General features: G+C 63.0%; 34 protein-coding genes and 1 riboswitch (1 of these 35 only partly in view). Of the genes, 26 read left to right on the top strand and 8 right to left on the bottom strand.

Annotation, left to right across the window (positions count from 1 at the left end; all coding sequences use genetic code 11):
• Positions 1 to 798, top strand: partial view of a tryptophan--tRNA ligase gene (trpS, locus tag M3089_RS08895; RefSeq protein WP_205111517.1) — the 3' portion only. 291 nt of this gene lie to the left of the window's left edge; 798 of the gene's 1,089 nt are visible here — the last part of the coding sequence; the start codon falls outside the window, past its left edge; the stop codon is at positions 796 to 798.
• 339 nt (positions 799 to 1,137) lie between these two features.
• Here trpS and M3089_RS08890 read toward each other — a convergent pair whose 3' ends face one another.
• Together M3089_RS08890 and M3089_RS08885 are read right to left on the bottom strand one after the other, a co-directional pair.
• Positions 1,138 to 1,488, bottom strand: a complete 351-nt coding sequence (locus M3089_RS08890; RefSeq protein WP_249083464.1) for a DUF3795 domain-containing protein — start codon at positions 1,486 to 1,488, stop codon at positions 1,138 to 1,140.
• Positions 1,489 to 1,493: 5 nt separating this feature from the next.
• On the bottom strand, positions 1,494 to 2,081 hold the full coding sequence (locus tag M3089_RS08885) for a pyridoxamine 5'-phosphate oxidase family protein (protein WP_249083462.1): 588 nt from the start codon (positions 2,079 to 2,081) through the stop codon (positions 1,494 to 1,496).
• A gap of 15 nt (positions 2,082 to 2,096) precedes the next feature.
• On the opposite strand from M3089_RS08885, the gene M3089_RS08880 reads away from it, so the two are divergent.
• The 4 genes from M3089_RS08880 to M3089_RS08865 all read left to right on the top strand — a co-directional run bounded on the left by M3089_RS08880 (position 2,097) and on the right by M3089_RS08865 (position 8,050).
• Positions 2,097 to 3,170, top strand: a complete 1,074-nt coding sequence (locus M3089_RS08880; RefSeq protein ID WP_249083460.1) for an agmatine deiminase family protein — start codon at positions 2,097 to 2,099, stop codon at positions 3,168 to 3,170.
• A 327-nt stretch (positions 3,171 to 3,497) separates the two neighbouring features.
• Complete coding sequence (locus tag M3089_RS08875; protein ID WP_249083458.1) at positions 3,498 to 4,079, top strand: DUF4840 domain-containing protein; 582 nt, start codon at positions 3,498 to 3,500, stop codon at positions 4,077 to 4,079.
• A 1,058-nt stretch (positions 4,080 to 5,137) separates the two neighbouring features.
• Positions 5,138 to 7,492 carry a beta-galactosidase gene (locus M3089_RS08870; protein WP_249083456.1) on the top strand — a complete coding sequence of 785 codons (2,355 nt, stop codon included), beginning with the start codon at positions 5,138 to 5,140 and terminating at the stop codon, positions 7,490 to 7,492.
• Between the two features lie 246 nt (positions 7,493 to 7,738).
• Complete coding sequence (locus M3089_RS08865; protein ID WP_249083454.1) at positions 7,739 to 8,050, top strand: hypothetical protein; 312 nt, start codon at positions 7,739 to 7,741, stop codon at positions 8,048 to 8,050.
• 376 nt (positions 8,051 to 8,426) lie between these two features.
• On the opposite strand, the gene M3089_RS08860 is transcribed toward M3089_RS08865, so the two are convergent.
• Positions 8,427 to 14,978, bottom strand: a complete 6,552-nt coding sequence (locus tag M3089_RS08860; RefSeq protein WP_249083451.1) for a DUF4465 domain-containing protein — start codon at positions 14,976 to 14,978, stop codon at positions 8,427 to 8,429.
• Between the two features lie 137 nt (positions 14,979 to 15,115).
• Positions 15,116 to 15,303: riboswitch (cobalamin riboswitch) on the bottom strand.
• 79 nt (positions 15,304 to 15,382) lie between these two features.
• A complete protein-coding gene (locus M3089_RS08855; protein ID WP_249083449.1) occupies positions 15,383 to 16,450 on the bottom strand; it encodes a M20 family metallo-hydrolase in 1,068 nt (355 codons plus the stop codon).
• 564 nt (positions 16,451 to 17,014) lie between these two features.
• Here M3089_RS08855 and M3089_RS08850 point away from each other — a divergent pair.
• The 14 genes from M3089_RS08850 to M3089_RS08785 all read left to right on the top strand — a co-directional run bounded on the left by M3089_RS08850 (position 17,015) and on the right by M3089_RS08785 (position 34,486).
• Complete coding sequence (locus M3089_RS08850; protein WP_249083447.1) at positions 17,015 to 17,482, top strand: division/cell wall cluster transcriptional repressor MraZ; 468 nt, start codon at positions 17,015 to 17,017, stop codon at positions 17,480 to 17,482.
• A 71-nt stretch (positions 17,483 to 17,553) separates the two neighbouring features.
• Entirely contained in the window at positions 17,554 to 18,465 is a 912-nt protein-coding gene (rsmH, locus tag M3089_RS08845; protein ID WP_249083444.1) for a 16S rRNA (cytosine(1402)-N(4))-methyltransferase RsmH, read from the top strand.
• Positions 18,466 to 18,536: 71 nt separating this feature from the next.
• On the top strand, positions 18,537 to 19,019 hold the full coding sequence (locus M3089_RS08840) for an FtsL-like putative cell division protein (RefSeq protein ID WP_239484054.1): 483 nt from the start codon (positions 18,537 to 18,539) through the stop codon (positions 19,017 to 19,019).
• Positions 19,016 to 21,163, top strand: coding sequence for a penicillin-binding protein (locus tag M3089_RS08835; RefSeq protein ID WP_249083442.1), 2,148 nt, complete (start codon positions 19,016 to 19,018; stop codon positions 21,161 to 21,163). Before M3089_RS08840 ends, M3089_RS08835 begins: the two co-directional genes overlap by 4 nt.
• Positions 21,164 to 21,234: 71 nt before the next feature.
• Positions 21,235 to 22,689, top strand: a complete 1,455-nt coding sequence (locus M3089_RS08830; RefSeq protein ID WP_249083441.1) for a UDP-N-acetylmuramoyl-L-alanyl-D-glutamate--2,6-diaminopimelate ligase — start codon at positions 21,235 to 21,237, stop codon at positions 22,687 to 22,689.
• A 181-nt stretch (positions 22,690 to 22,870) separates the two neighbouring features.
• A complete protein-coding gene (locus tag M3089_RS08825) occupies positions 22,871 to 24,142 on the top strand; it encodes a phospho-N-acetylmuramoyl-pentapeptide-transferase (protein WP_249083440.1) in 1,272 nt (423 codons plus the stop codon).
• Between the two features lie 643 nt (positions 24,143 to 24,785).
• Positions 24,786 to 26,117, top strand: a complete 1,332-nt coding sequence (murD, locus tag M3089_RS08820; protein ID WP_249083439.1) for a UDP-N-acetylmuramoyl-L-alanine--D-glutamate ligase — start codon at positions 24,786 to 24,788, stop codon at positions 26,115 to 26,117.
• Positions 26,118 to 26,190: 73 nt separating this feature from the next.
• Complete coding sequence (locus M3089_RS08815; protein ID WP_249083438.1) at positions 26,191 to 27,486, top strand: FtsW/RodA/SpoVE family cell cycle protein; 1,296 nt, start codon at positions 26,191 to 26,193, stop codon at positions 27,484 to 27,486.
• A gap of 252 nt (positions 27,487 to 27,738) precedes the next feature.
• Complete coding sequence (murG, locus tag M3089_RS08810) at positions 27,739 to 28,854, top strand: undecaprenyldiphospho-muramoylpentapeptide beta-N-acetylglucosaminyltransferase (RefSeq protein ID WP_249083437.1); 1,116 nt, start codon at positions 27,739 to 27,741, stop codon at positions 28,852 to 28,854.
• Positions 28,855 to 28,890: 36 nt separating this feature from the next.
• The gene (gene murC, locus M3089_RS08805) at positions 28,891 to 30,273 is read left to right on the top strand and encodes a UDP-N-acetylmuramate--L-alanine ligase (protein WP_249083436.1); all 1,383 of its coding nucleotides are present in this window, start codon (positions 28,891 to 28,893) and stop codon (positions 30,271 to 30,273) included.
• Between the two features lie 31 nt (positions 30,274 to 30,304).
• Complete coding sequence (locus M3089_RS08800) at positions 30,305 to 31,087, top strand: cell division protein FtsQ/DivIB (RefSeq protein WP_317236430.1); 783 nt, start codon at positions 30,305 to 30,307, stop codon at positions 31,085 to 31,087.
• 39 nt (positions 31,088 to 31,126) lie between these two features.
• On the top strand, positions 31,127 to 32,575 hold the full coding sequence (ftsA, locus tag M3089_RS08795; RefSeq protein ID WP_205111561.1) for a cell division protein FtsA: 1,449 nt from the start codon (positions 31,127 to 31,129) through the stop codon (positions 32,573 to 32,575).
• Between the two features lie 73 nt (positions 32,576 to 32,648).
• Positions 32,649 to 33,992, top strand: a complete 1,344-nt coding sequence (gene ftsZ / locus M3089_RS08790; RefSeq protein ID WP_205111563.1) for a cell division protein FtsZ — start codon at positions 32,649 to 32,651, stop codon at positions 33,990 to 33,992.
• A gap of 44 nt (positions 33,993 to 34,036) precedes the next feature.
• The gene (locus M3089_RS08785) at positions 34,037 to 34,486 is read left to right on the top strand and encodes a GatB/YqeY domain-containing protein (RefSeq protein ID WP_205111555.1); all 450 of its coding nucleotides are present in this window, start codon (positions 34,037 to 34,039) and stop codon (positions 34,484 to 34,486) included.
• Positions 34,487 to 34,902: 416 nt separating this feature from the next.
• Here the strand turns inward: M3089_RS08785 and M3089_RS08780 are convergent, their stop codons facing one another.
• Positions 34,903 to 36,276 carry a cytidylate kinase family protein gene (locus M3089_RS08780; protein WP_249083435.1) on the bottom strand — a complete coding sequence of 458 codons (1,374 nt, stop codon included), beginning with the start codon at positions 36,274 to 36,276 and terminating at the stop codon, positions 34,903 to 34,905.
• A gap of 487 nt (positions 36,277 to 36,763) precedes the next feature.
• Positions 36,764 to 37,891 carry a leucine-rich repeat domain-containing protein gene (locus M3089_RS08775; protein WP_249083434.1) on the bottom strand — a complete coding sequence of 376 codons (1,128 nt, stop codon included), beginning with the start codon at positions 37,889 to 37,891 and terminating at the stop codon, positions 36,764 to 36,766.
• A 602-nt stretch (positions 37,892 to 38,493) separates the two neighbouring features.
• On the opposite strand from M3089_RS08775, the gene gpmI reads away from it, so the two are divergent.
• The 5 genes from gpmI (at position 38,494) to M3089_RS08750 (ending at position 50,594) form a co-directional block, all read left to right on the top strand.
• Positions 38,494 to 40,017, top strand: coding sequence for a 2,3-bisphosphoglycerate-independent phosphoglycerate mutase (gpmI, locus tag M3089_RS08770; RefSeq protein WP_205110891.1), 1,524 nt, complete (start codon positions 38,494 to 38,496; stop codon positions 40,015 to 40,017).
• A 357-nt stretch (positions 40,018 to 40,374) separates the two neighbouring features.
• The gene (locus tag M3089_RS08765; protein WP_249083432.1) at positions 40,375 to 42,957 is read left to right on the top strand and encodes an RHS repeat domain-containing protein; all 2,583 of its coding nucleotides are present in this window, start codon (positions 40,375 to 40,377) and stop codon (positions 42,955 to 42,957) included.
• Positions 42,958 to 43,163: 206 nt separating this feature from the next.
• The gene (locus tag M3089_RS08760; protein WP_249083430.1) at positions 43,164 to 46,301 is read left to right on the top strand and encodes a rhamnogalacturonan endolyase family protein; all 3,138 of its coding nucleotides are present in this window, start codon (positions 43,164 to 43,166) and stop codon (positions 46,299 to 46,301) included.
• Between the two features lie 214 nt (positions 46,302 to 46,515).
• Entirely contained in the window at positions 46,516 to 48,375 is a 1,860-nt protein-coding gene (locus M3089_RS08755; RefSeq protein WP_249083428.1) for a hypothetical protein, read from the top strand.
• A 59-nt stretch (positions 48,376 to 48,434) separates the two neighbouring features.
• Positions 48,435 to 50,594: a S8 family serine peptidase gene (locus M3089_RS08750; protein ID WP_249083426.1), complete on the top strand. Its 2,160-nt coding sequence runs from the start codon at positions 48,435 to 48,437 to the stop codon at positions 50,592 to 50,594.
• A gap of 281 nt (positions 50,595 to 50,875) precedes the next feature.
• Here M3089_RS08750 and M3089_RS15865 read toward each other — a convergent pair whose 3' ends face one another.
• Together M3089_RS15865 and M3089_RS08740 are read right to left on the bottom strand one after the other, a co-directional pair.
• Positions 50,876 to 51,349 carry a helix-turn-helix transcriptional regulator gene (locus M3089_RS15865; RefSeq protein WP_249083425.1) on the bottom strand — a complete coding sequence of 158 codons (474 nt, stop codon included), beginning with the start codon at positions 51,347 to 51,349 and terminating at the stop codon, positions 50,876 to 50,878.
• Between the two features lie 27 nt (positions 51,350 to 51,376).
• On the bottom strand, positions 51,377 to 51,694 hold the full coding sequence (locus M3089_RS08740) for a hypothetical protein (protein WP_249083423.1): 318 nt from the start codon (positions 51,692 to 51,694) through the stop codon (positions 51,377 to 51,379).
• A gap of 213 nt (positions 51,695 to 51,907) precedes the next feature.
• On the opposite strand from M3089_RS08740, the gene M3089_RS08735 reads away from it, so the two are divergent.
• Together M3089_RS08735 and M3089_RS08730 are read left to right on the top strand one after the other, a co-directional pair.
• Positions 51,908 to 54,454: a DUF4982 domain-containing protein gene (locus tag M3089_RS08735; protein WP_249083421.1), complete on the top strand. Its 2,547-nt coding sequence runs from the start codon at positions 51,908 to 51,910 to the stop codon at positions 54,452 to 54,454.
• A gap of 88 nt (positions 54,455 to 54,542) precedes the next feature.
• Positions 54,543 to 57,656, top strand: coding sequence for a family 43 glycosylhydrolase (locus tag M3089_RS08730; protein ID WP_249083419.1), 3,114 nt, complete (start codon positions 54,543 to 54,545; stop codon positions 57,654 to 57,656).
• The last annotated feature ends 15 nt before the right edge of the window (positions 57,657 to 57,671 follow it).

Here is a 57,671-nt window from a genome sequence, read left to right as displayed (position 1 = left end):
CTGATGAACCTCATCACCGTGTCGCGCGTGCAGCGCAACCCCACGGTGAAGACCGAGATCAAGATGCGCAACTTCGAGGCCAACATACCGCTCGGCTTCTTCTGCTACCCGGTGAGCCAGGCTGCCGACATAACGCTCTTCAAGGCCACCACCGTGCCCGCCGGCGAAGACCAGGAGCCCATGCTCGAGGTGACGCGCGAGCTCGTCAGGAGGTTCAACCAGACCTACGGCGAGGTGCTCGTGGAGCCCGAGATAATGCTGCCCGAAAACGCCACGGCGCGCCGCCTGCCCGGCACCGACGGCAAGGAGAAGATGAGCAAGAGCCTTGGCAACTGCATCTACCTGAGCGACTCGGCCGACGAGGTGTGGCAGAAGGTGCGCTCGATGTACACCGACCCCAACCACCTCAACGTGAGCGACCCGGGCACGGTGGAGGGCAACGCCGTGTTCACCTACCTCGACGCCTTCTGCACCGATGCCGACTTCGCCGAGTTCTGGCCCGAATACGCCTGCCTCGACGAGCTCAAGGACCACTACCGCCGCGGGGGGCTGGGCGACATGAAGTGCAAGAAGTTCCTATACTCGGTGCTCGAGAAGACGCTCGCCCCAATGCGTGAGCGCCGCCACGGGTTCGAGCAGGACATACCCGCCATCTACGACATGCTGCGCCAGGGCACCGAGCGCGCCCGCGAGACCGCAGCCCAGACCATGGACGAGGTGCGCCGGGCCATGCGCATCAACTATTTCGACGACGCCGAGCTCATACGCTCGCAAGCCGAGAAATACCGCGCCAAGTGAGCCACAGCGGCCGCCGGCCCCTGCGTAGGCGGCCGTAGCCTGCCCCATGTGCGGCCGGAAAAGGCCCAGGCCCGTCAGGACGGGGCCGTTACGGCGTTCACCGTTGAGGCGGGCCCGCAGTGCAGACGGCACTGCGGGCCCGCTTTGCGTGATGGCGGCAGCCACAGGGGGCGGCCCGGCAGCGCGGGGATGGCATGGCCGGCGGGCGGCCGGGCGTCGGCTTGCTTGGCGGCATTGTTGCGCCATGGCTCCGAAAAGGCCATCAGAATGAGGCAAAAATGCCTTTCGGAAAAAGTTTGAATGGGTTCATTGTTTGACAGCATTACGATGCTTCGCTGTTCATCTTTGCTTTCTTTTGATGGTTTGGCATTTGCGTTTGGCCATCTCTTCGGCAAATGCCTGTTCGCCATGTTCCTTGATGAAGCGGATGCAGGCGGGACGGTCAGAATTGAACAGGAATGCGAAAACCTTGCCTATCCGGTTGGAAAACAATTTGCATTCCCTGACGTCATGGTGACATTCAGCGCAAGTGTTCAACTTGTTTTCTGGGCAGCATGAGCGTATCTTGCACCAAGCCGCCTTTTCATTTTGTTTGCATCCCGGGCATTTCTCCGCCAAGAATTTACGGCAGGCTCCGCAATAAAGACCGCAAGCGGCTATGTTCTGGGTGTCAGGTGCTATGGTTTTCATGTGCATCAGATGTTGGAGTGTGCAAATTCGCCATTTATCCAAAAGGTGGCTTCCGTGCCAATGAAATGCAGAAGCACGTAGTTGGGGTCGTCAGGCCCGCCGGTGAAATGATGGATGAACCACTCCTGCCACATGTCCTTGCGGATGGCATCGTCCGTGACTACTTCTACCGTGCCGCGCAGGGCAACGCCATCCCCGTAATGGTCGTAACAAAGCCCGGCCTTGTTGTTTGCCTTGAAGTCGGTTGCCTTTACGGAGTCTGCACTTGTCGCCATCCAAACCTCATGGAAACCCTTCGCGCCAATCTTTGACATCTGCACCGGGCGGGGATAGCCATTGGCATCAATGGAAGCGACGGTCACGTTATCGCATTGCGAAAGCAAGTGGGTTGCCTTTTCCGACAGCGGCCGTTCATCTTTCACTTTCCACCGTTTCAATTGCGGAAAGTGTTGGAGCATTTGTTCTTTCGCTTGTATGGGAGTCAACTTACAACCGGCCTGAACATTCCATTGGCCTAAGAATTGCAGGCAGAACTCTATCATCTGCCCCATCGTGAAATCCTGGGTAAACGCACCGTCCTTGTAGCAATACATGCAATAATCCTCGCTATGGCCACCATCGGCATTAGCGCCGACGGCCGGCAAAAGGAGACAGAAAGCATGTACAAATACACCATAATGAGCGAAGACGCCCCACACGAGGGCACATGGCTGGCCTGGCCCCACCACCACACCTACGGCACCGCCTACCGCGACTCGATAGAGCCCGTATGGGTGGCCATGGCCGCGGCGCTGTCGGGCGGCGAGCGCGTGCACATCATTGCCTACGACGAGACCGAGCACAGGCGCATAGCCCGCAAGCTCGAGGGCAGCGGAGCCGACATGGCCGCCATCGACTTTGTGGCCGTGCCCACCGACGACGTGTGGATAAGAGACACCGGCCCGGTGTTCGTCTGCGACAGCAGCGGCAGGCAGGCCGTGGTCGACTTCGCCTTCGACGGGTGGGGGCGCAAGGCACCCCACAGCCTCGACGACGCCGTGCCGCGCCGCGTGGCCGCCATCACGGGCCTGCCGCTGTGCGACGCGTCGGACGTGGTGATTGAAGGCGGGGCGGTCGAGACCGACGGCGCCGGCACGCTCATGGCCTGCGAGAGCTCGGTGGTAAGCCCGGGCCGCAACAGGGGGCTCGCCAAGGAATATGTGGAGAGGCGGCTGCGCCAGTGCCTGGGCGTGAGCAACTTCATCTGGCTCAAGGGAGCCATTGGCGAGGACATCACCGACGCCCACATCGACGGCATTGCACGCTTCTACGACTCGCACACCATCATAGCCGTGGCGCGCAACGACTTTGCCGACCTCTATGAGGGCATCGACATGGCCGACTACGACGTCATTGCCTCGGCCCGCAATGCCGACGGCGAGCCTTACCGCGTGGTGCAGATGCCGCTCACGCGCAAAAACGTCAGGGGGCTGGGCTACAAGGGCTCTTACCTCAACTTCTACGTGGGCAACACCGTGGTGCTAATGCCGGCCTATGGCGATGCCAACGACAGCGTGGCCGTGCGCATGCTCACCGAGCTATATCCCGGCCGGAGGGTGGTGCCCATCGACGTCACCAAGCTATACAAGCATGGCGGCATGCTGCATTGCGTCACGCGGCAGCAGCCCGCCGCACGGCAATGACCCGCCGCCCGGCATTGCGGGCCGGGCCGCCGCGGCGCCGTAGCGGCGGCCTTGTGTCGGCCTTGGGGCGGGGCGTAGGCCCTTGGCGCCCACAGCGCCATGTGCGTCAGCCCTTACGGCACCGGGGCGTGGGCGCTTTGGGCCATGGCGGCCTGTTGGGTTAAAAAGTGTTTCGCTCCCGGTGCTGTTTCAGCATTTAGCACCCGAAAGCCTAAAAATAAGTTAAATGCCTTTCTTTCCGTGCAAGTATTCTTCTTCTGTTTGTTATTATGGTTGAGTACTCACAAACAAACTTAACTTATAAACAGAATAAAAATAGACTTCAAAATGAATAGAAAGAAAGTATACAGTGCGATTTTCGCTATGTCTTTATGCCTCTGCGGCTCAATGTTCGTGGCTTGTGACGATGACGACAACAACACCGGCGGTGGCGACGTGCTCACGGCCGGCGCCGTGGTGGGCGAATATCCCGACGCCGTCATGACAGCCGGCGAGGCCGACACCACCGTGACCGTGACCGTGGGCGCCGACTCGGTGAGCATAGCCGATTTCCCCGTCGACGGCATTGTGGCCGCCGTGGTGCCTGCCGAGCAGCTCTCAGAGGCCCTGGCTTCAGTGGGCAGCGTGCCTTTCTCAGCCTCTTACAAGGGCAACGTCGTTGGCAACAAGGTGGCCATGACCGTCTCGGCCGACTCGCTGCTCTTCAACACCACAGCCGATGGCCAGGAGCACACGGTGAAGGTGGGCTTCACCCAGCCGGCCTCCGGCGAATACTCCGGCGCCGACAGCACCCTGACAATGAAGGTAGAGGCTGCCACCGTTATATTCGACGGCGACACGCTCACCGACTTTGCCCCGATTGAGTATGAGCTCAAGCCTGCCCACAAGGCCGTCGTGGCCCACAATTGAGCCTCTGAGGCAGTAAGTTGTTCCAAATCCTTTTTCAAATCCAATCGGTAGATAGAGTTCCGACGGATTCATTCTATTGTTGAGCAGATGGGCTGCCGCCGTTGCCAAGGCGCGGCATGATGCGCCGAGGCAGTGCGGCAGCCGTGACGCCCGCAAGCGAATGCAACCATGTGGAGGCTTGATACAAAGGCCGAGCCGGCCATGAGGCGGCCTGATGTACTATTGGGATTCAATCATGGCATGACCAGCGGAGAGCCGCGCCGGCAGGGCGCACGGGCTCTCCGCTTTTTTTCGTCCTTACAGCTGCAGGGGCTGGCGAGCGTTGTTTTGGCGGGACACTCGATAAAGATAGGGGCTTTTTAGGAGTTATTCTTTTTAGGAGTACAGGAGTACAGGAGTACAGGAGTACAGACAATAGTTTTTGTCTATAATATACAATGGAGTTAGAGGGAGTTAGAAGGAGTTACAAGGAGTTAGAGGACAATAGTTCTTGTGTACAATGGAGTTAGAGGGAGTTAGAAGGAGTTATGTGGAGTTAGAGGACAATAGTTTTTGTGAATAATGAGTTAGAGGGAGGTAGAAGGAGTTACAAGGAGTTAGAGGACAATGGCATTGACTATCTCTTCCTGCAACGCGTTCCACATGCCCCCAGGGGGCCGTGTTCCCAAAACTATTATCTTAACTCTGAACAAAGAGTTAAAAATTAAAAGAGCTTCCAAAACTATTGTCTGTACTCCTGCCTCCTGCCTCCTGTTTCCTGAACATACACAAAACTATTGTCTGTACTCCTGTACTCCTGAACTCCTGTACTCCTAAAAAGAATAACTCCTAAAAAGCCCCTGGATTTATCTGGTGAGCCGTTTTTGCGCCATTCCCTTTTGCCAACCGAATTATTTTCTTACCTTTGCATAGGATAAGCTGCACTCGGCAACAGGCAAGCCAGCTTGCACTGTACTCGCTTGCGTTGCCCAGGCGGCAGGCCGCCTGGGCGCGGGCTATACCCCGGGGGCGGCCAGCGCCCACTATGCACTGACAACAGAAACAATAACTAAATAGTGATGAATTTACGTAAACACCTGGCAGCCGCGGCCCTGGCCGCGCTGCTGGCTGCCGTTCCGGCCACCGCCGGCGCGGCCCGGGGCGGTACGTTTGCCGCCGGCGACAAGACTTTCGTGCTCAATGGCAAGCCTTTCGTGGTCAAGGCCGCCGAGCTGCACTACCCACGCATACCGCGACCCTACTGGGAGCACCGAATACGCATGTGCCGGGCGCTGGGCATGAACACCATCTGCCTCTACGTGTTCTGGAACATACACGAGCAGCGCGAGGGACAATTCGACTTCACGGGGCAGAACGACATTGCAGAGTTCTGCCGGCTGGCACAGAAAAACGGCATGTACGTCATCGTGCGCCCCGGCCCATACGTGTGCGCCGAGTGGGAGATGGGAGGGCTGCCATGGTGGCTGCTCAAGAAGCCGGGCATACGCCTGCGCGAGCAAGACCCCTACTTCATGCAGCGCGTGGGACTGTTCATGCGCAAGGTGGGCGAGCAGCTCGCGCCGCTAACCATACAGCGCGGAGGCCCCATCATCATGGTGCAGGTAGAGAATGAGTATGGCTCTTACGGCGAAGACAAGCCGTACGTGGCCGCCATACGCGACACCGTGCGCGCCGCGGGATTTGCCGACGTGGCGCTGTTCCAGTGCGACTGGGCCAGCAACTTCACCAAGAACGGGCTCGACGACCTTGTCTGGACGATGAACTTCGGCACCGGGGCCAACATCGACGACCAGTTCCGCCGGCTGCGGCAGCTGCGCCCCTCGTCGCCGCTGATGTGCTCCGAATACTGGAGCGGGTGGTTCGACAAGTGGGGCGCGCGCCACGAGACGCGACCGGCCGACAAGATGGTGGCCGGCATCGACGAGATGCTGTCAAAGGGAATATCGTTCTCGCTCTACATGACCCACGGCGGCACGTCGTTCGGCCACTGGGCCGGGGCCAACTCGCCCGGCTTCCAGCCCGACGTGACGTCCTACGACTACGACGCGCCAATCAACGAATACGGCATGCCCACGCCCAAGTACTACGAGCTGCGCGAGGTGATGCAGAGGCATAGCGACAAGCCGCTGCCGGCAGTGCCCAAGCCCGCCGCCCGGCTGATAAGCATACCCGAGTTTGAACTGGCCGACTTCGAGCCGCTCATGACCGGGGCCGACAGCCTGGCACAGAGCCGCGAGCCGCTCACCTTCGAGCAGATGGACATGGGATGGGGCACAATGAACTACAGCACCGAGCTGCCCGAGATACCCGTGAGGAGCGTGCTCACCATCGACGAGGCACACGACTACGCACAGGTGTTCGTCGACCGCGAGTACATAGGCACCATCGACCGCGTGCAGCGCCAGCGCTCGCTCACACTGCCCCCCGTGAAGAAAGGGCAGACGCTGGCCATACTCGTAGAGGGCATGGGCCGCATCAACTTCGGCCGCGCCATCAACGACCCCAAGGGCATCACCGGCCCCGTAGCGCTGCGGGCCGAGATTGGCGGTGACGAGGTGCAGTGGACCCTGCGCGACTGGGTCTGCGAGCGCATACCCGACACCTACGCCAACGCCCTGCGCGCCGTTGACAACCGCATACACAAGGACGTCGAGGTGATGTCTTACCCCAAGGGCCGCCGCGGATACTACAGGGGCTACTTCACGCTCGGAAAGACCGGCGACACCTTCCTCGACATGCAGGCCTTCGGCAAGGGCCTTGTCTACGTCAACGGCCACGCCATAGGCCGCTACTGGAACATCGGCCCGCAGCAGACGCTCTACGTGCCGGGATGCTGGCTCAAGAAGGGCCGCAACGAGGTGATAGTGCTCGACGTCATCGGCCCCGCGGGCAAGGCCGTGTGCTCCGGCCGCGCCGAGCCTGAGCTCGACAAGCTCAACATCACCAGCCCCGCCACCCACCGCAAGCCCGGCGAGACGCTCGACACCAAGGCGCTGCCACTGGCCGCGCAAGGTTCGTTCGCCCCCGGCAACGGATGGCAGACTGTGAGGCTCAGCGCCCCCGCCAAAGGGCGCTACGTGGCCATAGAGGGGCTCAACGCCCACGACGGCAAGCAACTGGCAGCCATAGCCGAGCTCTATGTGCTCGACGCCCAGGGCAAGCGCCTCAGCCGCGAGCCATGGACCATAAGGTATGCCGACAGCGAAGACGTAGCCGGGGGCAACTACATGGCCGACAAGGTGTTCGACCTGCAGGAGTCTACCTACTGGCAGACCGACCGCAAGGCGTCCTACCCCCACGTCGTAGTCATCGACCTCGGCTCCGAGCAGACCGTCACCGCCGTGGAATACCTGCCCCGCGCCGAGCAGGGCGCGCCCGCCGGCCTGAAGGACTACCGCATATACGTCTACTGACGCCCTCTGGGCCAGGGCCCTGCCGCCGGCCAACCCCATCGCTGGCTTGGTGGCTCCGGCCTCCGGCCCGGCAGGCAATGCAGTTGCGCCCCGCGAAGCATTTGTTTCGCGGGGCGCATCGCATCATCCAAGCCTTGCTCCATGCCATGAAGCCGTTCGTTATAAACTAAATTCCCGTAGTAAACTTTTGCCATGTGGTTTATATTCACTGCCTTTACGGCGTAATGCTTTTGAAGAAAGGGAATTATGAAAGCAAGTAATTCAAGCCGGGAGCTTTCCGTAAGGTGCGGGAAGGCTACCGATGGGGCAGGGAAACTGAGGGCACTGTGCAAGGAGGAAGCAAGGAGGCTGGCCGAAACGCTGTCTTTCCCACCGCATCAGGCTGCAATGTCTGTGGCGTTTTGGACTACCGACGAGCCGTCAGACCTAATTTGCGTGGGCAATTTCACCAAAGGCGAGGGCGGCGCGGTGACTTACGGTTTGGACTTCTCGCAGACCACCTTGTGGCATTTCTGCTTTTTTGAACATGCCGAGGCAGCCTTGCCCTGTTGTGGATGAGGCTGCCCCAGCTGTTCTTTGCGCCCTGACGGTGGTCTCCAGCGCGCCGCATCCGCCTGTGGCGTGCTGCGCTGTTGGTGGCTCCCCGCCTGTGGCGGCCATCGGGATTGCCGGCCGCAAAGACAATGTTTCTTGCGCTTGCGCCAAACATGCCCCCTTGGCCTTCATGCCACGGCCTTGCAGCCCCTGCCGTATTGCAGTTCCGTACGGCCCGTGCGGCACTGCAATACGGCCCTTCCGGCAGCCTTCCGGCGTGGGCGCGGGGCAGTTGTGAATATGGAAAAAGGCGGCGACAGCCTCAGTGCTGTCACCGCCTTTGGTGTGTTGCGTGGCGCGTGGGGAAAGCCGTGCTGTTATCCTTGCGCCTGCCATGTGTTTACCTGGCAACCTCCTTGCGCACCTGTCCGTCGGTGGCGCGTATGATGACGATGCCCTTTGTGGCCTTGCCCGTGCGCCGGCCGCCGAGGTCGTGGCGGCTCTCGGTGGTGGTGGCCGGTGCTGCCGGGCCTCCGATGGCCGAGGCTATGTCGAACGGTATGCAAACAAACTCGGTCTTGCCGCGCTGCGTTGCGCTGACCACTATCTCGGTGCGGCCCTCGGCCCCGTCGGGCAGCGAGAGGCGACCGTCGGCCGTCAGCGTCACGCCGTCGTACTTGCTGTCGTATGGCGCGTCGGGCAGTGCGTAGGCAATGGTGCCCTCGTTGGCGCTGAACGAGAAGAAGGGCGACGCGTCGACGCTCCGTTCGGCCTGCGTGGCGGCGCGTGTCACCTTGCGCTCGCCGTTGAGGTCGTCGAGGCAGAAGTATGCCGGAGTGTTGAGGTAGCCTCCGCTCTTGTCGCTGCCGTCGATGGTGAAGTCGACCTTCACCACGCGCCCGAGGCTGCGCAGGTCAACCCACTGCCACGTGTCGAGGTAGTAGTGGTCGGCTGCCGATGCCTGGGTGTAGTCGGCCAGGTAGTGCTCTACCGTTACCACCGAGCCGTCGGCGTGCGTGCCTGTGAGCAGCACCTTGAGGTAAGAGCCGTCGGTGAAGGGCTTGGCATAGCTGTCGCCGTTGACTATCGAGCTCACTGCGTAGGCGTTGTTTGTGATGTACATGCCCCTGATGGTGTCGCCCTCGGCGTTGTTGAGCACGCTTATCGTGCCGTTGCCGTAGGCCACGGCGTAGTTGGCCGAGCCGTCGTGGCCGCTGCCCACGGCCGAGTTGTACTGGTCGTCGAGCGTCTTGAAGCTTGTCGACGTGCGGTTGGAGTAGGCGAATCCCGACCATGAGCCGTAGTCGAGGCTGTAGTTGTTGCTGAAGGCATACGACCCGCTGACGAACGAGCCCGCCATCTGCCTGTCGAAGTATGTGCCCGTCACCTCTTCGCCCTTGGTGTCGGGGCCGGCCCATGCGCTCTCGGCGGCCAGCCACAGGTTGTCCATTGTTGCGGCCACGGCCTTGCCCGTCACGATGACGCGGCAGGTGTCGCTGGCCTGCTTGCCGTTGGCGTCGGTCACGGTGACGTAGTACAGGTCGCACTCCGATGGCGTGTAGCCCACCGTTGCCACGTCAATCTCGTCGAGCGTCGTGGTTGCTATCTGCTCGTGCCGGCCGTTGGTCCATGTCAGTGTGAACGGAGCTGTGCCGTCGGTGACGTAGGCCGTGAGCGTGGCCTCGGTGCCGGCCTCTACCGTGCATCCCTCGGCCACCACGCCGGTGTTGGGCGCTTCTACAATGGCTTCGCCCGTAGCCACAAACGGCTTGCCGGCCACCACGTTGCCTGCCGTGCCCCTCAGGCTCACGGCCATGGCGTAGGCCACGTAGCGCGAGCCGGTGGTCAGTGTGTCGGTTGAGGCCGCTGCCTCGCGCCCTGCGTAGAGCGTGAGCTTGGTGCAGCCCTCGGCTGTCATCTCGGCGGGCGTGGGTGCCGGTGCCGATTCGGGCCTCACGGTGATGTATGCGGTGGCGGCGATGTCGGTCTTCACGGCGATGATGGCGCTCGTGTCGGTCGTGGCTGCCACTGCGGGGTAGCCTTCGGCCATGGCCGGTGCGGCATCCTGCGCGTTGTACTCGTAGGCCCCGATGGTGGGTTGCTGTGCCCTTGGCTTGCCGTTGATGTCGGTGGTCACGGCCTGCAGCGGCACGGCAGTGAGCAGGTTGCCGCCGGCGGCCGGTTCGAGAATCACGTCGGAGAGGAATGCCACGCTGTCGGCCACTCCCCCTGTCTCGCCGCTAAGCTCCTGCCATCCGTCGGGTGTGGCTATGTCGGCCCTGTTGTAGGCAAACACCTTGCCCGATGTGAAGGCGGCGTTGCTCCTGAATGCTATGTTCTTGGCGGCGTCGGCGTTGTACAGCCTGTATGCGTAGCCCTTGGTGTGGTTCTGCAGAATGTTGTTGGCCACGGTCACGTCGGCCGTCATGGTGGCGTTTATCCACAGCGCTGCGCCCACGTTGGTGCCGGTGGCCAGCACGGTGTTGTGTGCCACGATGACGTGCTCGCCGGCCGAGCCCAGCTTTATTCCGGCGCTCGATGCGTTGTTGCCCTTCACCTTGATTTCGTTGTTGGCTATGATTACGGGTGCCTCGGGCGTTCCGGTGAGCTTGCGCGGGTTGATGGCTATTGCTCCTCCGGGCGTGGCCAGGTCGAAGATGTTGCCCTCGATGACCATGCTCTCGGGGTGTGCGTCGCGCAGCTGCCCGTCGAAGCCCTGGAAGCCGCTTGCCGTCGACACCGTGTTCTCAATGCGGTTGCGGCGTATCTTGGCCCCGAGCTCGTCCATCGCGTAGATGGCCTTTGAGCCCTGGTTGCGCAGGGTGTTGCCCTCTATCACGCCGCCCCTTTCCTTTGGCAGCCTCACTGTCGACGTTCCGCCCATGCGTACGCCTATGTATCCGCCCTCGAGCAGGCAGTTGGCCACGGTGAGGTAGTCGTTGTTGCAGTTGGCCTCGTCCCTGGCGTAGGTGTATACCAGGTTGATGTTCTGGCTGTAGGTGGTTGTCGTCTCGGCGTGGATGTAGCAGCTGTCGATGGTGACGTGGCGGCTTGCGCCCTTGACGAAGGCGATGCCGGGGTACGTTAGGTCGGTTGTGGTCATTTCGATGCCCCTCACCGTCACGTAGTCGGCCCCGTCGATGGTGAGCACGCCGTACTCGCGGTTCATCTTGTCGTCGCTGTATCCCGGGTCGGAATACTGGTTGTGGTATAGCTTGACGTCGTTGTAGTTGCCCGTTTCGCTCTGTATTGTCACCGTGTTGCGCTCCGACGTGCCCGGTATGTAGGGCACTCTGACCACCTCGTTGTATATGCCTCGGGCAATGCTTATGTTGACCGGGCCCTCTATGCCGCCGGCAATGGCGTCGACGGCAGCCTGTATGGTGGGATACTGCCTGCCCTGGCCCACGGTGATCGTGCCGCTGGCCCCGTCGCGCACGGCCGTTGTCGCCGTGAGCCCGGTTGCGGGCCTGTTCTGGCCGAGGCTTGTGGCCACGTTGTCGAGCGTCATGCTGACGGGCGTGCCCGTGGCGGCTTCGGTCGCGATGGCCGCTGCCACCCAGAAGCGGTAGGTGCCCGCGGCGGTTATGGTGTAGTTGCCCGTCACGTCGAACGGTGCGGCCTGCGCCCTTCCGAACACTGTGAACGGCGCGAAGTTGCCTATGGTGTCGGTGGTGTATACCGTCACCTGCGACAGTGCCTCGGCCCCGGTGGCTCCGAGCGCTATCGAGTTGATGTCCACCTGTCCGTAGTCGCCCTCGACGTCAACGTCGACGCGCATCATCAGCACGTCGTCCTGGCCTCTCGTGACGGCCTCGGGGGCAATGATGGCGGTGTTGACCGATGCCACCCCGAGCGCCTTCCTCATGTACGACACCGCCTCGATGGCAAAGCCGTCGGGGGCCGAGTAGCCGCTGCGCACCACGTAGCGCACGGTCAGCTTGCCGCTTGGCGCCGTCGACACGATGTCGGCCGGCAGCTTGTCGTAGCACTGCATGGCGAGCATCAGGCTGTCTTTGTCGGTGGTGGATCCGGCATACACGTAGAGGGTGTCGGTGCAGTTGAGGTCGGCCGCCTTCACTTTTAGCTTCACCGACTCGCCCTGCACTGCGGGCGCAAACGTCACCTTGCCGTCGAACTTCATCGATGCAGGCTCGTTTTCGCCGCCGTCGTCGTATACCATGAGGTTCGTTGCCGCCTTGAGCTTCACCTCGCCGTTGTCGCCCTGCTGCAGCAACAGCATGTCTTTCACCGTGCGCGAGCCGTCGGGGTCGCCTGCGGCCACCTCGGTCTGCTTGCCCCCGGCGGTGACGGCTGTTACTGCCGCGTCGATGTTGTCGCCGGCCTTGGCCGCGTCGCCCAGGTCTACGCACAGGCGGAAGAAGTTGTTGCCTTCGGCCAGCTGCACCGGTTCGTCAAGCCTTATCACCATGGTCTCGCTGCCGGTGGCGGGCTGTGCCGAGCCGGCCGGTGCCGCGTCGGGGGCGGGGTTGGCGTCGGCGTGGCCCACATAGTATAGGCTTGCCTTGGCTATGGCTGCCCCGCAGCCCTTGGTGTCGATGGTCACGGCCTCGAGGGCCTTGGCCTGCTGGTCGCCCTTGGCCACCACGTTGATGGTGAGCAGCGCCTGTGCCGTTGCCCCCGACGGCATGATGTCGGTAGTGGTTTGTGTCACCTCAACCTTGTCTATGTCCATGGGTTGCGACTTGTATTCGCTCACCGTGGCCTTGAAGCCGGTGGCTGTGTAGTACAGTGTGCCGTCGGTGGGCGAGAACACCACCGTGAGCGAGCCGTCGGCGGCTGTGGAGCGCAGCGCCCGCCCGGGGCCCTTCTGCTTGTCGTCGGGGTTGTCGAGCTTCCAGAGCAGTTCGCCCTTGGTTCCCTGTCCGCTGTATACGCGGAAGTCGGCCTTCACCCCGTAGGATGCAGAGGCATAGTAGAGGTCGAACGCCGAGAAGTCTATCTGGCACACGTTGCCCTCGTGCATGGGCACGAACACGTTGGTGCGCACGTCGTCCCCGGCCTCGTAGTTCTCGGAGTATTCGCTCCTTGGCTTGGTGCGCAGCTCCAGGCTGCCGTTCACGGCCTTGGTCACCGTGCCCTGCCCGGCGTGTGAGTATACTATGTTCTCAACCTTGCGGTCGCCCTCGGGGTTGCCTTCGGCCACGGCCTCGGCCCGTCCGTTGAGCTCTACCGTGGCGAGGGCGGCGTCGGCCGCCTGCCCGTTGGTGGCGTCGTCGGCCACGTCGCATGCCAGCCAGAAGTAGTTGTCGCCCTCCTTGAGGGTCACGCCGTCGGCGGGCTTTATGCTGAATGCGTCGGCCGTCACCTCGGTGCGGCCCACCTCATTCTTTGTCGAGAAAGCCTCGTCGGCCCCGGTGTAGTATAGCGCCGCGGCCTTGATGGTGGCGTGGGTGCCGTTGGCGTTGAAGGCGAACGTGCCGGCCTTCAGCGGCGGCTCTGTGTTGCTGGTGTGTATGTTCACCCTGAGCAGCGGCTGGCCGGTGTCGCCGGCGCACACCGTCTGGCCGGATGCCTGGCTCACTGCAATGTTGTCGGCGGTCATGGGCTGCGGCGTGAAGAGGCTCACCGTGGCCTCGAAGCCGTCGGCGGTGTAGCTCGTGCCGTTGTTGCCCAGCTCGACGGTGAGCGCCCCGTCGGCCGACGTGGAGTGTATTGTGGCCTTCTCGCCGCTCTTTACGCGCCTTATCAGCTGCGCGGGGTCGGCCGTGGCCCCGTTGTATACGTTGAGGTATTGGTAGTAGATGGTGCCTTCCGATAGTTTCACCCGGCTGAAGTCCACCTGCACCTTCTTGCCCTCGACAGTGGGCAAGAGCGTCATGGTGCCCTGGAACTTGGCCGTCACCTTGCCCTCGGGGCCGCCGTCGTCGTAGAAGGCCAGCGGCGTCTCGCCCACGTTGGCCTTGGCCTGCCCCTCGGCCATGAGCAGTATGGCGGGGTTGGCCACGGCCACGGGCGTGGCGCGCACGAATCCCGCCACTCCGCCGGGCATGGCGGCGGTGGCCACCGCCGTGACGTCAAGCTCCACCTTGGCGCCCACTTCGGCCTCGGGGTTGATGTCGGCGGCCAGCGTCAGGGCGTTGCGCCCGCCCTGCAGCGGCCTGTCGAGCGTTATGCGGTAGCTGCCGCCCGTGGCCTCGACAGAGGCTTCTATCGGCGTGGCCCCGCTGCACGAGGCCAGCTCGCCCTCGTAGACCTTGACCGATAGCGGGTCTATCATGCCCTCGTTGCGGGCCATGGTGAACGTTATCGACGTCAGCCTGTCGGCGTTGAGCACGCCCTCGGCCGTGACATACACCGAGGCCAGCGCCACGGCGGCCTTGCCCGTGGGCGACGGGGTCACCGCTGCGTACGACGAGCCGGCCCCGCTCACCTTCATGTCTTCGAGCTTGATGCAGCTCACCCGGGCCGTCCAGCCCTCGCAGGCTGCCGCATACCGCCACAGCATGCCCACCGACAGGGAGCCGTCGTCGGCGGTTGAGTAGTAGGTCTTGGCGGTGTACTTGCCGTCGAGCACCTCGATGACATCGCCCTCGGGCATGGTGCTCGACGAGGTGACCTCGGTTATCGACGATGCCCATTTGAAGGTGTTGCCGGCGTCGGGGTCGCCGTTGTATACGTACACCCGGCCGTAGTACCCGCCGTAGTCGCTCGTCACGTCGGTCTTGTCGAACGTGACCTGCACGGCCATGCCTTTCTCGGCCGGCTTGAACACCGTCAGCGACTGCGTGTTGTTGGCCGCGTTCGACTCGATGCCGGCCGTGCCCTTGGGGTCGTAGAACGTCAGTTCCTGCCCCGTCTGCACGGTCACGGTCTGCTTGCCGAACCGCGGCTGTGTCACCGTGCCGCCGGTGGCGTCCTGTCCCCATGCAGGGACTGCCGCCAGTGCCGCGACGAGTGACAGCACAAAAGAGTAGACTTTCTTTTTCATAAAAACGCTGTTTGGTTATAAAATTGATGTTGATTGTGCGTGTTGCGCGCGTGCGTCGCGTTCCGCGGGCGCTGGCCCGTGGCGCTGTCTGCATAGCGCTTGGTTGGCATGTGCCGCCGCCCCTATCCTCGAGGGGTGACAGGCAGTGTCGCAAGGCAGGTCTTCTGACTTGCCGCCCGGATTACGAACGCCTTCCCGGCAATGCCCAGTGGCTTTGTTGTTCGTTCCTGGTAAGGGCGGCTCACAGCAGCGGGACTGTCGGGGATTCTCACCCCGTTCCCTTTTAATCACTTGTGGCAGTGAACCATTGCGATTGCAAAGATAGTATAATAATTCAGAAAAAAGCCCGCCTCTGCGTTAAAAAAGCGGGGCGGGCCAAAGTGTTTCCCATTTCGGACAGTGGCTTACAGCCTCAGCCCGTCGAGCAGTTGGGTGTATGTTTCGATGGCCGATGCAATCTCGTCGAGGGCGATGTATTCGTCGGCCGAGTGCGAGCGGGCCGAGTCGCCGGGCCCGAGCTTCATCGAGGGGAACGGCATGAGGGCCTGGTCCGAGAGCGTGGGCGAGCCGAATGGCACCATGCCCATGGCCCGGCACCGCTCCACGAGCGGGTGGGCGGGGTCGATGGCCGACGAGCCCAGGCGCGTTGACCGTGGCGTGAGTTCGCTGCCCATGCCCGCGCGCAGCTCGTCGAGCAGTTCGGCGTTGGTGTACAGCTCGTTGGAGCGCACGTCGATGGTGAATCGGCACTCGTCGGGCACCACGTTGTGCTGGGTGCCGGCGTCAATCACCGTCACCGTGGCGAGCGTGGGGCCCAGCAGCGGGCTCACCCTGCCGAAGCGGTGGGAGCGCAGCCATGCTATGTCGTCGATGGCCTTGTATATGGCGTTCACCCCCTCGGCGCGGGCGGCGTGGCCCGAGCGCCCGCGGGCCACGGCGTCTACCACCATGAGCCCCTTCTCGGCGATGGCGGGCTGCATGCCCGTGGGCTCGCCCACTATGGCCACGTCGATGCGCGGCAGCAGCGGCAGGGCGCGGCTGATGCCGTCGGCCCCCGACACCTCTTCCTCGGCCGATGCCAGGCACACAAGGTTGTAGGCCCGTGGCGCCCGGGCCATGGCCGAGTATGTGGCGAGCAGGCTCACCAGCCCGCCGCCGCAGTCGTTGCTGCCCAGCCCGTAGAGCCGGCCGCCCTCTACGGTGGGGCAGAAGGGGTCGCGCGTCCACGACGCCACGGGCTTCACCGTGTCGATGTGGGCGTTGAGCAGCAGCGTGGGGCGGCTGTCGTCGTGGCCCGGGGCCACGGCCCACACGTTGTTGGCCTCGCGGCGGGGGCTCATGGCCCTGTCTTCCATGAACTGTTCGATAATGTCGGCGGCCGCCTTCTCGTCGCGGCTCACCGACGGCGTGGCTATGAGCCGCCTCAGCAGCCCGGTGGCCTCGGCGGCAAGCCGCCTGCAGTCTGTTGTCATGTCTGTCGGTCTTGGTTGGGTTGCGGCCGTCGCGGCCTGCCGGCACGGCGGCTGCCCGCTGCGGGGCGGCCTGCCTGCCGGCATGGTGCGGGCCGGTGTGCAAAGGTAGCCATTTTTTTGCTGTCGGCCAACGGTGGGCGCCCGCCGCCGCGCGCCATTTAACATTTGCCAACATCACCGGCCGCACAGTAGGGCCGCCCCGCCCCCTGTTTGTAAACATTGTTCGGCCGCCGCCTCCCATGGCCGCCATCCCCGTTCCGGCCCCTGTCCGGGCCTGGTTTGCAAAACGTGCCCCGCGGGCTTGCCGTCTGTGCCATACGGGCTTGCGGCGGGGGCCGTTTCGCAAGGCGCGGGCGGGGCGTGGCGGGGCGCTGCATGCCGGGGTAAACATAATTTACCGCCCCGCGGCAGGGCGGCCGCTGCGGGGCCCCGCCGGCAGGGCAATGCCGCCGGTTGGGCAAGGTCAAGAAAATGTGGGGCGAGCCGCAAAAAAGTGGGGGAAAGTGGGGCCGTGTGGAGGAAAATGTGTATCTTTGCCGAAACGAAAGCAGCATGTCCGTCAGTATGCGATTCCTGGGAAACATAGAGGCCAAGCTCGACGCCAAGGGGCGCGTGTTCCTGCCCGCGGCATTCCGCAAGGTGCTGCAGGGCGCAGGCGAGCAGGGCATGGTGATGCGCAAAGACGTGTTCCAGGCCTGCCTGGTGCTCTATCCCGAGAGCGTCTGGGGCGAGCAGATGGACAGCCTGCGCAGCCGCCTGAGCCGCTGGGACCGCGACGAGCAGCAGCTCTTCCGCCAGTTTGTGAGCGAGGTGGAGCCCGTGGCCCTCGATGCCAGCGGGCGTTTCCTCATACCGCGGCGGTGCCTCCGCCAGGCCGGCATAGGGCAGGACGTGCGCTTCATAGGCATGGGCGACACCATCGAGATATGGCCGTCGGGCCCCGGCGGCACAGGCTTTGTCGACCCGGCCGCCTTCGGCGAGGCGCTTCAGCGGGCCATGGGCCCCGGCGGCTCCTCCGCCGATGCCGGCTGACGGGCGCTGCCCATGGCGCGGCCGGCCTGCGGCCGCCGCGCCGCACCGATGTATTACCGACGTTACGAGTTATGGATTGTTACCACATACCGGTTTTGCTCCGCGAGAGTGTCGACGGGCTGGGCATAAGGCCCGGCGGCGTCTATGTCGACGTGACCTTCGGCGGCGGGGGGCACAGCCGCGAGATAATGGCCCGGCTCAGCGGCGGGGCGCGCCTTTACGGGTTCGACCAGGACGCCGACGCCGAGCGCCAGGCCTTCGGCGGCGAGGGCTTCACCTTTGTGCGGAGCAACTTCCGCTACCTGAAGAACTGGATGCGCTACTACGGCGAAGACCACATAGACGGGCTGCTGGCCGACCTCGGAGTGTCGAGCCACCACCTCGACGACGCCGCGCGCGGCTTCTCGTTCCGCTTCGACGCCCCGCTCGACATGCGCATGAACAAGCGCGCCGGGGCCACGGCAGCCGACGTGCTCAACAGTTACAGCGAGGAGCGCCTCTCCGACGTGCTCTACCTCTACGGCGAGCTGAGAAACGCGCGCCGTCTGGCCGCCGCCATAGTGAGGGCGCGGCAGTCGGCCCCGCTGCTCACCACGTCCGACCTTATGGGCGCCGTCGGCGGGCTGCTGCCCCAGCAGCGGGCCAAGAAAGACGCCGCGCGGCTGTTCCAGGCCCTGCGCATAGAGGTGAACCACGAGATGGACGCCCTGGCCGAGATGCTCGGGGCCGCCGTGGAGCTGCTCGCCCCGGGCGGGCGGCTGGCCGTCATCACCTACCACTCGCTCGAAGACCGCATGGTGAAGAACGTGATGCGCTCGGGCAACGTGGCCGGCAGGGTGGAGCGCGACTTCTACGGGCGCACCGAGGCGCCGCTGAGGCAGCTCGGGGGCAAGGTCACCGTGCCCTCCGACGCCGAGCAGCAGGCCAACCCGCGCAGCCGCAGCGCCAAGCTCCGCGTGGCCGAGAAGGTGGGGCGGCGGTGAGGCCGGCGCCGGCAGGGGAGCCTACGGGCCCCCGACACAGTTAATATAACCAAAAGACAGTCCTATTGACAATGGCAGACAAGGATAAGGAACAGCAGGGCCAGGCAGCCGGCGGCAGCGCCGCACAGGCAGAGGCCGGGGCCGGGCAGCAGTGGGAGAGCCCCGACGAACAGTTGGCGGCGGCCATCAGGGAGAGCGCGCGCGAGGAAGACCCGCGCCCCTCGGCCACGCTCACGCTGCGCAAGATACTCGGAGGCGACATACTCAACGCACAGCTGGTGAGGAGCCAGATATGGCTCGTGGTGATAGTGGTCGTCTTCACAATAATATATGTGGCCTTCAGGTACCAGTGCCAGCAGGACCTGGTGACCATCAACAGGCTTGAGGCCGAGCTCAAGGACGCCAAGTACAAGGCCCTGTCGAGCTCGAGCACGCTCACCGAGCGGTGCCGCGAGAGCCACATACTGGAGATACTGAAGAACAATGCCGACAGCCTGCTGCACCCGGCAGAGCAGCCGCCCTACATAATAACCGTACCCGACGAGGAGGAATGAGCAAGTTTAACAGCGATAAGGTCATGCCGCGCTACTTCGCCATAGCCGTGGCGTTCACACTGATAGGCGTTGCCATCATCGGCAAGGCCGGATACATCATGACCGCCGAGAAGCAATACTGGAGCGACGTGGCCGCCAGGCTCGTGCGCGACAGCCTCAGCGTGAAGCCCACGCGCGGCAACATACTGAGCTGCGACGGGCAGCTCATGGCAAGCAGCATACCCGAGTTCAGGATATTCATGGACTTCATGCCCGGCGGGCAGCGCATAGACACGATGTGGACCGACAGCGTCGACCTCATCTGCGAGGGCCTCAACCGCATCTTCCCGGCCAAGTCGGCCAAGGAGTTCAAGCGCGACCTCACCAAGGGATTCGAGAAGGGGGCGCGCCACTGGCCCGTGTGGAAGCAGCGCATCGACTACGGCACGTACACCGAGGTGAAGAAACTGCCCGTCTTCAGGCTCGACAAGAACAAGGGGGGCTTCCACACCGAGGAGTTCAACTCGCGCCGCAGGCCCTTCGGCTCGCTGGCCAGCCGCACCGTGGGCGACATGTTTGGCGCCAAGGACACGGCCAGGTGCGGCCTCGAGCTGTCGTACGACTCCATACTGAGGGGCACCGACGGCATCACCCACCGGCGCAAGGTGCTCAAGAACTACATGAGCGTGCCGGTGACGCCGCCCGTGAACGGGGCCGACATCATAACCACCATCGACGTCACCATGCAGGACATCGCCGAGCGGTCGCTCATCGACGAGCTGCGCAAGGTGAACGGCGACATGGGCGTGGCCATACTCATGGAGGTGCAGACGGGCGACGTCAAGGCCATGGTCAACATGACACGGTGCGCCGACGGCGAGTACCGCGAGATAATGAACAACGCCATCAGCTACAGGTGCGAGCCGGGCTCGGTGTTCAAGCCGGCCTCGATAATGGTGGCGCTCGACGACGGCGTGGTCGACACGAGCTACGTCATACACACCGGCAGCGGCGTGATGGACATGCACGGGCGCTTCATGAAAGACCACAACTGGCGCCGCGGGGGCTACCAGGACATCAACGTGGCCAGGGCGCTCGAGGTGAGCAGCAACATCGGGGTGAGCTACGTGATAGACCGTTTCTACTACGACCACCCCGAGAAGTACGTCGAGGGGCTCTACCGTACGGGCATAGCCGACGACCTGCACATACCGCTCGTGGGCTATGCCAAGCCAATCATACGCATGCCCAAGAAGAACAAGCGCGGCCAGTGGCTCAACTGGAGCAAGACGGCGCTGCCGTGGATGAGCATAGGCTACGAGACACAGGTGGCCCCGATAAACACCGTGGCGTTCTACAACGCCATAGCCAACGACGGCAAGATGATGAGGCCGCGGTTTGTGAAGAAGGTGGTGAAGAACGGCGAGACCATCATGGAGTTCCCGCCCGTGGTGCAGAAGGAGCGAATATGCAAGCCGCAGACGGTGCGCACGCTGCAGACGGTGCTCGAGCACGTGGTGAGCCAGGGCCTTGGCAAGAAGGCCGGGTCGAGGCTTTTCCGCGTGGCCGGCAAGACGGGCACGGCCCAGGTGTCGAAGGGGGCGGCCGGATACCACAGCGGCACCGTTGACTACTGGCTGAGCTTTGCAGGCTACTTCCCCGCCGACGAGCCCCGCTACAGCTGCATAGTGTGCATACGCAAGTCGGGGCTGCCCGCATCGGGCGGCGGCATGAGCGGCCTGGTGTTCCACCACATAGCCGAGGGCGTGATGGCGCGCCACATAAAGCTGAGCATCGACGACGCCCGCGACCCGTCGGCGGCGATGGTGCCCGAGGTGAAGTCGGGCAACGTCGTGGCTGCCGACTACGTGCTGCGCGACCTCGGCGTGGCGTCCAACCGCGACTGGGGCGGCACCGGCAGCGCCGGCACCCCGGTGTGGGGCAGGGCCACCACGGGCCCCAAGGCCGTCGACCTGGCGCGGGTGAACACGCCCAAGGGCACTGTGCCCGACGTCAGGGGCATGGGCGCGAGCGACGCCGTCTACCTGCTCGAGAGCCAGGGGCTCAGGGTGAGGCTGCACGGGCGGGGCCGGGTGAAGCGCCAGAGCTGCGAGCCGGGCACCACGCTGCGCCGCGGGCGGGAGTGCGTGCTCTATCTGGAATAGGCCCGCCGGGCCCGCGCGGCGCCGGCCGACGGCTCCAAAGGCATACATACGAACCAAAACATAAATGAAATATGACACTTAGCGACTTGCTCAAGAATGCCGGCCCGGCGCGCATAGTAGGCGACGCGGGGGCCGAGATAACGGGAGTGCAGATTGACTCGCGGCGCGTGAAGCCCGGCGACCTGTTCGTGGCCATGCGCGGCACGCAGGCCGACGGCCACGCCTTCATACCCAAGGCAGTGGCCCAGGGGGCCGCCGCCGTGCTTTGCGAGGAGCTGCCCGCCGAGGTGGCGCCGGGCGTGGCCTACGCCGTGGTGCCGTCTACCGAGGACGCCGTGGGCCCGGTGGCCACGCTATTCTACGGCGACCCGTCGCGCAGGCTCAGGCTTGTGGGCGTCACCGGCACCAACGGCAAGACCACCATAGCCACGCTGCTCTACGAGATGTTCCGCAAGATGGGCCACAGGTGCGGCCTCATATCTACGGTGTGCAACTACATCGACGGCGAGAGGCTGCCCGCCGACCACACCACCCCCGACCCCATTGAGCTCAACTCGCTGCTGGCCCGCATGGTGGCCGAGGGCTGCGAGTATGCCTTCATGGAGTGCTCCAGCCACGCCATAGCGCAGAAGCGCATCGGGGGGCTGGCCTTTGCCGGGGGCATATTCACCAACCTGACGCGCGACCACCTTGACTACCACAAGACGTTCGAGAACTACCGCAACGCCAAGAAGGCCTTCTTCGACTCGCTGCCAAAGGGGGCTTTCGCCATAACCAACGCCGACGACAGGAACGGGATGGTGATGGTGCAGAACACCAAGGCCACGGTCAAGACCTATTCCACGCGCTCGATGGCCGACTTCAGGGCCCGCATCGTGGAGTGCCACTTTGAGGGCATGTACCTCGAGGTGGACGGTCGGGAGGTCGGCGTGCAGTTCATCGGCAAGTTCAACGTGAGCAACCTGCTCGCCGTTTACGGCGCGGCGGTCATGCTGGGCAAGCAGCCCGACGACGTGCTCGTGGTGATGAGCACGCTGCACAGCGTCAGCGGGCGCCTCGAGCCCATCAGGTCGCCCGAGGGCTTCACGGCCATCGTCGACTACGCCCACACGCCCGACGCCCTCGAGAACGTGCTCGCGGCCATACACGAGGTGCTCGGCGGCAAGGGGCGCGTGATCACCGTGTGCGGCGCGGGCGGCAACCGCGACAAGGGCAAGCGCCCGCTGATGGCCCAGGAGGCCGTAAGGCAGAGCGACACGGTGATAATAACCAGCGACAACCCCCGCTTCGAAGACCCGCAGGACATCATCGCCGACATGCTCGCCGGGCTCGACGCCAGGCAGATGAAGAAGGTGGTGAGCATAGCCGACCGCCGCGAGGCCATACGCACGGCCTGCATGATGGCCCGCAAGGGCGACGTGGTGCTCGTGGCAGGCAAGGGCCACGAGGACTACCAGGAGATAAGGGGGGTGAAGCACCACTTCGACGACAAGGAAGAACTGAGGAAGGTGATGGGCCTGGCCTGACGCCGGGGCCGGGGGCAGCGGCAGCCGGAGGCGTTTGCGCCGGGCTGGCGCGGAATGGCAAGACGGCCCCCGCGGCCGCGCCGGACGGCCCCCGCCGCATTGCCAAACGGCCTGTACCGCAGTCCCGGACGGCACGTTCCGCGCCGCGCCTCAAAGTAATGAAAACGTAATAAAGCAAGACATGTTATACTATCTGTTCCGATTCCTCGACCAGTTCGGCATACCCGGGGCCCACGTGTGGTCGTACATATCGTTCCGCTCGCTCATGGCCCTGGTGCTGTCGCTGATAATCTCGGCGTGGTTCGGCGAGAAGTTCATCAAGTACCTGCGCCGCAAGCAGATTGCCGAGACGCAGCGCGACGCGTCCATCGACCCCTTCGGGCTGCAGAAGGTGGGCGTGCCGTCGATGGGCGGCGTGATAATCATTGTGGCGATACTCGTGCCCGTGCTGCTGCTCGGGCGCATGCGCAACATCTACATCATACTGATGATAGTCACCACGGTGTGGCTCGGGCTGCTCGGCGGGCTCGACGACTACATCAAGATATTCCGCCACAACAAGGAGGGGCTGCGCGGCAAGTTCAAGATTGTGGGCCAGGTGGGCCTCGGCCTCATAGTGGGGCTGGTGCTCTACTTCAGCCCCGACGCCGTGATGCGCGAGAACGTGGCCATAGAGAAGCAGCAGACCGAGGAGCTGGTGGTCAAGCACCGCAGCCAGGAGACCAAGTCGCTCAAGACCACCATTCCCTTTGTCAAAGGCCACAACCTTGACTACTCGAGGCTGATGTCGTTTTGCGGCAAGTACAAGACGGCCGCCGGCTGGGTGCTCTTCGTGGTGATGACCATACTCGTGGTGACGGCCGTGTCCAACGGGGCCAACCTCAACGACGGCATGGACGGCATGTGCGCCGGCAACTCGGCCATCATCGGCGTGTCCCTGGGCATACTGGCCTATGTGTCGAGCCACATCGAATATGCCGCCTACCTCAACATAATGTACATCCCCGGCAGCCAGGAGCTGGTGGTGTTCATGTGCGCCTTCGTGGGCGCGCTCATCGGCTTCCTGTGGTACAACGCCTACCCGGCCCAGATATTCATGGGCGACACGGGTTCGCTGACCATCGGGGGCATCATCGCCGTGGGCGCCATCATCATCCACAAGGAGCTCATGTTGCCCATACTCTGCGGCATCTTCTTCGTCGAGAGCCTCAGCGTGATGATGCAGGTGTGGTACTACAAGATGGGGAAGAGGCGCGGCGTGAAGCAGCGCATATTCAAGCGCGCCCCCATACACGACACCTTCCGCACCGAGGACAGGCAGCTCGACGCCGACTGCCGCTACCTGTGGCGCGGGCCAAAGAGCGTGGTACACGAGTCGAAGATTACCATCCGCTTCTGGATAGTGACCATCATCCTGGCGGCGCTCACCATAATCACGCTGAAGGTAAGATAGCGGGGGAGGGTTAAGAATTAAGAATTAAGGAATAAGAATTGAGGATTAAGAGTTAAGAACGGGCTGCGCTGCGATAGTCAAAAGCAAATGTCTGTACTACTGTACTCCTGCATTCTGAATTAAGGATTAGGGATTAAGAGTTAAGAACGGGCTGCGCTGCGATAGTCAAATGCAAATGTCTGTACTCCTGTACTCCTGCATTCTGAATTAAGAATTAAGGATTAAGAGTTAAGAACGGGCTGCTCTGCGATAGCCAAATGCAAAAGTCTGTACTCCTGTACTCCTGCATTCTGAAATAAGAATTGAGGATTAAGAGTTAAGAACGGGCTGCGCTGCGATAGTCAAAAGCAAATGTCTGTACTCCTGTACTCCTGCATTCTGAATTAAGAATTAAGGATTAAGAGTTAAAAACGGGCTGCGCGGTGTGGGCGGAAGGCTGGGGGAAGAGGCTGATGTCTGCACTCCAAGCTAAAGAATTAAACGTTAATAATTAAAAGTAAAGAGAGAGTTGAGCGGTGATAGTCGAATGCAAATGCCTGTACTCCTGCACTCCTGCACTCCTGTCTCCTAAAGGCATGCTCCGGTACTCCCGCATTCCGATTGCCATCACTCCTGCAACTCCTCATAAAAACGATACGGAAGGATGAAAAGAATTGTGATATTAGGGGCCGGCGAGAGCGGCGCGGGTGCCGCCGTGCTGGCAAAGAAAGAAGGCTTCGACGTCTTTGTGTCCGACATGTCGGCCATCAAGGACAAGTACAAGCAGATGCTCGACAGCCACGGCATAGCCTGGGAGGAGGGCCGCCACACCGAGGAGAAGGTGCTGCGGGCCGACGAGATAATAAAGAGCCCGGGCATACCGTCGGACGCCCCGATGGTGCTCAAGGCCGTGGAGCGCGGCATCCACATCATCAGCGAGATCGAGTTTGCCGGGCGCTACACCAGCTCGAAGATGATATGCATCACCGGCAGCAACGGCAAGACCACCACCACGTCGCTCATCTACCACATCTTCAGGCAGGCGGGCTACGACGCCGGGCTGGCCGGCAACATCGGACACTCGCTCGCCCTGCAGGTGGCCGAAGACCCTCACGAGTATTACATCATCGAGCTGAGCTCGTTCCAGCTCGACAACATGTACGACTTCAGGGCCAACATAGCCATATTGCTCAACATAACCCCCGACCACCTCGACCGCTACGGCAACTGCATGCAGAACTATGTCGACGCGAAGATGCGCATCATACGCAACCAGACGGGCGACGACGCGTTCATCTACTGGAACGACGACCCCATCATCCGTCGCGAGCTCGACAAGTATGACATCAAGGCCGTGCAGTGCCCGTTCTCCGAGCTCAAGGAGCGCGGCAGCATAGGCTACATCGAGGAGGGCCAGTACAAGATAGAGTGGCCCACGCCATTCAACATGGAGCAGGAGTCGCTCAGCCTCACCGGCCGCCACAACATATACAACAGCCTGGCCGCGGGCATAGCCTCTAACATCAGCGGCATACGCAAGGACGTGATACGCAAGAGCCTCAGCGACTTCCCCGGCGTGGAGCACCGCCTCGAGAAGGTGGCCACGGTGCGCGGCGTGCTCTATGTCAACGACTCTAAGGCCACCAACGTCGACGCCTGCTGGTATGCCCTGGAGAGCATGAAGACCAAGGTGGTGCTCATACTCGGCGGCAAGGACAAGGGCAACGACTACAGCGCCATACGCGACCTGGTGGCCGAGAAGTGCTCGGCGCTGGTGTACCTCGGCGCCGACAACGCCAAGCTGCACGCCTTCTTCGACCCCTTGGGCCTGCCCGTGCGCGACACCCACTCCATGCGCGAGTGCGTCGACGCCTGCTACGAGCTGGCCCAACCCGGCGAGACGGTGCTGCTCAGCCCCTGCTGCGCCAGCTTCGACCTGTTCAAGAACATGGAAGACCGCGGCGAGCAGTTCAAGGACATGGTAAGGAAGCTATAGCCCAAGGCCCGCCCCGGACGCCCTGCCCGCAGCCAGGGCCGCCGCCGCGGCGGGCAAACCAACCGTAACGACAATGAACAAAAAGCTATCCAACATATTCAAGGGAGACAAGGTCATCTGGATGGTCTTCTTCTTCCTGTGCATGATAAGCGTGGTCGAGGTGTTCAGCGCATCGAGCTGGTTCACCTACAAGAACAATAACTTCATCATGCCCATAGTAAAGCACTCGGGCACCATACTCACCGGAGTGGCCGTGGCCGTGCTCACGGTCAACATACCGTGCCGCTACTTCAAGCTCATGACCCCGTTCCTGCTGCTGGTGTCGTTCCTCACGCTGGTGTGGGTGCTCATGGCCGGCGAGACCGTCAACGGCGCGCAGCGCGTCATACCCATACTGGGCTTCACCTTCCAGCCGTCGGAGATAGCCAAGGGCACCATGATACTGGCCGAGGCCCAGATACTGAGCGCCATGCAGGGCGAGCGCGGGGCCGACAAGAAGGCGTTCAAGTACATACTCTGCATATCGCTGCCGCTGGCCTTCCTCATCATGCTCGAAAACCTGTCGACGGCCGTGCTGCTCTGCGTGGTGGTGCTGCTCATGATGATAGTGGGCCGCGTGCCCATGGCGCAGGTAGGCAAGCTGCTGGGCGTGGTGGCCGTGGGCGCCGTGCTGGCGCTGACGCTCGTCATGGCCGTGGGCCACGACAAGGGCCGCGAAGACCCCAGGCTGGCCAAGACCGAGGTGCTCGGGGCCGACGGCGCCGGCGCCGAGGGGCAGAAGAAAGACGAGACGGTGGTCGAGAAGCTCTTCCACCGTGCCGACACGTGGAAGGCCCGCATCGACGACTTCCTCGACGACACCTACATACCGCCCGCCGACTACGACCTCGACCGCGACGGCCAGGTGGCCCACGCCAACATAGCCATCGTGTCGAGCAACGTCATAGGGCGCGGCCCGGGCAACTCGGTGGAGCGCGACTTCCTGCCCCAGGCCTTCTCCGACTTCATCTTCGCCATCATCATCGAGGAGACCGGCATAGGCGGAGCCATCGTCGTGGTGTTCCTCTACATAGTGCTGCTCTTCCGCACGGCGCGCATAGCCAGCCGCTGCGAAAACAACTTCCCGGCATTCCTGGCCATGGGGCTCGCGCTGATGCTCGTGGTGCAGGCCACGTTCAACATGCTCGTCGTGGTGGGCTACGTGCCCGTCACGGGCCAGCCCCTGCCGCTGATAAGCAAGGGCGGCACGTCGACCATCATAAGCTGCGCATACATCGGCGCCATACTGAGCGTGAGCCGCTCGGCAAAGAAAGCCGGCAGCTCGAGGCGCGGCGACAGCCAGCCCGGCGCGGAGGCCGAGGCAGCCTGACCCGCGCCCGGGGACAGGCCCGGCGCCCAGACGGCCCCCGCCGCCAGGCCGAACGGCCCGTCCGGGATGCCCAAACGGCCCCCGCGGCACAGCCAAACGACCCGTATTGCCAACTGGCTGTGATACAGCGCGCTCGGAGGCGCTGCTCCGCAGGGCCGCGTTTTCCGCCGGAGCCTTAAAAATATGCGGGTAAAATTAGCGCAAACAAGATAAAATTAGTACTTTTGCAGAAAATACAACACTCATTCGGACATGGACGATGAACTGAGGATAATAATAAGCGGCGGCGGCACCGGGGGCCACATCTTCCCCGCAGTGTCAATAGCCAACGCCATCAAGGCGCAGCACCCCGGGGCAAAGATACTCTTCGTGGGGGCGCTGGGCCGCATGGAGATGCAGCGCGTGCCGGCAGCGGGCTACGAGATAAAGGGCCTGCCAATATGCGGCTTCGACCGCAAGAACATGCTGCACAACGTCAAGGTGCTGTTCAAGATATGGAAAAGCCAGCGCATGGCCCGGCGCATCATACGCGAGTTCAGGCCCATGGCGGCCGTCGGGGTGGGAGGCTACGCCAGCGGGCCCACGCTCAACGAGGCCGCCAAGATGGGCGTGCCGTGCCTGCTGCAGGAGCAAAACTCGTATGCCGGCGTCACCAACAAGCTGCTGGCCCGCAAGGCCCAGCGTATATGCGTGGCCTACGACGGCATGGACCGCTTCTTCCCCGCCGACAAGATAATGAAGACCGGCAACCCCGTGCGCCAGTCGCTCACGCAGGTCAAGGCCACGCGCGAGGAGGCGCTGGCCTCGTTCGGCCTCAGCGCCGGCCGCAAGACCATACTCATAGTGGGCGGCAGCCTCGGCGCCCGCACGATGAACGAGAGCGTGCTCGGCCACCTCGGCGAGATAAAGACGTCGGGCGTGCAGTTTATATGGCAGACGGGCAAGTACTACTCGGAGCACATAGCGGCCGAGCTGGCCCGGCGCGGCAAGCCCGCCAACCTCTACGTGACCGACTTCATAGCCGACATGGGCGCGGCATACCGCGCGGCCGACCTCGTCATCAGCCGCGCCGGGGCGGGCAGCATATCCGAGCTGTGCCTCGTGGGCAAGCCCGCCATACTCGTGCCGTCGCCCAACGTGGCCGAAGACCACCAGACGAAGAACGCCATGGCCCTCGTGGCCAAGGACGCCGCAATATGCGTGAGCGACGCCCAGGCCCCCGCCACCGTCATAGCGACGGCGCTGGAGACCGTGGCCGACAACGAGCGCATGGCCCTGCTCGCGGCCAACATCAAGCGGCTGGCAATGCCCGACGCCGCCGACACCATAGCCCGCGAGGTGGTGCGCCTGGCCCGGCAGGGAAGGTGACGCGGCCCAACGAACCAACAGAACAAACTAACACAAATGGAACAGAAAGACATAAAGGCAGTTTACTTCATAGGCGCCGGCGGCATAGGCATGAGCGCCCTGGCACGCTACTTCATGGCCCGCGGGCTGGTGGTGGCCGGATACGACAAGACGCCCACGCCGCTCACAAGGCAGCTCGAGCGCGAGGGGATGCTGCTGCACTACGAGGAGAACACCGACGAGATACCCCACGTGTGCAAGAACAGCAAGGCCTGCCTCGTGGTGTACACCCCGGCCATACCCGCCGACCACGCCGAGCTGCGCTTCTTCCGCGACGGGGGCTTCTGCATAGAGAAGCGAGCCCAGGTGCTCGGCGAGCTCACGCGCTCGCACAAGGGCCTGTGCGTGGCAGGCACGCACGGCAAGACCACCACGTCGGCCATGTGTGCCCACATCATGCACCAGGGCCACCTCGACTGCAACGCCTTCCTCGGCGGCATAGCCAAGAACTACGGCACCAACTACATACTCAGCAAGAGCGACTACGTGGTCATCGAGGCCGACGAGTACGACCGCTCATTCCACTGGCTCAGCCCGTGGATAAGCGTGGTCACGGCCACCGACCCCGACCACCTCGACATATACGGCACCAAGGAGGCCTACCTCGAGAGCTTCAGTAAGTACACCTCGCTCATACAGCCGGGCGGGGCACTCATCATGCACACGGGGCTCGAGATGCAGCCCCGCCTGCAGCAGGGAGTGGAGCTGTACACCTACGGGCGCGACGCCGGCGACTTCCATGCCGAGAACATAAGCATCGAGGGCGGCGAGATAACGTTCGACTTCGTGTCGCCCGCAGGCCGCGTGGCGGGCGTCAGGCTGGGCCAGCCCGTGCCCATCAACATCGACAACGGGGTGGCCGCCATGGCCATGGCACAGCTGGCCGGGTGCACCGCCGACGAGCTGCTCTACGGCATGGCCACCTACGGGGGCGTCGACCGCCGCTTCGACTTCAAGATACGCACGCCCAGGCTCGTGCTGCTCAGCGACTACGCACACCACCCGAAGGAGATACAGCAGAGCGTGGCCAGCCTGCGCGAGCTGTACGCCGACAGGCACATCACAGCCATATTCCAGCCCCACCTCTACTCGCGCACACGCGACTTCTACGCCGACTTCGCCCGCAGCCTGAGCCTGCTGGACAACGTGGTGCTCTGCGACATCTACCCGGCGCGCGAGCAACCCATCCCAGGGGTGACCTCGAAGCTCATCTACGACAACCTGGCCGAGGGCGTGGGCAAGGAGATGATAAGCAAGGACGAGGTGCCCGACTATGTCAGGACCCACGACTTCGACGTGCTCGTGGTGCTCGGGGCGGGCGACATCGACAGCTACATGCCCCAGATAACCAAGATACTGCAAGAAAGGACAAAAGACTGAGCCGCCCCACGGCGGCTACGGCGACATGCCAATGATGATGAAGCTAAACTGGAAGAAAACAGCCCTGGGCGCCCTGAGCGCCGCCCTCGCCGCATACCTGCTGCTGGCCGTCACCGCATTCAACAAGCCGCAAGGCAAGGCCACGGTGTGCACGCAGGTGAAAATCAACATTGCCGACAGCTCGGTCGACGGCTTCCTCGACGCCGACGAGATAAAGCGCATGCTGCAGGGCAAGGGCATCTACCCGCTGGGCAGGCCCATGGCGGCGGTCGACACGCGACTCATCGAGGAGACGCTGCGCCGCAGCCCGTTCGTGGCCGGGGCCGAGGTGTACAAGACCGACGGCGGCTTTGTGTGCATAGACCTCAGCCAGCGCACGCCCGTGGTGCGCGTCAAGTCGGCGTCGGGCGACGACTACTACGTCGACAACCACGGGGGCATCATGGCCAACACGCGCTACGTGAGCGACATCGTCGTGGCCACGGGCCCCATAAGCCGCGCATACGCCAAGCGCGTGCTCACCAGGATAGGCAACACCATAGCCTCCGACAAGTTCTGGCAGAGCCAGGTGGTGCAGCTCAACGTGCTCGCCGACGGCTCGATAGAGATGGTGCCGCGCGTGGGCGACAACATAGTGTACCTCGGAAGGCCCGTGGGCGTGCAGCGTAAGCTCGACAGGCTGCGCAAGTTTTACAAGTACGGGCTCAGCCGCGTGGGCTGGGACAGGTATTCGTACATAAGCCTCGAGTTCGACAACCAGATTATCTGCAAGAAGCGGCAGGCCCCGGCGCCGGTGCAGGCACCCGCCGAGTGACAACGACACCAAAACCGACAACAAGAAAAAGAAATAATGATGGCAGCAAAGGATTTTATAGTGGCAATAGAGCTCGGCTCTTCGAAGATGACCGGAATAGCCGGGAAGAAGAACCTTGACGGCAGCATCAACGTGCTGGCCGTGGTCAGGGAAGACTCCTCGTCGTTCATCCGCAAGGGCGTCGTCTACAACATCGACAAGACCGCGCTATGCCTGACCAACATAGTGAGCAAGCTCACGGCGCAGCTCAAGACCGAAATCACCCAGGTGTATGTGGGCGTTGGCGGCCAGTCCATACGCAGCGTGCGCAACGTGATAGCCCGCGACCTGCCGGCAGGCACCAAGGTCACGCAAGACATGGTTATCGAACTGATGGACGCCAACCGCAACATGAAATACCCCGACCAGGAGATACTCGACGCCGCCGTGCAGGAGTACCGCGTAGACACGCAGCTGCAGCTCGACCCGGTGGGCATACAGTGCTCGCGGCTCGAGGGCAACTTCCTCAACATCCTCGAGCGCAAGGCGTTCTACAAGAACCTCAACAAGTGCTTCGAGACAGCCGGCATCAACGTGGCCGAGATGTACCTCGCGCCGCTCGCGCTGGCCGACAGCGTGCTCACCGAGGCCGAGCGCCGCTCGGGGTGCGTGCTGGTCGACATGGGGGCCGACACCACCACCGTGGCCGTGTTCAGCAAAAACATACTCAGGCACCTGGCCGTCATACCGCTGGGCTCGGCAAACATCACCAAGGACATAGCCTCGCTGCAGATGGAGGAGGCCGACGCCGAGAAGATGAAGCTGAAGTATGGCAGCGCATACACCGACAACACCGACATCGACAACTCGCTCAAGCTGCCCATAGACGCCGACCGCAGCGTCGAGAGCCGCAAGTTTGTGGAGATTGTCGAGGGCCGGCTCGAGGAGATAATAGAGAACGTGTGGTACCAGATACCGTCGGAATACTACGACAAGCTGCTTGGCGGCATCATCCTCACCGGCGGCGGCTCGAACATGAAGAACATCGAGCGGGCCTTCATGAACCACACCCACGTGGAGAAGATAAGGGTGGCCAAGTTTGTCACCCACACCATACACTCCACCAACCCCGACATAACGGTGAAGAACGGCACCATGAACACCGTGCTCGGGCTGCTTGCCAAGGGCGACATCAACTGCGCCGGGGGCGAGGTGGTGCCCGGCGGCGACATCTTCACCTCGGCCAAGCCGGCCCAGAGCGCCAGCGAGCAGCCGCCCAAGGCGCGCCAGCCCCACGAGATACAGCCGGGCGTGGTGCAGACCGAGGCCGAGAAAAGGCAGGCCGAGGAGGAGGCCCGCCTGAAGCGCGAAGAGGAGGAGAGGCTGGCCCAGGAGCGCGAGCAGGAGGAGAAAAGGCGCCTTGAGGAGGAGAAGAAGCAGAACAGCCCGCTCCACAAGTTCATCAAGCGCATCAAGGACATCGGCCGCGTCATCATCTCCGAAGAGTGAGGCCCAGAGCCGGGCGCAGCCCCGCCGGGGGCGCCGCGCCCACCATCCATAACCCGTAACAACAATGAAAGATATGGCAGACAACAGCAATTACCCAAACAACATAGTTGACTTCGGAGCTCCCGAGAAGGAGCACAGCATAATAAAGGTCATCGGCGTGGGAGGCGGCGGAGGCAACGCCGTCAACCACATGTACCGCGAGGGCATACACGACGTGACCTTCGTGCTCTGCAACACCGACAACCAGGCGCTCAACGACTCGCCAGTGCCGGTGCACCTGCAGCTCGGCAAGGAGGGCCTCGGGGCCGGCAACAGGCCCGAGCGCGCCCGCCAGGCTGCCGAGGAGAGCCTCGACGACATCAAGGCCATGCTCAGCGACGGCACCAAGATGGCGTTCATCACCGCCGGCATGGGCGGCGGCACCGGCACCGGCGCCGCCCCGGTGATAGCCCGCGTGAGCAAGGAGATGGGCATACTCACCGTGGGCATTGTCACCATCCCGTTCCGCTTCGAGGGCGCCCGCAAGATTGACCAGGCCCTCGACGGCGTGGAGGAGATGGCCAAGCACGTCGACGCGCTGCTCGTAATCAACAACGAGCGGCTGCGCGAGATATACCCCGAGCTCACCGTGCTCGACGCCTTCGGCAAGGCCGACGACACACTGAGCGTGGCGGCGCGCAGCATTGCCGAGATAATCACAGTGCACGGGCTCATCAACCTCGACTTCAACGACGTGAAGACCGTGCTCAAGGATGGCGGTGTGGCCATCATGAGCACCGGCTACGGCGAGGGCGAGGGCCGCGTGAAGAAGGCCATCGACGACGCGCTGAACTCGCCGCTGCTCAACGACAACGACGTGTTCAACTCGAAGAAAATACTGCTCAGCATATCGTTCTGCGGCGAAAACGACGGCAAGGACGGCCTGATGATGGAGGAAATGAACGACGTGAACGACTTCATGGCCAAGTTTGGCGGCGACTTCGAGATAAAGTGGGGGCTGGCCACCGACCCCGAGCTGGGCAAGAAGGTGAAGGTGACCATACTGGCCACGGGATTCGGCATAGAGAACGTGGAGGGAATGAACGGCCACCTCAAGCGCCACACGCAGGAAGACGCCAACCGCATGGCCGAGGAGCAGGAGAAGGCCGCCGAGCGCCAAGACCGCCGCAACCGCTACTATGGCAACGAGGCCGGCAGCATGAAGTACAAGCGCCGCCCGCACATTTACCTCTTCAGGCCGGAAGACCTTGACAACGACGACGTAATCTCGGCCGTAGAGCAGACGCCTACCTACAAGCGCACGCGCGAGATACTGGACAGCATACACTACCAGGCGGGCAACATGGCGCCCGACGTGCAGAAGCCCGACGACGACACGCCCGCCGAGCCGGTGCAAGGAACCATTAGGTTTGCATGAGCCGGGGCCCGTGGCCTAAGCCGTGCTAAATAAACTATACTATCATGACACTATTTGAACAAGTAAGCAAAGACATCGTTGCAGCAATGAAGGCCAAGGACAAGGTGCGCCTCGAGGCCCTGCGCAACATCAAGAAAGTGTTTCTCGAGGCCAAGACCGCCCCGGGAGCCAACGACACCCTCGAGGATGCAGACGCGATGAAGATACTGCAGAAGCTGGCCAAGCAGGGCCACGACTCTGCCGAGCTCTACGCCGGGCAGGGCCGCCAGGACCTGGCCGACGCCGAGCTGGCGCAGGTGGCCGTCATCGAGGGCTACCTGCCGCAGCCTCTCACGGCCGAAGAGATAGAGGCTGCCGTGCGCGACATCATAGCCCAGACGGGCGCACAGTCTGTCAAGGACATGGGCCGCGTGATGGGAGTGGCCTCGAAGCAGCTGGCGGGCCGCGCCGACGGCAAGTCAATCAGCGAGGCCGTCAAGAGGCTGCTGGCCTGACAATGGGCCGCAGGCCGCTGTCCCCCGCCATCCACGGGGGGCGTGACGGTATGAGGGCGGGCCGCACTTGGAGCTATCCGAGTGCGGCCCGCCTTGCTTTGTGCTCGCCCCCGTGGCGGGGCTTTGCCCCCAATTGGGCATCAGGGCCAAAAGTTTTTCTGCGTCAGTGATTACTTCATCAAGCCACCCTTTTGCCACAGCCTGCCCGGGTTGCCCGATTGCCCATGCCGGCCCTTTTGCCTGGTGGCGCTGTGGCCTGGCTCGGCCGGGGCGGCCCTCAGTGTGCCGTGGGGCGGGCGGGGGCCAGCGGCGCGCTGCCGCGGGGGCCGTTTTGCAGTGCGATGCGGGCCGTTTCGCGGTGTGATGCGGGCCGTTTTGCAACCCCAAACGCCGCTTGCCGTCCAACGCCCTGTGCGTCAGCGTGCTGGCCCGGTGTCGGCTGCGGCCTTGCGCGAGCGCTCCACCGCCCCGATGATGGTGGCCACCGCCCCCTCAATGCCCATGCGGTCGGTGTTCACCATCAGGTCGTAGGCAGCCGGCGAAGCCCACCTCACCCCCGTGTAGTGGCGGCAGTGGATGGCCCGCCCGCTGTTCACCCGCGCGGCCTTGCGCGCGGCCTCGTCGGTGCCTATGCCCAGCTGCCGGGCCACTCGCCGTGCGGCCTCGCCGGCGCCCGAGCCCACAAACGCCCTGACCACGTGGGGGTCGTCGCGCAGAATCCAGTTGGCCAGCCGCCCCACAATCACGCATTCGCCCTTTTGGGCCAGGCTCCTGATGGTGCGGCTCTGGCTCACGAAGATGGCGTCGTCCTTCGACGGGTTCATAGAGCGCGGTATGCCGCTGTCGGCAGCCACCATCTCCCACAGCCTCGCGGCCGAAATGTTCTGTTCGCTGCGCTCCACAAACTCGGGCGCATAGCCCATCTGCCTCGCCGTGATGTCTATCAGCTGGCGGTCGTAGCAGGGCCATCCCAGCCTCCGGGCCACCTCCTCGCCCACGGCGTCGCCCCCGCTGCCGTAAGTGCGGGCAATGGTCACCACGGTGTGGCCGCCCCAATAGTCGGGCGAGGGCGCCGCGCCGGCCTGCTGCCTGTGGGCCCCGGGTATGAGCAGGGCGTCGAGCCACGCTATGTGGGGTGAGAACACGCGCACCATCATGCCCACGTAAAACATGGATATGAGCGTGCCCGGGCCCACCATGGCCCAGTCCCACCGCCCGAAGAACACGAGCATGAACACCGAGCCCACGGCCACGAGCAGCGTGTCGGTGCATATCTTCACCCTGCTGAAGTCGCGGCCGCTAAACTTGGCGATGGCCAGCGGGAAGCCTTCGCCTGCCAGCATGAGCGAGTCGCAGCGCACCTCGAGGGCTATGCCGAAGGCCAGCACCGCGCCGCCCAGCAGCAGCTCGGCCAGCCGCAGAGGCAGGCCAATGGCTGGGGGCAAGTCGAATGGCACCTGCATGAAGCTCGTCAGCCACATGGTGAGGTCGGTGTAGAAGCCGAAGAGCAGCGACACGCCTATCTGCAGCCACTGCCTCCGCTCGAAGTCGCGGCGCAGCAGGGCCACCTGCGCCGTGATGAAGAACACGTGCATCAGCATGGTGAGCTGCCCCATGGTGAGCCCCATGCCCGGCACGAGCGACAGCACGTAGGGCGGCGCCGATATGGGCGACGACCCGAGGTTGGCCCTTATCGACAGCGACGTGCCGAAGGCTATTACAAAAAGTATCACCACAAACGCGGCGTAACGCCGCGCCCACTCCTGCCTGCTCCTTTTCCTTGTTTCCATTTTCCCATGTAATTTTATCCGGCTTTTGCCGCCTAAGATTCGGCAACGGCGGCAAAGCAGCTGCAAAATTACTCAAAAGAAGGCACTTGCATTGTTGTTTTGCATTGTGTTTAAACAAGTTTAAACATCAGGGGCGGCCAGCGCCGGCGGCTGTGTTGGCGCGGCCTCACCCCGATTGCGGGTAGCACAGGCAGTCTGGCCTGCCGCGCCCATCATTTCGCCTGGGCCAAAAGCCGGCCCGCCGTGCCGATGCTTGGGCAATGGCTGTGCCTGCAGCTTGTTAGCCCGGCACGGCGACCACACCGCCTCGAGGCAGAGTACTATGGTAGGTGCATGCCTATTTGTTATGTGGAATATAAAGCTCTGCTGCCTGTTCTTGGCCGTGTGTGTCAGCGGCGGTTGCGGCCGAGGTGGCGTGGCCCATGGCAATGCCGCCAAACCATGGCGCATACGTGCCGCATGTTATTCAGCGTTGCCCACGCTGGCCTTATTTTACAGTGAGCTTGGCCGACAAGCCCCTTGCCTTCAGGATGTAAGTCCCGGTTGGCAGCTTGGCCGTGCCGTTGCCGCCGCAATACAGCTTCACGCCCCCGGCAGAATAAATCTCGGCCGTCTCGCCATGCTCCAGGCCGCTTATCTCGATGCCCCCGTCCACGCTGTGTGCCTCAGGCCCGGTTTGCCGGTTGGCGCCGATGGCCGATGGCTCCATTTCAACGATGTTTTTGAACCGTCCCCAGCCGGGCGCCATCCAGTAGTCCGAGTAAGTGCCTTTGGGCACATAGAGAATGCAGCTGCCCGTAGGCACATTGTAGAACACGCCTCCGTTGAGCCCTTCGGTGGTTTGTGGCGGTGTCATGCTGTGGCACGTAATGCTCAGCAAATGCTCGCAGCTTTCAAACGCGCTGCCCTCAACCTTCTCCAAAGATTGCGGCAGTGTGATTTCGTAGAGGTTGTCGCAACAGCTGAAAGCCTTGCCTCCAATGGTCTTGACGCCTTCAGGCACGGTGTATTTTTTTGCCTTCATGTTTGGGTATGATAGCAGTGTGGTCATGGCTTTGTCGTACAGCACCCCGTCGGGCGAGGCAAAGTTCTTGTTGTTTTCAGACACAACAAACTCTCTCATGCGGTCGCATGTGTTTATGGAATGGCCATACGCGTTCTGCGGGTTGACAAATGCTTCATATGAAAAGCTGACGAGCTGGTCGCCGATGACAATCTTCTCGAGATTGTATGCTTGATAGAATGCCTGGTTCTTCACATACAGCAGCGAGTTTGGCAGTACCAGGGTGTGCACCTCGCAGTTGCTGAAGTTGCCGTTTCTTACGGTGTTGTTTTCTGTGTATGTCGACGTTCCGAAGCTTCCGCTGGCCAGAATCGTGGCATCCGACAGGTCGAGCGTCTCCAGGTTGTCCATGTTCCTTATGTCATAAAGGTCGGTCCCGTTGATGTAGCCCGATATTGTCAGAGACTTGATTTGGTCAAACTTTGATTTCTCTATTTTCGATTCAAGTGTTCCGGCTTCGTCAAGGTGCACCCTGACATCTTGCGCGCATACGCTTGCCGCCGTGGCCACCAGGAGCAGGCCCGCGCCGAGTAGTCTTTTGTGTTTAGTCATAATGATAATCGAATGTTTATTGGTTTGATTCGGAATGAAGTTTGTTTTCAGGTTCATGTCAACGCTGCAAAAATACAGAAAATATCCGGCATGTATACTTGGCGCTCATTTTGAAGCGCTGGCGTTTATTGTTTTTTAACGTTGCTTCCGGCCCGTTGCCCTTCCATAGGCTTGTGCAAGTGCAATTGGCCTTGCCCGCCGGTTGTGTGGCTGTTGCCAGAGGCGCGCCCCGCCAGCGTTGCCCCGGCTGCAGTTTGGCCTTGGCCCGCGTCCATGGCCTGCCGCGCCATCGGGTCGGGCAGGGCCGGGCAGGCTGCTGTCAGCCAGTCGTTTGGGTGCTGTCTCGGGCTGTGCCACCAGTCGGCATGGGCCTCACGCCCAACGCGGCCATGCCTCATCGCAGGTGGCCGCGGCCGTCGGCGTGGCGTGCCGTAATGTGGGCCGCGGCCGGAAAAGGCCCCTTGGCGGCGGTGGCGAAAGCAGCCCTGGGCCAATCAAAACAGTTTATTAACTCTTAATTCTTCATTAATTTTTGCCTACTTGGCGCGAAAGTTGTAACTTTGCGGGCAAAAGATTGATATTAATATATAAGGAATAAGACTATGGCAAAGAAAGCACTGCTGATGATCCTCGACGGATGGGGCATCGGCAAACACGGCGAGGGTGACGTGATCTATAACACCCCAACTCCATACCTCGACTATCTTACGGCCGTGAGCGCCCACTCGCAGCTCCAGGCCTCGGGCGAAGACGTTGGCCTGCCCGACGGACAGATGGGCAACTCTGAGGTGGGCCACCTCAACATAGGCGCCGGCCGCATAGTATACCAGGACCTCGTGAAGATCAACCGCGCCTGCAAGGACGGCTCGATAATGCAGAATCCCGAGATTGTCAGCGCGTACACATACGCCAAGGACAACGGCAAGAAGCTCCACCTGATGGGCCTCACCTCCAACGGAGGCGTGCACTCGTCGCTCGACCACCTGTACAAGCTCATCGAGATTGCCCGCGAATACGGCCTTGAGCAGACCTACGTGCACTGCTTCATGGACGGCCGCGACACCGACCCGAAGAGCGGCGTGGGCTTCATCCGCGACCTGCAGGCACACTGCCAGGCCAACGGCGCCCACATAGCCGGCATCGTGGGCCGCTTCTACGCCATGGACCGCGACAAGCGCTGGGCCCGCGTGAAGGAGGCCTACGACCTGCTCGTGGAGGGCAAGGGCAAGCAGTCGGCCGACATGGTCAAGGCCATGGAGGAGAGCTACGCCGAGGGCGTGACTGACGAATTTGTGAAGCCGATATGCAACTCGGCTGTCGACGGTACCATACAGGAGGGCGACGTGGTGATATTCTTCAACTTCCGCAACGACCGCGCCAAGGAGCTCACCCAGGTGCTCACCCAGCAGGACATGCCCGACGAGGGGATGCACACCATCAAGGGGCTGCAGTACTACTGCATGACGCCCTACGACGCATCGTTCACCGGCGTGCACATACTCTTCCCCAAGGAGAATGTGGAGGACACTCTGGGCGAGTATCTCAGCAAGCAGGGCAAGCGCCAGCTCCACACGGCCGAGACGGAGAAGTATGCCCACGTGACGTTCTTCTTCAACGGAGGCCGCGAGAAGCCTTTCGAGGGCGAAGACCGAATACTCGTGCCCTCGCCCAAGGTGGCCACATACGACCTCAAGCCCGAGATGAGCGCCTACGAGGTGAAGGACAGGCTCGTGGGAGCCATCGCCACGCAGCAGTACGACTTCATCGTGGTGAACTTCGCCAACGGCGACATGGTGGGCCACACCGGCGTGTACAACGCCATAGCCAAGGCCGTGCACGCCGTAGACAACTGTGTGCGCGAGGTGATTGAGGCTGCCAAGGCCAACGGCTACGAGGCCATCATCATTGCCGACCACGGCAACGCCGACAACGCCATCAACGCCGACGGCACGCCCAACACGGCCCACTCGCTCAACCCCGTGCCCTTCATCTACGTGACCGACAACAACAGCGCCACCGTGAAAAACGGCCGCCTGGCCGACGTGGCACCGTCGATACTGCACATCATGGGCCTGGAGCAGCCTGCCGACATGACCGGAGAGAACCTCATCTCGGACAACCGATAGGCGTTTGGTCCTGCCGGATGGTTTTTAATGATATTTCATCAGCCGCCACGGTGCCGCCTTCATGGCCCGTGGCGGCTGTGTTTGTGTGCGCTCCCAGGCTGTAGCCGGCCCCACGTGGGGTGGTAGGATGGGCTGAATGGGCATTTGATATGTTAGTCAATAATACGTATTTATACGACGATAGTTCGGTATTATTGGTTGATTTTACACTTGATTAAGCTTTTTTGCCCTTATTGCATCGTTTGCCTTGATTTAAGTCAAGTATTTCGCGGGGGTGTAATAAATATTGAATACTTTTAAAGTTACTGTTGTTTTTATTCGCTATATTGCGTGGCGAAACTCTAAAACCGATGGATTATGGTAAAACATTTTCTTTATTCCTCGCTCGCAGCTCTGGCGTTTTCCTTTGCTGTAGACGCAACCGCCCAGACGGCATACGTAGGACTGGCTTCCACGCCGTCGTCTTCAAGCAACCTGGGCAACGAAGGACGCATAGTGTCTTTCGACGTCAACAACCTGGCAGAACTCACAGGTGAGTATTGCAAGATGCCGACCTACACCGACGGGATGTATATCTCGGCCGACTACTACATCAAGGCAGGCGCCTCGGTGGGCGATAAATATTACGCTTACGTGGTCTCGGATGGCGACGACGAGGCCTCGAGCTTCTTCGGGACGCTGAATTTCGAGACCAACGAGATAGGCAAGATAACCGAAGGCCCGATAGCCACCAAGGTGTCCGACATGACCTATGACGCCACCACCGAGACGATGTATGCCGTGAATCCCGGTTCCGACGGCACCGAGGTCTATACGGTCAACCTGTCAGACGGTTCGCTCAAGCAGGCATTCACGCTCGACGGCGTGTCTGTGGTAGCCATAGCTGCCGACGGCAAGGGCACGCTCTATGGCGTGATCAACAACGAGGTGGATGGCGGCCTCTTCAATGTGAGCGTCGACCTTTCGCTCTGCACCATCGACCCGGCATCCGGCACATTCAACGAGACGCGCGACATCTCGTCGGAGTCGGGGCTGCTCTCGGGAGTGATGGCCAGCACCATGGACTATTACGACGGCAAGCTGTACCTGATCTACAGCACGGGGTCGAGCAAGATTGTGGCCTTCGACCCTGCCTCGGAGGCAGAGATACCCGAGGCGGTGAAGTGCCCCGTGACCTCGAGGCTGGGCGGACTGACGTTCATCAAGTCTACCGAGGGCGGTCAGGTGGAAGAGCCCACCAAGCCCGAAGACACAGGCCTGCGCGCCACATGCGTCGAGGTGTATGGCGACGCCATGGGCATCTCGGGCGACAACGTGTCGAAGCGCACAATCACATACTACGACCGCTACAACAACCCCGTGCGCAGCGCACAGTACGGAATGTTCACCGCCCTGGGCGGAAAGAGCTCATGGCAGATAATGTACTATACCAAGTATGACTACAACGACGCCCACCAGCTGGTAAGCAAGCATTCGGAGTTCATCCAGATGGACAGCGAGGCGCAGGGAGACTTCCACTACAAGTCGAACAACGACACCGTCAACTATGAGTACGACGCCGAGGGCAGGCTCGCCAAGGAGACCACCCTGGCCGATGGCTCATACATCGCCTACGAATACGACGGTGCCGGCCAGCTCGTGAAGAAGACCACGTCGAAGCCCGACCGCTTCATGAACAACGGCGGCGAGCCCCTCATCTCGACAGAGACATACTCAGACTTCGTGGGCTTCGACAAGCCGCAGACAATCGTCGGCGACGGTTTCTGGAGCTCGGACAAGTTCTGGACCGTGGTTGAATACGACTCCGAGAACCACAAGGTGAAGGCAACCAAGTATGATGACGCCGAGAAGACCGAGGCCTCAGAGGTTGAGCGCTGGACATGGCGCAACGACTCCATCGTGCAATACGACCGCGCCTACGTCTACGACGGCGAGGAGTCGCCCAACAACCGCATTGTCTACGAGTGTGTCGATGGCGACCCGTACCGTGTGCGCGAGGTGGCTTACATGAACGTGGGCGGCAATTGGCGCCCCAACGGCCTGCCCACCGTGACGTATTATACGCAGATGGTTCCCGACTATGTGGTCGAGGGAGTGACCGTAACCCCTGTTGAGGAAGGGCTCAACACGGCAGTGGTAAGCTTCGACGCGCCCTTGTTTGCAGTTGCCGACGGCGTGGTGTCGTTCGACATTTACCGTGAAGGCAACCTCATTGGCACCGTCGGTATGGACGAGGCTACCTACGACGAGGCTTCCGGCAAGGCCGTCATAAGCTTCACCGACAACGAAGTGCCCAACGGAACCTATGATTATTGGGTGCAGACAGTGGTGAAGACCGAGTCGACGGGCGACAGCGTGGCTTACAACGTGAGCGACCTCACCGACCACACCTACTTCATTGAGCTGCCGGCCGTAGAGGGCCTGAAGGCCGAATACGTCGACAGGTCGGACGGTTACGACAAGGTGCACTTCACATGGCAGGCACCCGAGGCCCGCAACGAGGCCCTGCGCTTCCGCTATGACAACATCTATGTGGTTGGGCGCGGCCAGGCCAATGCCGAGCTAAGCGGCATAGTGCCCATCACCGACAACATGTATGACATATACTTCGCCGACAACGTGCAAGACATCTACGTCGAGAGCGTCTACCACTTCGGCCGCGTATGCTCCGACACCATATCGGTTGACGTGAGCACCCTCGGCACACAGTCTATCGACGGCGTGCCCGCTGCAGCCGGCAACGGCAAGGTGACCGTGGGCGCAGGCCGCATAGCCATCGACGGCGTGGCCTCGTCAGTGGCCATTTACACCGCTGCCGGAGCCCTCGAGGCTTCCTACAACAACGTGAGCAGCGTAGACCTGGCCCACTTGCAGGCAGGCGTTTACGTGGCGCTGGTATATGTTGATGGCGAGGTGGTTGCCGTCAAGTTCAGCAAATAACCGCAATTGGTATTTGGATTGGTTAGGGAGTGCGCCGCTGCCAGGGCCTCCGCGCCAGGCGGCCGCTCTCCCTTTTCCGTCTTCAAGCCATCGTCCGGCGGGCGGCGCCAGCCCCCGGCAAGCGTGCGGCCAGTGGGTGCCGCTGCCTGCCGGGGCCTGACGCCTAACCGCATAAAGCATCAAATACAACCTAAAACAACCATTTTATGAACAGGATATATCTTATTTGCGTGCTGTTAGTGGCCTCCCTGCTCGGCGCATCGGCAGCCGGCGACACGGGCATCATCACCCTTTACGGGATGCAGAATTACACAGTGACGTCAATTTCGCCCAACGGCAAGTGGGCGGCAGGCTATTTCACCGACAGCGGAGGCGCCCAGCATGCCTTCAGGTGGAACCTTTCCACCGACCGCTGCGAGCTGCTCACGGGCAGCACGGAGGTGTCAAACGCCTTTGGCGTGTCTGACGACGGCATCGTGTCGGGCTGCTATCCCGATGACAGATACACGTCGAACGGAGCCACCGTCACCACCTGCGGCTACTACTCAGGCGGGCGGTGGCGCGCGCTGGAGCCCATCAGCGGCTTCGGTGCCGCCACTCACACCGAGTATGACGGCCAGGCCTACTGCGTGTCGGAAGGCGCCCACCTCATCGGGGGAGGCATTTACGACGCCAACGGCAAGTGGAAGGCCACCGTGTGGAAAGACGGCAAGGTGCACAAGGTGCTCGAAGGCACCGAGGGATGCGTCTACGACATCTCGGCCGACGGCACCAAGGCGGCCGGATGGGCATACAAGCCCGGCGGAAAGTCGTCGAGGCTGGCTGTGCTGTGGGACATCGAGACAGGGGCAGCCACCTATCTCAACGAGACCGGCAGCCCCTTCCACGTGGCCCAGAAGTTTTCGTCCGACGGCAAGCACCTGCTCCATGACACAGGCATCTACAACGTAGAGACAGGCGAGAACACCGACATCGGCTCATTGTCGACTATGCCTTATTCGCTGCAATACATGTGTATGGACGACAATCTCACCGTCTACGCCTACGAGCAGGACATGATGACTTACACATCCTACGGCTCTGTCTACACCGGCGGCAAGTTTGTGAAGCTCGACACCTACCTCGCTGAAAAGGGAGTAGACATGAGCAACCTGCCCGTGGTGTCGGCCCTCACCGTCACCGCAACGTCGGCCGACGGCAAGGTGCTTGCCATCTCAACCATGGACAAGAACAGGACAGAGCACCCCGTGGTGGTGCTTCTCGACCAGAACGTCGGCAACCGCGAGCCCGTGGGGCTGGCCGTGGCTCAGCTCGACGGCCTGATGGGCACCAGGCTCTCGTGGCAGAAGCCGCTGGGAGCCACCTCTGAGCCCACGGGCTACAACGTATACCGCAACGGAATCAAGCTGACGGCCCAGCCGCTGGCCGGCACCACGAGCTACATCGACACAGGCCTGGGCTCAGGCATGTACTCTTATGCCGTGACGGCCGTATATGGCACGGCAGAGTCGGCCAAGTCTGAAGCGGCCTCGCTGTGGCTTTCGGAGCCCACACCGTCGGCCCCACGCATGCTGACAGGCCGCCAGAAGGGCTTCAACAGCGTCTCCATCATGTGGTCAAGGCCTGCCACCAACCTTGTGTCGAAGGGGTATTACGACACCGAGGCCGACCTGCTGGGCTTTGGCGGCGGAGCCAATTCGTTTGAGTTTGCCATCAAGTACGACAAGGCCGAGATGGGCGCATACGGCGGCTACACCATCAGCAAGGTGGCGTTTGTGCCGCGTACCGCCCAGAAGGCGTGGGAACTGAAAATATATGACGGCGGCAAGCTTGTATGTTCGCAGCCCATCACCCAGCAGCTTGACTACGGCGTAGAGAACATTGTGGCGCTCGACAAGCCCGTGGCTGTGTCGTCGCTCACCGGCGACGTGATGTGCGCAATAGCCGTCACGGTAGACGACAGCCAGGCCAACACCAACGTCGTGGGCATGGACCAGGGCAATTGCGTGCCCGGCTACAGCGACTTGGTGCACCTGTCAACCGAGTCTGGCTTCTACTCGCTGTCCGACTCGTCGAAGGCCAACGGCTATCAGTTCGACATATCCTTCGCCCTTAGCATGGTGCTGAGCAAGGAAGGCGACACTGCCGGCATCGACGATGTGAAGCAGTACAGCGTGTATGCCGACGGCGCCTTGGTGGGCACGTCGACCACAACGTCGTATGTAGACCGCGGAGTGGCCGACGGCCACTATATATATACTGTCGAGGCTGAGTATGCCGACGGGCGTGTGTCGCAAGGCCCGGGCGTCAGTGTCGACGTGGCGGCCGACAAGAGCAGGCTCAAGCCCGTAGACAACGTCGATTGCTGGGGCGACAACCGCACCGTGGCCTTCAGCTGGCAGGAGCCCAAGGACGACGACGAGCAGGCCGTGGGCTACTGCGGCGAGGAGCCGGCCCAGGCCGTCGAAGGCACCAGCGCCACCGTTTATGGCTACCGTGCCCGCGTGGTTTACCCTGCCGAGAAGCTGAAGGGGCTGGACGGCTACGTCATCAGGCAGTTGCGCTACTACCCGATGAACAGCGCCATCTTCACGTTCATGATTTACAAAGACGGCGAGCTGCTGGCCACTGTCGAGCCCGATGAGCCTGTATACAAGCGGTGGAACACCGTCGACCTGGAGGAGCCGATAGTCATCGACGCCAATTCCGAGTACACGCTCGACCTCGACTGCTTCGACGGACTGAAAGACCAGGGCCCGCTGGCCATCGACCTGCTGCCGCAGATGTATGGCTTCGGCGACCTCGTTTCGCTCGACGACGGTGTGTCGTATGCCAGCCTTTCAAGCTCAAACGGCACCGGCAACTGGATGATGGGCCTCGTCGTGGCCGACCCCGCTGCCGCCACGCTGCCCATCGAGGGCTACACCGTGCGCCTTGACGGCGAAGACGTGGCCACGCTCGGGGCTTCGGAAACGAGCTATGAGCACGACTTCGGCCTGTCTGCCGACGAGAACGCAGAGCGCTCCGTGGCCGTCGTGGTCGACTACGGCACCTACGGAAAGGTTGAGGGCAAGCCCAACGCGTTCACCCTCGGCGGCGTTGCCGATGGCATCGACGATGCCGTCGTGGCCGACCTCAGCGTTTACCCCAACCCGGCCACAGACTATGTGACCGTTGAGGGGGCCGGTGTGAGCAGCCTGGCTGCCTACAGTCTCGGCGGCGCCCTCATGGGCAAGGCCGACGGCAACCGCCTCGACGTGTCGTCATACGCTCCGGGCCTGTATATACTCAAGGTGAGCGCCGGTGGCGAAGAGCATACGGTCAAGCTCACCGTGGTGCGCTGACTCTGTCTGAGGGCATGCAGCGCCGGGCGCCCCGGTGGTTCCCGGCGCCTGCGGCCCGCATGGTGATGAAGGTGCCCGGCAGTGTCACAGTGCAGCCTGCCGCGGCGTCTTCTTTTGTTATAGGCGGCCGCCCGGCCCGTGCCGGATGGCCGCAGGGCCCCCGGGGCCATGCCAATAAAGCACATAACCCAGTCTTAACCAACCACTATTAGCAATGAAGAAACTTATGCTCTCGCTCTGCTTGTCGCTTGCCTGCGCGGCCGCGGCCATGGCAGACACCTATTTGGGCTATACCAATACCCACTTCGAGCGCACCGGAGGGGTGCGACTCGGAAACTCAGAGAAGCAGGGCCTTGCCATAAAACTGACCAGCGAGAAGCTCGACCGGCTGCGCGGCAAGCGCGTGCTCGGCGTACGCGCCGTGTTCGGAACGAGCAACATGGACGGCCTTGAGTTCTTTGTGGCCACGAGCCTCGACGGCGAGCCGCTTTACAGCCAGGCCTTCGGCGGAGGCTCACCGTCGTGGAAGGAGTTCCGTTTCGACACGCCGGTCGACATAGGCGACGCCGACGAGCTCTACGTGGGCTACACCCTCACCTGCATGCAGTCGTACAAGCCGCTCCAGTTTGACGGCTCCAAGGGCCTTTCAGGCCGCTCCTTCTATTACACCGGCTCGGGATGGCTCGACTGCCAGGGCAATGGCGCCGACCTCGGATGCCCAAACATACAGGTCATTGTCGACGATGCCGACTTCACCGACATCACCCTCAAAGACCTCTCGGCCGGGGGCTACTATGTGGCGGGGCAGACTTACGGCCACGGCGGCCAGGTGCTCAACTTCGGCACTGTGCCCATTGGCAGCTTCGACGTGAGCTTCAGCATTGGCGGCGGCGAGCCGCTGGTGCGCTCTTTCACCGGGCTGGACATTGCCCCGGGCCAGACGTTCGACTTCGACCTGGGCGAATATGCGGCCGGCGAGGCCGGCAACCTTGACTTCGAGCTTAGCGTCACGGCGGTCAACGGTGCCGCCACCGATGCCGACCCGGCCGACAACTCGGTGGCACAGGCCGTCTACGTATATCCGGCCGGCATGCGCCACAGCCTGTTGCTTGAGGGATTCACGGGGCAGATGTGTGACAACTGCCCCGCAGGCCACCAGGCCATAGCCGAGGCCCTTGCCTCCTACGGCGGCGATGTGGTCGAGGTGTTCCACCACGTTGGCTTCACGCCCGACGACTTCACCATGGCCGAAGAGTCGTTCTACCTCAATTTCTTCAGCGGGCAGCAAGGCTTCGCACCATCGTTCATGGTCAACCGCATGACGGCCACGGGCAACCAGGCCCCGGCCCAGTCGCCCACCGTGGGCAGCGTCATCGCCACGCTCATGCAGGCAGCCTCGGTGCAGCCCTATGTCAGCGTGGAGGTAAACACCGACTACGATGAGGCCAGGCGCCACGTCAAGGGCAGCGTCGACGTGTTCACCCACGTCATGCCCGACGCCGACACCGTGATGGTGTCGCTCTTCGTCGTGCAAGACTCCATCTTGACATACCAGGTGAACGGCGGCAGCGCCTATGCCCACCGCTATGCCTACCGCGGCAGCCTCTACGGCCAGGTGGGCGTGCGCGCCGACTTGGCTGAGGGCGCCACGGTGTCGCTGCCTGTCGACTATGTGCTTCCCGACGCCATACAGTCTACCTACAGCGGCACGCTCATACCCACCGACCCCGACAGGATGTACCTCGTGGCCATTGTAAGCCGCTATCTCATCGCCCCCGACGGCACCTACGACTGCCCTGTCTACAATGCGGCCATGGTGCCGATGTGCGCCGACAACCACACCGCAGGCATTGGCGGCGTGGCCTCGGCCCCAGACCTGGCCCCGGTGGTGGCGGTCGACGGCGGTCGTGTCAGCGTGTCGGGCGATTGCAGCCGTGCCGAAGTGTTCGACTCGGCCGGACGCCTGGTGCGCTCGGGCAGCGGCGGCTCCGTGTTCAGCCTGCCCAGCGGGCTCTACGTGGTGCGCGCCTCGGGCTGTGGCGGCTCCGTTGTGCGCAAGGTCGCCGTCAGGTGAGCTGCCCCTCGGCCTGCCATGCAAATGTATAAACAGAAAGGAAACATAACTCGCAAATCATGTTACGACAGATATTCGCATTGCTTATCGCGGCCTGCCTTTGCCAGCAGCCGTGGGCCCAGTCAAAGCTCTCGCCCGCAGCCCGCCACCTCGTGGCCGGGCTTGCCTCGGGCCAAGCGTCCACGCGTGCCTCGGCCGGGGCCACCGTGTCGGCCTATGTCCACCTTGCGCCCGGCGCCGACGTCTCTGCCTTGGAGCGGCTCGGGGCCACGGTCAACCTGCGCTGCGGCGACATTGCCACGGCGCGCATACCCGCTGGCGCGCTTGAGGCCGCGGCCTCGCTGCCCGGCGTGGCCTATGTGCAGACGGCCGTGCCCGTGGCCCGCATGATGGACATTGTGCGCCCGGCGGTCGGGGCCGACCTCGTGCAGGCCGGCAGCGGCCTGCCCCGGCCTTTCACGGGCAGGGGAGTGGTAGTGGGCATAATCGACGCCGGGTTCGACTATACACACCCCAACTTCCGCACGCCATCCGGCGAGCTGCGCATCAGGCGCGTGTGGGAGCAGGGCTACGGCGGGGGCACGCCGCCCGAGGGCTTCAGCTACGGCAGCGAGCTGGCGGAGCCCGGGCAGATACTTGCCGCCGGCGGCGATGTGGCGTCGGGCTCCCACGGCACCCATGTGGCCGGCATTGCTGCCGGGTCTGACGGCACTGGGGGGGCATACCTCGGCATAGCGCCCGATGCCGACATCGTGCTCGTGAGCATATCGGGCGCCGACACCGAGACCAACGTCAACATATCCGACGCCATGGCCTACATCTACCGCTATGCCGAGTCGGTGGGCAAGCCTTGTGTCATCAACGTCAGCCTCGGGGTGCAGGCCGGGCCGCACGACGGCACGTCGACTTTCGACACGCTGGCCGACGCCATGCTCGGCCCCGGACGGCTGCTTGTGGGCTCGGTGGGCAACTTCGGAGGCATCAACTTCCACCTGTCGGGCGACTTCTCGGGGCCCGGCCCCGACACGCTGCGCACCTTTGTCGATTACAGGCAGGCGCTGACCACGGCCACGGCCGGCGGCGACATAGACATCTGGGGCGAGCCCGGCATGGACCTCAAGGTGTGCGTGTTCACCTACAGCACGTCGCGAGGTGAGATAGCCGACAGCTTTTCGGTGAGCCTGCCCGCCTCGGGCCAAGCCACGCCCGGCGTGTCGGCCGTGCTCAGTGGCTCCGTCGGCACCATGGCGGCCTACGGCGAGACAAGCCCGCTCAACGGCAAGCCCCACGTGCTTGTGACCTCGGGCGTCAGCCGTCTGCGCGCAGGCTATTCCGTTGGCCTGTGGGTTGTGTCGGCCTCTGAGGGCAAGGTCGACGTGTGGGCCGACGGCAACAAGCTCGGACTTACCTCCGGCGGCATTGACGGATGGGCCGAGGGCGACGACCTCAACTCGCCGGCCGAGATTGGCGGTACGGGCAGGGGAGTGATTTCCGTGGGCGCCTACGTCACCCGCAACGAGTTTGACACCGAGAACGTGGGCCACGTAGGCACCGGCGAGACCATGGGCGGCATAGCCTCGTTCTCCAGCCACGGGCCCACGGCCGACGGGCGGGTGAAGCCCGACGTGGCCGCGCCGGGCAGTGCCGTGGTGTCTTCGGCCTCGTCGCACGACGCCACGCTCTCTTCGCAGCCCGTGGCCCTGTACCAGCAGTACGGCGGGCTCGACTATGCCTACGCCTATATGCAGGGCACGTCGATGGCCGCCCCCGTGGTGACGGGCACCGTGGCCCAGTGGCTCGAGGCCTGCCCGGGCCTTTCGCCCGCCGACGTGCGGCGCATCATCGCCTCCACGTCGGTGTCCGACTCATTCACAGGCGACGTCGGCCCCGGTGGCGACTGCACCTGGGGGTTCGGCAAGCTCGACGCCATGGCGGGCATGCAGGCTGTGCTCGACTTTGCCTCAGGCCTGCCCGGTGTGGCCGCCGTGCCGTCTACGGTGGCCGTATGCCCGCTGGGCGGCGGCCGTGTGCGCATCGTTGCCCCGGCCGGGTCGGCCGTGAGCGTTGCCGTGAGCCGTGCCGACGGTGTGGCGGTCATGTCTGCCGACGGCGTGTCACCGGGCCATGTGGCCGACCTTTCGACCCTGCCTTCCGGCGTCTATGTGGTGCGCGCCTCGGCCGCTGCCGGCACGGCCTGCGCCAAGGTGGCCGTGCGCTGACAGCCCCCGTGGGGTTGCATCCGTAGTAGGCCGTGGCCTGCCTCGGGCCTGTGCCGCCCCGGCCTGCGGCGTGGCATGTTGCAATACGGCCCGTTTCGCATTGCGAAACGGGCCGTATCGTTTGCCTGTACGGGCCGTCCCGGCTTGCCGTATGGGCCTTTTGGCCGGCTGGGGGCGGGCCGGGGCGTTTGTGCCTCGATTTTCTTCACGCTTTTATTGCTTGTTTTCCGGGATGGTTTGCTTGCTTGGCCATTCCTTGCCCAATGGATTCTCAGTGGCCGTCAGCCGCCGCGGTATTCGCTCGGCGTCATCCCGAAGCTGTCTTTGAACGCCGCCGAGAAGTATTTCACCGAGTGGAAGCCCGTGCGCCGGGCAATGTCGGCCAGGCTCAGCTGCGTGTCCTTCAGCAGCCGCCGGGCCACCCCCATGCGTATGCTCTTGATGTAGGCCGAGGGCGACATGCCCGTGGCGGCCTGCATGCGGCGGTAGAGCACTGTGCGGTCCATGGCCATGAGGCGGCTCAGCGCCGGCACCGAGAACTCCTCGTCGGCCATGTGCTCCTCTATGGTCTTGGCCAGCCGGGCCATGAACTGCTCGTCGGCCGTGGGGCCGTCGTCGTCGGCCTGCGCCCCGGCTATGCCGTCGGCTATCTGCCTGCATATCTCAGTGCCGTCGCCCGGCCTGCCGGCAGGCCATGCCGCCACGGCCTCGGGCGTGAGCCCCCTGTCGGCCATCAGTCCCGCCACGTCGGCCACGGCCTTGCCCTGCCAAGTGTCGATGACTTACAGCGTGCGGTCGTTGCGCAGCCACACATAGCCCAGGCTGTCGCACGTCAGCTGCCTGTCGCCGTGGTAAGCCGGCAGCGGGCAGGCGTCCTCGGGCAGCAGCTTCACGGTGTGGAAGCGCGTCCAGTCGTACACTTCTATCGTGGCCGTGGTGGCCACGGCCATCCTCCCGTCGGGCATCTGGCTTATGCAGCGCACCCAGCTCTCCGACAGTCCGTCGCTCATGTCGAGCGTTGTGCCGCCGCTGTCGGCCCCGGCCATTGCCGGGCATAGCGCCACGGCTGCTGTGAGTATGTTTCTTGCAAATAGTAACATGGTTGAAGATTTGTTTCAAACGGGCGCAATTCGAGTTTGTCAGCACATTGCCAAGTGCGTCTTGGCTTATGCAAAGGTAGGCAAAAAAGCCGAAAATGTTACAAAAGCGGGCTTGGGCGGCCCGTGCAACCGTTTCGGGCCGAAATAGCAACGGGCCGCCTTTGCCCCGTGCGGCCGGCCACTTAACTTTGCGGTGCAAACATTTTCACGACTATGAGACATCTTTTTTTCGTTTTGGCTTTGCTCCTCGCCATGGGCGCGGGGGCTCAGCAGAGGCAGCGGCTCAACTTCAACGGCGGCTGGCTCATGCACGTGGGCGACGCCGACGGGGCCGCCCTCGCCTCGTTTGACGACGGCTCGTGGCAGCGCGTCACGCTGCCGCTGTATTCCAACCTCGGCACACAGGGGGTGTATGTCTATGCCACCGACTACGACATACCGGGCCGGCGGGCCACGGTGCATGTAGAGTCGGAGGTGCGCAACGACAGCCGCAGCCCGCAGACGGTGACCCTGCGCGTGGCCATGAGCGACGCCGGCGGCAGGCCCGTGGCAGCCTTCGAGGGCGAGACGGCCACGCTGGCCCCCGGCGAGACGCGCGTGCTCAAGGGCAGCCGCAGCGTGGGCGGGCTTGAGTTTTGGTCGTGGGGCTACGGCTACCTCTACAGCGTCACCTCGTCGGTGGGCTCCGACAGCGTGACGCTGCGCACGGGTTTCCGCAAGACTTCGTTTGCCGACGGCAAAGTGTGGCTCAACGACCGGTGCATCATGATGCACGGTTACGCACAGCGGTCTACCAACGAATGGCCCGCCGTGGGCACCGATGTGCCGGCCTGGCTCAGCGACTACACCAACCGGCTGTGCGTAGAGGGCGGCGGCAACATTTACCGTTGGATGCACGTCACGCCGTCGAAGCAAGACATAGAGAGCTGCGACCGCGTGGGCATGATGCAGGCCATGCCCGCCGGCGACGCCGAGCGCGATGTGGAGGGGGCGCGGTGGCAGCACCGCGTGAGCCTCATGCGCGACGCCATCATCTACAACCGCAACAACCCGAGCATCATATTCTATGAGGGCGGAAACGAGAGCATATCGCGCCAGCACATGGTCGAGCTGAGGCAGGTGCGCGACCGCTGGGACCCCAACGGGGGCAGGGCGATAGGCAGCCGCGAGATGCTCGACATCGAAGAGGCCGAGTATGGCGGCGAGATGCTGTACATAAACAAGAGCGCCGACCGCCCCATGTGGGCCATGGAGTACTGCCGTGACGAGGCCTACCGACTCTACTGGGACAGCTACAGCTATCCCTTCCACAAGCAGGGCGACGGCCCGCTGGTCAAGGGGCAGCCCGCCACGGCCTACAACCAGAACAACGACGAGTTTGCAATTGAGCTGCTGCGCCGCTGGCATGAGTACTGGGCCGTGCGCCCCGGCACCGGGCGGCGCGTCAGCTCGGGCGGCGCAAAGATTGTGTTCAGCGACACCAACACCTACGGGCGCAACGAGATGAACTACCGCGTCAGCGGCGTCGTCGACGCCATGCGCCTGCCCAAGGATGCCTTCTACGTGCACCAGGTGATGTGGGACGGGTGGGTGAGCCCCGAGACCGACCGCACCTACATCGTGGGCCACTGGAACTACGACGCCCGGACGGTCAAGCCCGTCTACGTGGCGTCTACGGCCGACGAGGTGGAACTGCTGCTCAACGGCCGCTCGCTGGGCCGCGGCCGCAGGTCGTACGAGTGGCTCTTCACCTTCGACAGCGTGAGGTATGAGCCCGGAACGCTCACCGCCGTGGGCTACGAGGGCGACAGGGAGACGTCGCGCCACACCATCGAGACCGCTGGCGAGCCCGCGCGGCTTGTGCTCACGGCCATCGTGAACCCCGAGGGCATGAAGGCCGACGGCTCCGACCTGGCCCTTGTGCAGGTGGAGGTGGTCGACAGCCGCGGACGGCGCTGCCCGCTCGACAACCGCGACATACGCTTCAGCATTGGCGGGCCTGCCGAGTGGCTCGGCGGCATAGCCCGCCGCAAGGGCGTGGACGCCGCTGCCCAGCGCGCGTCGGACAACTACCTGGGCGCCACGGTGCTGCCCGTGGAGTGCGGCGTCAACCGCGTCTTCGTGCGATCCACCACCACTCCCGGCACCATAACCGTCAGGGCAGAGGCCGAGGGACTGCCCGCCGCCACGCTTTCCATCGCTACCGAGGCTGCCGACGCGGAGCGCTGCCTGCCGCAACAGACGCTGCCGTGCCGCCTCGACCGCGGCCCCACGCCGCCCACGCCGTCGTTTGCCGACGTGCGCCGTGGCCTGCGGGTGGTAGGAGCCACCGCCGGCTCAAACCAGGCAGAGGCCGGCAGGAGCTTCGACGGCAACGAACTGAGCCAGTGGCAGAGCGACGGCAGCCGCGACGGGGCGTGGATAGAGTACCGGCTGGTGCGCAAGGCCACGGTGAGAAGCGTGAGCCTGAAGCTCACCGGGTGGCGCAGCAAGTGCTATCCGCTGCAGATTCTCGCCGCCGACGGCACCCTGCTGTGGGAGGGGATTACCCCCGCCACGCTGGGATACGTAAACATCGACATACCCAAACCAGTGGCTACTGACTGCGTGAGGGTGCGCATGGTGGCCCCGGTGCAAGACAGCAGCAAGTTCGGAATAATAAAAGAGCTGGCCGGAGGAGCCACGGGCGAGCTCGACCGGCTGCGCTCCGCCAAGGGCAAGACGCAGCTGCGCATAGTCGAGGCCGACTTTGCCGAGTGACGCCGTGGCGGCCCGCGAGCCGCCGGATGTGGCGCGGCTACATTAATATTAATGCATTACTACTACCAATAACAAAATGAAACCTGAAATGAGACATCTGAAACAAACACTGGCTTTTGCCGCGGCCATGGCGCTGTGCGCATGCAACGTGGAGCCCGACATGTCGAACCGGTTTACCTTTACCGGCCAGACGGTGACCGACTTCCTGCTGAGCAACGACTCAATATTTTCCAGCTTCAACAACATTCTGAGGCGTTCGGGGCAAGACCGCATACTGAGCTCATACGGCAACTACACCTGCTTCGCACCCAAGAACGGGGCCGTCGAGGCATACATCGACAGCCTGTGGAACGACAGGGAGAGCGTCGACGAGGATGGAAACCTGCTGCACAACGGCCTGACGGACAACTCGCTGGAGGGCCTCACCGACAGCCTGTGCACCGACATCGCCATGTATCACCTCATGAAGACTGAGCTTACCACCACCCAGATGCTCACCGCCGGCGGCGCCACCTACCGTACAATGCTCGGGCGCTTCATCACCGCGGGCGGCAGTGGCTCGCAAATACTCGTCAACGAGGGTGCGCCGATAGACCGGCAGATGTGCGACAACAAGGTGGAAAACGGCATTGTCCACGCCATAGGGCGCTGCATACCGCGATCAAACCGCATGGTGGTGCAGGAGCTGAAGGCCGACTCGGCCCACTTCGCCATCTTCTACGAGGCGCTGTGCGCCACGGGCATCGACGCCCTGCTGGCCGAAGACGACAAGCAACTGGCAGCGCCGGCGCCCGACCCCGTGGCGGGCTACTACACGCCGACGGTGTGCAAGCGCGGCTTCACGCTCTTTGCCGAGCCCGACGCCGTGTTCCATGCCAACGGCATACATTCGCTGGCCGACCTGGCGGAGAGGTGCCGGGAGTGGTACGGCAAGTGCGCCACAGGCCAGCGGAGCATGGACGAGGGCTGGTACGACTGGTTTCGGAACAACAACATCGCCGTTGACACGGGCGATGACTATACCAAGGAGAACAACGTGCTGCACATGTTTGTGGCCTACCACGTGCTCCGGGCGGCGGTGAACCCCGACATACTGACCTTCAAGAAGAACACATACGTGGGCAACGGGTGGCTCGGCGAGGCCTACGACTACTACGAGACCATGCTGCCCAAGACGCTCGTCAAGGCCTGGATGGTGTACGACAGGGCCACGGGCCGGTATGGCACGCTGCTCAACAGGTATGTGCGCAACAACACGCTGACCGACGGGGTGGAGACGCTTGGCTCCGACGCCATGCACGAGGTGGTGGCCGAGGGCATCGGCATGGACCTCGACGCCGTGAAGAGGCCGCTCAACGGCTACATCTATCCGCTCGACGGGATATTGCTCTACGACGGAAAGGTGCCGCTGGGGGTGCTTAACGAGCGGCTGCGCTTTGACGCCCTGACGCTCTGCCGCGAAACAATGGACAACGGGTTCCGCGGCGCCACCATCAGCGAGATTACGGCTCTGAACGCCGGCAAGTCGGCCCCGCGCATCAGGTACCCGATAGATTACTTCGACAACGTGAAGGTGTTCAACGGCAACAACACCAAGTTCGACCAGACGGTGGTGCCCGACCCCGACGGAAAGGCATGGGCGCTGTACAAGGCCGACTCGTTCCAGGGCATGGGAGTGTTCGACTTTGCCATCAAGCTGCCGCCCGTTCCCGACGGCACCTACGAGCTCAGGGTAGACCTCGACTGCATGGAGCACGGCTCGATGGTGCAGTACTACCTTGGCGACACGCCCGACATCAACGCCTTTGAGCCGCTGGGCGTGCCCATGGACATGCGCATACCGCAAAACGACTTCACCGACCCGCGCGTGGTGGCCATGGGCTGCGTGCCGCTCGACGACCCCGAAAACTATCCCGAGGCCTATGCCGACAGGGGCGTGTTCATGGTGAGGGCAGCCGACCCCGCGGGCCCGTGGAGCGACCCGCTCATGGTGATTGAGGGCAAGGGATACATAGACACCACCCCGCTGTGGGACGACGACGGGCGCTGCTACCTCGTAAACGGATGGGCAAACAGCCGCATAGGCTTCAACGGGGTGCTCACCGTGCGCGAGCTCTCGGCCGACGGCACGAGGCCAATAGGCGACCCCTGCATTGTGTTCGACGGCGACGCCACGCGCAATGTCACCACCGAGGGCCCGAAGTTCTACAAGCGCGACGGATGGTACTGGATTCTCTGCCCCGCGGGGGGCGTGGCCGGGGGTTGGCAGCTGGCCATGCGCAGCCGCTCGCCCTACGGCCCTTACGAGTGGCGGCGAGTGCTGCAGCGGGGCACCACGGCCGTCAACGGCCCGCACCAGGGCGGGTGGGTGCACACGGTCTACGGCGAAGACTGGTTTGTGCACTTCCAAGACAAGGGCCCCTACGGGCGCGTCTGCCACCTGCAGCCCGTCGACTGGAGCAGCGGCTGGCCCGTGATGGGGCGCGGGGGCGAGCCTGTGCTCACCCACCGCAAGCCCAAGTCGGACAGCAAGGTGGTGGTAAACCCCGCCGAGTCCGACGAGTTCGGCTCGCCCCGGCTCGGCCTGCAGTGGCAGTGGCAGGCTGACTACGACGACTCTTTCGGCCAGACCACGGGCATGGGGTTCTACCGCCTGTTCACCTTCAACCTGCCGCGGCTCGGCAGCGTGGCCAACCTGTGGCTCGTGCCCAACATGCTTTTGCAGAAGACACCGGCCGACGAGTTCACCGCCACGGCGCGCATATCCGACTTCTGCTCGCGCAACAACGGACAGTACATGGGCCTGATTTGCATGTCGGCGCAATACTCGTCGGTGGGCCTCATGCGCACCGACAGCGGCTTCGAGCTGCAGGTGCGCCACAACCCCAGGGCCCGCAACCTGCGTGCCGCCGACAGCGTGACGGTGGTGGCCACGCTCGCCCCCACGGCCAAGGGCACCCCGCACAAGGGGCGTCCGGCCGAGATGCACATCGGCGACGTCTACCTGCGCATGACGGTTAGGGCGCGCCGCGTGAGCTATGCCTACAGCACCGACGGCAGGCACTGGCACAGGGCCGGCAGCGAATACGCCATGGGCAAGGGCCGGTGGATAGGCTCAAAGATTGGCTTCTTTGCCGCCGACCCCAACGTCTCGGGCCGCAAGGGCTTCGTCGACATCGACTGGTTCAGGGTGGGGCGGTAGGCCGGCCCTGCCGCA

The sequence above is a fragment of the Marseilla massiliensis genome (assembly GCF_023336985.1).
GTDB classification, from domain to species: Bacteria; Bacteroidota; Bacteroidia; order Bacteroidales; family Bacteroidaceae; genus Prevotella; species Prevotella intestinigallinarum.
Note: the sequence above shows the minus strand (reverse complement) of the source record. Positions and strands in the feature narration are given on the sequence as shown.

Coding starts and splice junctions, on each gene's coding strand:
- M3089_RS08890 (WP_249083464.1), bottom strand. CDS start 1,488: ATGAAAACCATAGCACCTGACACCCAGAACATAGCCGCTTGCGGTCTT.
- M3089_RS08885 (WP_249083462.1), bottom strand. CDS start 2,081: ATGTATTGCTACAAGGACGGTGCGTTTACCCAGGATTTCACGATGGGG.
- M3089_RS08880 (WP_249083460.1), top strand. CDS start 2,097: ATGGCCACCATCGGCATTAGCGCCGACGGCCGGCAAAAGGAGACAGAA.
- M3089_RS08875 (WP_249083458.1), top strand. CDS start 3,498: ATGAATAGAAAGAAAGTATACAGTGCGATTTTCGCTATGTCTTTATGC.
- M3089_RS08870 (WP_249083456.1), top strand. CDS start 5,138: ATGAATTTACGTAAACACCTGGCAGCCGCGGCCCTGGCCGCGCTGCTG.
- M3089_RS08865 (WP_249083454.1), top strand. CDS start 7,739: ATGAAAGCAAGTAATTCAAGCCGGGAGCTTTCCGTAAGGTGCGGGAAG.
- M3089_RS08860 (WP_249083451.1), bottom strand. CDS start 14,978: ATGAAAAAGAAAGTCTACTCTTTTGTGCTGTCACTCGTCGCGGCACTG.
- M3089_RS08855 (WP_249083449.1), bottom strand. CDS start 16,450: ATGACAACAGACTGCAGGCGGCTTGCCGCCGAGGCCACCGGGCTGCTG.
- M3089_RS08850 (WP_249083447.1), top strand. CDS start 17,015: ATGCGATTCCTGGGAAACATAGAGGCCAAGCTCGACGCCAAGGGGCGC.
- rsmH (WP_249083444.1), top strand. CDS start 17,554: ATGGATTGTTACCACATACCGGTTTTGCTCCGCGAGAGTGTCGACGGG.
- M3089_RS08840 (WP_239484054.1), top strand. CDS start 18,537: ATGGCAGACAAGGATAAGGAACAGCAGGGCCAGGCAGCCGGCGGCAGC.
- M3089_RS08835 (WP_249083442.1), top strand. CDS start 19,016: ATGAGCAAGTTTAACAGCGATAAGGTCATGCCGCGCTACTTCGCCATA.
- M3089_RS08830 (WP_249083441.1), top strand. CDS start 21,235: ATGACACTTAGCGACTTGCTCAAGAATGCCGGCCCGGCGCGCATAGTA.
- M3089_RS08825 (WP_249083440.1), top strand. CDS start 22,871: ATGTTATACTATCTGTTCCGATTCCTCGACCAGTTCGGCATACCCGGG.
- murD (WP_249083439.1), top strand. CDS start 24,786: ATGAAAAGAATTGTGATATTAGGGGCCGGCGAGAGCGGCGCGGGTGCC.
- M3089_RS08815 (WP_249083438.1), top strand. CDS start 26,191: ATGAACAAAAAGCTATCCAACATATTCAAGGGAGACAAGGTCATCTGG.
- murG (WP_249083437.1), top strand. CDS start 27,739: ATGGACGATGAACTGAGGATAATAATAAGCGGCGGCGGCACCGGGGGC.
- murC (WP_249083436.1), top strand. CDS start 28,891: ATGGAACAGAAAGACATAAAGGCAGTTTACTTCATAGGCGCCGGCGGC.
- M3089_RS08800 (WP_317236430.1), top strand. CDS start 30,305: ATGATGATGAAGCTAAACTGGAAGAAAACAGCCCTGGGCGCCCTGAGC.
- ftsA (WP_205111561.1), top strand. CDS start 31,127: ATGGCAGCAAAGGATTTTATAGTGGCAATAGAGCTCGGCTCTTCGAAG.
- ftsZ (WP_205111563.1), top strand. CDS start 32,649: ATGGCAGACAACAGCAATTACCCAAACAACATAGTTGACTTCGGAGCT.
- M3089_RS08785 (WP_205111555.1), top strand. CDS start 34,037: ATGACACTATTTGAACAAGTAAGCAAAGACATCGTTGCAGCAATGAAG.
- M3089_RS08780 (WP_249083435.1), bottom strand. CDS start 36,276: ATGGAAACAAGGAAAAGGAGCAGGCAGGAGTGGGCGCGGCGTTACGCC.
- M3089_RS08775 (WP_249083434.1), bottom strand. CDS start 37,891: ATGACTAAACACAAAAGACTACTCGGCGCGGGCCTGCTCCTGGTGGCC.
- gpmI (WP_205110891.1), top strand. CDS start 38,494: ATGGCAAAGAAAGCACTGCTGATGATCCTCGACGGATGGGGCATCGGC.
- M3089_RS08765 (WP_249083432.1), top strand. CDS start 40,375: ATGGTAAAACATTTTCTTTATTCCTCGCTCGCAGCTCTGGCGTTTTCC.
- M3089_RS08760 (WP_249083430.1), top strand. CDS start 43,164: ATGAACAGGATATATCTTATTTGCGTGCTGTTAGTGGCCTCCCTGCTC.
- M3089_RS08755 (WP_249083428.1), top strand. CDS start 46,516: ATGAAGAAACTTATGCTCTCGCTCTGCTTGTCGCTTGCCTGCGCGGCC.
- M3089_RS08750 (WP_249083426.1), top strand. CDS start 48,435: ATGTTACGACAGATATTCGCATTGCTTATCGCGGCCTGCCTTTGCCAG.
- M3089_RS08740 (WP_249083423.1), bottom strand. CDS start 51,694: ATGTTACTATTTGCAAGAAACATACTCACAGCAGCCGTGGCGCTATGC.
- M3089_RS08735 (WP_249083421.1), top strand. CDS start 51,908: ATGAGACATCTTTTTTTCGTTTTGGCTTTGCTCCTCGCCATGGGCGCG.
- M3089_RS08730 (WP_249083419.1), top strand. CDS start 54,543: ATGAGACATCTGAAACAAACACTGGCTTTTGCCGCGGCCATGGCGCTG.